Below are 57,671 nucleotides of genomic sequence, written 5' to 3'. Positions count from 1 at the left end.
CCCGTCCTCGCCTCCCCCGGCGCACGGCGACAGCCGGCCACCGGCCCCTCAGGGCCGAACCGGCGCTCCTGGCAGCGTAGCCCCTCCGGACGCGCAAAGGAACATCAATGTTTGTTAGGGGTGAGGGTTCGGCCGGCGACTGTGCGAAGGGGCGGGCGACGGGCCCGGCCGGGATGCGCCGTACCGGCGTTACCCTGCGCCCATGACGACACAGCACCGCAAACTCCCCCGGGGCCGCAGCGCCCTGCCGGTCGACCAGGTGGAGGTGGTGCAGCGGGGGCGCGTGTACGCGGCGCTGGCGCAGGTGCTGACCGAGCGGGGGTACGCGGCCACCACCGTCCAGGACGTCATCGGGCGCGCGGGGGTGTCCCGGCAGACCTTCTACCGCTACTTCGGCTCCAAGGCAGACTGCTTCGCGGCGGCCTACCAGGCGGCCGGGGAGAGCCTGCTGGCACGCGTCCTCGACCGGCTCGCGGCCATCCCGGAGGGGGAGTCCGCCCGTGCAGGCGAAGTGCCGCCGCACCGCTTCGAGCGGCTGATCGACGCCTACGTCCAGACGCTGGCCGCCGACTGGCCGACGGCCCGGCTCTGCCTGGTGGAGGCCTTCGCGGCCGGCCCCGGCGTGCTCCCGGTGCGGGCGCCGCTCTACGACACGGTGGTGGACCTGGTCGCGGAGACCCTCGGGGCCGGCGACGCGGAGGGCCGGCGCGTCTGCCGGATGATCCTCGCCGCCACCACCGCCCTGGCGACCTCGGCGGTAGCCGACAGAGACCTCGACCAACTCGAATCCGCAGGAAAGGAGTTGAAGGCCCACGCGCGCCGGCTCCGGGAGGCCGGCCTGCTCGGCCCCTGCCCCTGAACGGGACGCGCCGCACGATCCGAACTCTTAACAGACATCAGTGTTCCTCTGGTCCTCGGGGGCGGCTAGGCTGCGTTCGCGACGCCGTTTGTCGTTAAGCGAGCGCGGAGGCGATCCATGTACGGGGGAACGGTCACGCCCGGTCTGCTGCTGGGCGAACGCTACGAACTCCTGCGGATGCTGGGGCGCGGCGGCATGGGCCAGGTGTGGGAGGGCAGGGACCTGCGGCTCAAGCGGCCGGTGGCGGTGAAGATCCTCTCGCCGGCCGGCCCCCTGGAACCGCGCGACCTGGCCCTGTTCCGCCGGGAGGCGGAGATCGGCGCGATGCTGTCGCACCCCGGCATCACCACCGTCTTCGACCTGGGCAGCCCCGCCGACGACGGCCGTACGCCCTGGTACCTGGTGATGGAGCGGCTGGTGGGGCGTAGCTTCGCCGAGGAACTCGCCCGACACTCCGGGGGACTGCCGGTGGAACGGGTGAAGGACCTGGCCGGGCAGGTGGTGTCGGCGCTCGGCGCGGCCCACGCGCAGGGGGTGGTGCACCGGGACATCAAGCCCGCGAACCTGTTCCTCCAGGAATCCGGGCTGGTGAAGATCTGCGACTTCGGCATCTCCCGGCTGGCGAACGCCACCCACCTGCTGACCGGCGTCCAGGTCGCAGGAACCCTGCCTTACATGGCGCCGGAGCAGTTCGCCTCGCTGGCGGTCGACCACCGGAGCGACCTGTACGCCCTCGGCTGCGTGCTCTACGAACTCCTGGTCGGGTCCACCTGGGTGGACCCCACGACGGGCTGGCCCGGTGCCATGTACCAGCACCACCACGTCACGCCGACGTCCCCGGCCGCCTCCCGGCCGGACGTCCCCGGCGACCTGGACCGGCTGGTCCTGGACCTCCTGGCCAAGGCCCCGGCCGACCGCCCGCCGGACGCCGCAGCCGTCGCCGCCCGCCTGCGGGCGATCGGGCGAGAGCCGCGGCACGAGGCCGGCACCGACGACTGGCCGCGGTCCGAACGCGACGCCCGTACCCGGCTGCTGACCGAGGCGGCCACCGGATTCAGGGCCCTGTACGCCTGCCGGGCCGGCCAGGGGGCGGACGCCGCGCACCAGCGGCACCTCGCGCGGGCGCGGCGTGCCTCCGCCCAGGTCCGCGCGGCCGGTCCGAGCGGCGGTCCCGCGAGGTCGGAGCCCGGCGGCGCCACGGGGCTCAGGACGGGACCGGTGACCGTGACCCGGTCGGCTGGCGCCATGTTGGGCGACGGGGGCGAGTCCTGGGGGCCGGGCCTCGCCGGGTTCGTGGCCGTGCTGGGGGCGGCGGCGGGAGCCTCGTCACCCGGTCGGCCGGTCATCCCGCTGCGGCATCTCGACCTGCACGACGCCTCGGTCCTCGGGAACGCCGTCGCCGGTGCCCTCAGCACCGGGTTCGCCGCCTGGGCGGTGATCAGTCTCCTCGTCTGGGCGGCGGCCCTGCTGCGGGGCGCCGACCGGGTGACCGTCGACGGCGAAGGCCTGCACATCCGACGGGCCGGCGGCTCGCGGCGCCCCCTGGACATCCCCTGGACGCTGGTGGACTCGGTGTTCGTCACCAACGATCTCGACAAGCCCCGCGGCAAGGTGCACCTGCGCTTCGTCGCGGGGCAGGCCCCCGGCAGCGCCTGGTGCGAACTGCACTCCGTCACGTCCGAGGGGAACGGCTCCTTCGTCGTCTACGACAAGGGCTGGGGAGACATCGCCCGGGTCGACCCCAGGGAACTCATCGCGCCGCTCCAGCTCTTCGCCGGCCATCACTGGCGCCCTACGACGGCGTCCGTGGCCCGGACCCACACCGCCCGCGGCCGCCACCGGTGACGCCTCGTCCGGCGGCCCCGCCGGTAGGGTCGCTGACCCTGTCGGATTCCCGGGCCGCCCTCGGTGTCGACCTCCATCTCGCCCCGCGCGGGGCCGGCCTGCGGCGGGGTTTCACCGACGCGCTGCGGGAGGGGCGGTGCGCGGCTCGCGCCCGGCACCCGGTAGCCGTCCTCCCATACCCTCGCCGCCGACCTGGGCATCGCCCGCAACACCGTCGCCGAGGCCGACGCCGACCTGGTCGCCGAGGGGTGGCTCCGGATCGCCGTCGGCGGCGATCATGTGTTCACGGCGGCCAGTGCGGCGCGCAAGTTCCTTGCTGGTCCTGTGTGGGTGGCGATGGCGACGGCACGTGAGGCGAGTTCGGCAGCGATGTCGCGGTCCCCGCAAGCCGCGTGGAGGCGGGCACTCGCGGTCAGGACTTCCGCCGAACCACGGACGCTGGTCGTCGGCCAGGCTGCGCGCGCTTCGTCGAGAGCGGCCTGGCCTGTGCTGAAGAGTGCCGGGACGGTCGGACCGAGACGGACTGCGGCATGGCCGGTCCATTTGTTCAGCTCTGCTTCGTCCAGATAGCCGATGTAGGGGGCTTCTCTGCGTCGTCGGCGCGTTCGAGCAGCTTCCAGGCGGTATGGAGATCGGTTTGTGCGCTGCGGGCGTCATGGAGGCAGGCGTGATGGTGGGCGCGGACGGCGTGCAGCCAGGACCGTACGGCAGGGTGGGCTTTGGTGCCGCCGAGATGGAGGGTGCCGTCGGCGAGGGGGAGAGCGTGACGGTAGTGGCCTTGGTCGGTCAGGATGCGGCTCATCTGGCCTATGAGGTTGATGCAGGAAGAGAGGTCGCCTGCCTGGCGGGCGTGGGCAACGGCGTCACGGTAGTGCGTGGCGGCTGTCTCGGCCATGCCCAGGTCGTAGGTGAGGAAGCCGACGAAACCCCCGGTGTCGAAGGCAAGGGCGGCGATCTGCTGCCGCTCGGCTGTGGTGGCCGTGCCGAGCCAGGAAAGGATCTGCTGGTGGTGGTTTTCGTGCGTGCGGTGGTCGGGGTTTTCAGTCTGTGGTGAGCAGGTTGGTCAGTTCGGTTTGCCAGTCGATGTGTTGGGATTCGGTGCCGTGGGGGACGAGGGTCTGGGTGTCGTGCAGGAAGGCTCTGAGGTCGTGTGCGGGGATTTCGAGCAGGGCGGTGTCGGTGGTTGTGGGGGTTTTGAGGGTGAGGCAGACGGTCCGGCCGCCGGGGGCGGGGCGGATGCGGATGTCGCCGTGGCCTGCGGGGTGGGTGAGGCCGTCGGTCAGGAGGTCGCGTCCCAGGGTCCATTGGGCCAGTTCGTGGGTGCCGGTGCGGAAGGCGGCGCGGACGGTGTAGGGGTCGGTGGGTTCGTAGTGCAGGTCCAGGCGCAGGGGCAGGGCGTAGGTGGGTGTGACGACGAGTTCTGCGGCCATCCTGCGTGTCACGGTCTTCACGGGATCCATCGGTGTCTTCCTCCTGCCCCGGCGGCGGTGGGCGGGCGCTGGTCCCGCCCTGGCCGTCGTGGTGCCGGCCGCGGGTCCCGGCCCGGGGGCGGCCGTCCGGGCCGGTGGCCGGCTTTTTGTGTGCCCCGGCCTCCCCGGGCTTTTTTGCCGCGAAGGCCGGCCGCAGCGGCCGGCGGCCCGGCGGTCTTCCTGGCGTGCTCACTGACCCTTCCCTCCCGGTGGCGCATCCGGATTCACCGCCCGCGGCTCGCGTGTACTCGTTGAAGGCATCGGCCGCGGCCGCGCCGGGCGGTTCTGGCTGTCCGTGGAGCCGGTCGGGAGGGAGCCGGGGCCTGTCTTTGCTCGTTTTGCGGCGGCGCGAGGGCCGGCGGCGGTTTGACGGACCTCGGCCGGGATCCGCCGCGCGGCCGCTTCGCACCGCTCGGCGTTTCCTCGGCTCGGCGAGTCATGCCCGTACCTGTTCGTCGTCGTGCAGGTAGCCGTGCTCGTCCGCAGGGAGACCGATTCCGCAGGGGCGGTTCGGCGCCCGCCAGGAGAGGTGGTCCCGGACGGTCCCGTCCTCCATCACCCATCTCGCCGCCCGGCGATCGGCCTCGTCCCTGGGCAGCCGGCCCGCGGCAAGCTCAGCGAAGCGGTCTTCGATCTCATCAAGAGCTGGCCGGCTGCCGGCATTCATGCCCTGACCGTGCAGGCAGGGCGAACGTTGCCTGATGCGGTACCGGAACAGCTGCGGGCACCGAAGGACCTTGCCGCGGCACGGGCAGCGCGGCCGGCGCTCCATTCCCACGTCGCGTCCTTCTGCGGGGACGGCGATCCACGTGTGAGAGAGGCCGCCGTCGCCGTCACCGCCCTGCTGCTCGCCGAGCCGCTGCGGGCGGAGCCGGGCCGGTGGTGGCGTCGGGGCGGGGGTTTGCTGCGGGGCGGGGCCGGCGGGCGGGGGGGGGGGCATGGCTGGGCGGCGGGGTGTGGCGGGCGGGGGTGGGGGTCACCGCCGGGCGGGGCCGGCAGGGGTGGGGGTGACGGCTGCGTGGAAGATGCTGCTGCCGTTCTGGACGGCGGTTATCCGTACGGTGCCGGTGGCGGCGTCGGTGGTGTCGGGGGTGTGGGTGGCGGTGGTGGTGTGGGGGGTGTGGGGGGTGTGGGGGGTGGGCTGGGTGTGGATCCAGCAGGGGGTGTCGAGTTCGGCGTAGCGGGTGAAGGCGGCTTCGACGGCGGTGGGGACCAGGGGTTGGGGGGTGGTGGTGTGGGCGGCCTGGCGGGCGGCTTCGAGCAGGAGCATGCCGGGGACGTGGTCGACCGGGTGGTCGAAGAGGGTGGGGTGGGTGAGGTCGACGCGCAGTTGGTGGCGGTGGGGGGTGTTGGTGGGGGAGAGGACGACGTCGGTGTGCCGGCTGCGGGCGGCCTGGGCCGGCGGGATGGGGGGTGCGAGGGCGATGGCGCGCCGGGTGGCGTGGGTGAGGTCGGCGTAGGGGCCGCGCAGGCGCGGGTAGACGGCGGGGGAGAGGTTGGCGAAGGTGGTGTGCGCGGTGCCGAGGAAGCGGCCGTCGACTGACAGTTCGGCGTGCAGGGTCAGAAAGGCCAGGCGGCCGGCGCGGCGCTGGATGTCGGTGCAGGTGATGTGCAGGTCGACGGCGGCGTCGGCGGTGGTGGCGGTCAGGGCCGCGGGGTCGATGCGGTAGCCGAAGCGGCTCCAGGCCTGGCGGTGGCCGAAGGGCACGCCGTAGGCGGCGTGGCTGAGCAGGGGCACGCACTGGCGGACCGTTTCGGCGACGAGCAGCGGGTCGTGCAGCCCGTCTGCGGGTGTGTAGAAGGGGTGTGCGAGGGGCCAGCGCGCGCTCACGTGGTGGCGGTTCTCGCCGGCGGGCAGCCAGCCGGTGAGCAGGACTTCGGACTCTGCCCGCTTGTGCACGTAAGCGCGGGGGACCGAGGTGGCCAGAAAGGCGGGTGTCGCCGGGACGGAAGCCGTGATGGACATGCAGAGGTTTCCCTTCTGAGGCGGGTGCGTCGCACCGCAGGCGTCTGGGACGGCCGTTCCTGACTGAAGAAAATAAAGATTGCTCTTTTTGTTTTGTGTTAAGTGAAAGTCAATTGATACCCAAGGGCTGGTCAAGACTCTTGCCATAGATCGCGAGATATGATCATAAAACGCACAACTAAAAGGCGGGGTTCCGCTGGCACTGGCGCCGCGCCGGGCGGGCTAGTAACGTAGGGAACGTTCTTTTTCTTTGGGAGGTGTGCGGTGGCTCAGCAGCAGCCGAAGCAGGAGCGTGCTGTCCAGACCCGGGAGGCGATTCTTAGGGCGGCCGCGGAGGTCTTCGACGAGGCCGGCTTCGCCGGTGCGAGCATCAACCGCATCCTGAAGAGAGCCGGGGTGACCGCGGGTGCGCTGTATTTCCACTTCGCGTCGAAGGAGGATCTTGCCCGGGCGGTCATGAACGCCCAGCCCGCTTCGATCATTCCGTGGCTGAAGTCGCAGGGGCTGCAGCGGCTCGTGGACATCACGATGGTGTGGGCCTATCAGCTGCAGGTCGATCCGCTGCTGCGGGCGGGTGTGCGCCTGACCGGTGAGCAGGGGGCGTTCGGGGTGAAGGATGCCGCTCCGTACCAGGAGTGGAGCCAGATCATGACCGAGTGCCTCCAGGCGGCTGCGGCCAGGGGGGAGTTGCAGGCAGGCGTCGAGCCTGCCGAGCTCGCCGAGTTCGTGGTCGAGGCGTGCACCGGCATGCAGATGTACTCGGCCGTCGTCAGTGAGGCGCGGGCGGACCTGGCCGGGCGGGCGGTGAGGATGTGGCGCCTGCTCCTGCCCGGTATCGCCGTGCCGGCCGTCATCGCCCGCACCCAGGTCGATCCCGCCCGGGTGCAGGCGGTCATCCGGGAGGCCGCGGTGCCCCGGGCGGGGGCGGCGCACCACGGCACGGCCACCACCACGGGCACCGCCAAAGCGGCCGGCTGAGGCCGCGACGCCGCAGTGCCCCCGGGCGGGAGCGGCGTACCACGGCACGGGCACCACGGGCATCACCGCAGGCACCGCCACAGCGGCCGGCTGAGGCTGCGACACCGCAGTGCCCCCGGCCGGCTGTGGCGGGGGCGGCGCACCACGGCACGGCCGCCACCACGGGCATCACCGCAGGCACCACCACAGGTACCACCACAGCGGCCGGCTGAGGCCGCGTGTCAGGGGCGCCGTCACCGAGGCGGCGTCATGGTCAGGGGGGTTCGCATGGGGCACGGTCTGGCACATCTGCGTCTGGGTGCGGTGAACATCGACGGTGTCATGCTCAACGACACCTTCAGCCCGGTCATCCATCAGTTCCTGGCGAGCCGCGGCCGGGTGTGCACGCTCGAGCTGGAGCGCAGCATCTTCTCCCAGCCGCGTGCGGTCGCCGGCCGGCTGCTCGCCGAGTGCGTGGGCGGCGCGATGACGGGGGAGCAGGCGCTGGAGGCGTATTTCGAGGAACGCGCCCGGTATGTGGCCGGGCATGCGGTGCGGGTGACCGAGGGGGCCCTCGAGCTCGTCGCGCGGCTGCGGCGGGCGGGGCTGCGCACGGTCTGCTACGGCGGCCTGGCCAGGGACCACTTCGAGAGGTTCCTGGGCGAGCACGCCGCGCTGTTCGACTCCCCGGGTTACATCTGCACCGATGCCGTGCGGCCCGGCCTGCACGAGATCGCCGCCGAGCACTTCGGCCTCGAGTACGACCGGGTGCTCATCGTCGATGACGTGGCCCGGGTCGCGGAGGAGGCCCGGCGCCTGGGCATGGCGTTCATCGGGCATCCGAGCCACTTCGAGCACAGTTTCCAGCGGCAGCTGATGCGCCAGGCGGGGGTGCGGCATCTGGTCGACTCGCTGCACGCCGTCGACGAGGAACTGCTGCACACCCTGGACGCCCAGGCCGCCGGGGGCACGGTGTGGCCCGGGTAGGGGCAGGGTGAGGGGCGTGCACCACTGCTTTTCGTAACGGCGGACACGTCGACTGGCTGCACGCCGTCGGCGGGGAACTGCTGCACACCCTGGACGCCCGGGCCGCCAGGGGCACGGTGTGGCCCGGGTAGGGGCAGGGGGCGTGCACCACTGCTTTTCGTAACGGCGAGCACGGCGAGCACGGCGGACACGACGGACGCGGCGGACATGACGGACGCGGCGGACACGACGGATGAGGGGGAAGGCGGCCATGGGCGAGAAGCGGGCGCTGCTGGACGGCAGGGTGGCCATGATCACCGGAGCGTCCAGCGGGATCGGAGCGGCGGCCGCCCGGCTGTTCGCGCAGGAGGGGGCCGCGGTGGTGCTCATGGCGCGGCGCAAGGAGCGGCTGGAGGCGCTCGCCGGGGAGATTTGTGAGGGCGGCGGCCGGGCTCTGGCGGTCGCCGGTGACGTGACCTCCTCGCACGACGTGGCGCAGGTCGTGCGGGCAGCCCTGGACACCTTCGGCACGCTGGACGCGGCGTTCAACAACGCCGGCTACGCCAGCGCCGGCACGCCGCTGCACGAGATCGACGACGAGACCTATGACCGGACGCTCGACGTCAACCTGCGCGGGGTGTGGAACTGCCTGCGCCACCAGATACCCGTGATGCTGCGCTCCCCGCGCGGCGGGGCGGTGGTCAATACCTCCAGCGTGGCCGGCACCAAGGCCACCGGTGCCTCGGCCGCCTATGTGGCGGCCAAGCACGCGGTGATCGGGCTGACCCGGGCGGCCGCGCTCGAGTACGGACGCTCGAAAGTGCGCTGCAACGCGCTCGTGGTGGGCAGCACGCGCACGGAGATGATGGACGGCGTGCTGGCCGCCGTGCCGGAGCTGGAGGAGGTCTTCATGGCCGACTCCGTGCAGCGGCGGATCTCCTCGCCCGTGGAGGTGGCGCAGGCGGCCGCCTGGCTGTGCAGCGACCGGGCGTCGTTCGTCACCGGGGCGGCGATGGCGGTCGACGGCGGGGCGAGCGCGGTGTAGGGCATGCGGGGCGGGGGGCGGGTGAGCGGGCGGGGCCGTTCACCCGGCCCCCCTTTTTTTCGTGGCCGGTGCTGCCGTGGCCGTCCGCCGTCACCCCGCCCCAGAACAAGATAGAGAACGATCGCTTTGTTTTTTGGGGGGAGAGGGAGTACTACTACCAGGAGCGGGTGGTAGGCCCGAGAACCCCGACAGCAAGGAACGAAGCGCATGACGATGCAGGAGAGGGCGGCGCGCACGCGCGGTTTGCTGGTGCTGGCGGCGGCCCAGGAGATCGACCGCGTCGGCTACGAGGGTGCCCGGCTGACGCGGATCTGCCAGTCGGCCGGCGTGTCGATGGGGGCCCTGACCTTTCACTTCCCCTCCAAGGGGGCGCTGGCCGACGCGGTCCAGGAGCAGGGGCGGGCCCTGGCGAGGTCCCTGGTGGACGAGGTGCTGACGTCCCTTGAGCCCGGGCTGCAGGCGGTGGTCGAGCTGACGGTCAGGCTCGCCGAGCTGCTGGAGCGCGACGTCGTGGTCCGCTCCGCCGCGCGGCTGGGCGGGGAGCGGCAGGCCGGGCCGGACCCATGGGTGCGCGCGTGGCTCCCGGTCGTCGAGGAACTGCTGGAACGGGCCCGCAGGGACGGCGGGCTGCGCTGCGGCCACCGGCCCGAGGCGGTGACCGCCATGGTCACCTATCTGCTGGCCGGGGCGGAGTCGCAGATCCGCGGCGGCGGCCGGGCCGCCGCCGGCGGCGCCGCGAGCGTCGCCGGCCAGCTCGAGGAGATCTGGCGGCTCGCCCTGCGGGGCATCGCCGGCCCGGGCGCCTGATCGTTGCTTGCGTTCGGTTCTTGGAGAAGTTCGGTAGAAAAATAAAGCGAATGTTCTGTATGATTTGCTGGTCGCCGGGGATGGGACAGCACCCTCCCCGGTGCCTGCAGGTGCACATCGGCCCGGCGGAACGGGGAAGTCCATGAAAGCTGCGTCAGCGGGTGCCCGCGGAGCCGGCGGCCGCCTGCCCGGCCGCCTCGCCGCGGCCGGGCGCGGCCGCCTTGCCGGCCCGGCCGGCAGGTCCGGCGAGAGCCCGGCCCCCTCGTGCGCCGGGCGCCGGGCGGGTGGGGTGGCCGCTCCCGGCCGGCGCCCGGCCGCACGGCGCGGCCCGCGCCCATCGCCGGCGGCGGGCGGCTGCGTCCCCGGTGTCCCGCAGACGCAGCCGCCCCACCACGGCCCCGGCGGCGGGAGCACCCGCGGGGGCGCGCCCGGCCCGCCGGGGCTGACACGCCGCCACCGGAGGCCGCTGCGGTGCGCCCGGGCGCCGGGTGCCGCCGCCGGCGGCCCCGGATCCGGCCCCGGCCCCGTCGTGCCGGCCGCGCCGTGCGAGCGGGCCCGCCGCCTCGCCCGGTCCGGCCGGGGCCCGGCCCGGGCGAGGCGGCGGGTTGCGGCGGAGGTGAGGCCCCCGGGGCCGTGCGGGTGCGCATCGCCGGCGTCCGGGACGGGCCTGGGTCTGCACCGGGCGGCGGGCGGACGGCCGTGCCGGACGCACCCGGCAGCCCGCCCGCCGAGGGTCTGCTCCCGCTGCGGGGCCGCGCCCAAGGCGGCCCAGGGGCGCGGCGGCTGCGCGGGCGGACGGCCGTGTTGGATGCACCCGGCAGCCCGCCCGCCGAGGGTCTGCTCCCGCTGCGGGGCCGCGCCCAAGGCGGCCCAGGGGCGCGGCGGCTGCGCGGGCGGACGGCCGGCTGCCCGCGCGGCGCGCCCCGGCCCCGGACGCGCAGGCGCCCGGATCCGATGCCCAAGGCATCCCGGTTCTTCTTTCAAGGCAATGGCCAATCGACTGTCACAGCATGTGGGGGAATGATGCAGTTCAACCTGCTTGGCCCGCTCGAAGTCGTCGCCGCCGGGGCGCTGCCGCTGGGCGGCGTCGTCCAGCGGGCCACCCTGGGCTATCTGGTGCTCAACCCGAACAAGGTCGTCGCCACCAGCCGCCTGATCGGGGCGGTGTGGGGCGACGATGTGCCGATGACGTCACGCAAGATGGTGCAAAACGGCGTCTCCGGTATCCGCAGGCTCCTGGACCAGGCCGGTGCCGGCAGCCGCGGCGTCCGCCTTCTCACCGCTGCGCACGGCTACCAGTTGCTCCTGGACACCGAATGCGTCGACGCCTTCCGCTTCCGCCGGCTCGCCGCCCGGGGGCGCGCCGAACTCGCCGCCGGCCTGCCCGAGCCGGCCGTCGACTCGCTCGCCCAGGCGCTCGGCCTGTGGCGGGACTCCGTGCTCGTCGACCTCGCCGAGGCCGGCATCGGATGGCCCGCCTTCGCCCAGCTCGAGCGGGAGCGGCTCACCGCCTACGAGGACTGGGCGTGCGCCGGACTGGAGCTGGGCAGGCACCGCGAACTCGTGGCCGACCTGGAGCAGGCGGCCGCCGCCTCGCCCACCCGGGAACGGCTGTGCCACCAGCTCATGCTCGCCCTCTACCGCTGCGGCCAGCAGACCGAAGCGCTCGCCGCCTACCGCCGTACCCGCCAGGCGCTCGTCGACATCCACGGCCTGGACCCCACGCGGGACCTGCAGCAGATGGAGCGCGCGATCCTCAACCAGGAGCCGCGCCTTCTGGGCCAGCGCCCCCAGCTCGTCTGAACACAAAGAATTCAAGAGCCTTGCCGGCGTTCGCATTCCCGTACCGGAAAATGGGGCGGCAGGCCGGGAATTGAGGGGTGGGCCAGGGGGTCCCATGGCCGGCCGGAACTTCTATCTTCTTTTGAAAAGCCAGGTTCCGTGCCCGGACAGGGAGGGGTCATCATGTCTGCCCAGTCATACGACACCGTTGCCGTCATCAATGACAACAACAACGGCAACGGACTGCATCAGGGAATGCCGGGAAGGGACGAGCCGGCGCCCTCCGTGATAAGCCTGAACGTCGCGCTCGATGCCGCGATCAACATCTTCACCGGCCGGCTCGGCTCGTACTTCGCGGACACGAAGGAAAGCACCGCGCAACGCGCCGAGCGGTATGCCGCCCTCGCCTGGCGTCATCCCGCGCTCCTGCCTTAAACGAGTGCGCAGGCCCTCATCGCGCCGCTGCCGCCCGCCGTCGCCGAGGAACAAGGCGAGCCGCCGCATGCACGCCTGCCGGCCCAGGAGGCGGCCCACGTGGCCCAATCCGTGCCCCGGCACAGAGGCGAGTTCACCACCGTAGGGCTGTGCGCCCGCCGGGCCTGGCGCAGCTCGGCGTGCCGGCGGGCGCGATCCTGCCCGGCCCCCACGGCGCCCCGCAGTGGCCGGCCGGTGTCGTGGGCAGCATGACGCACCGCCGCGGCTGCCGGGGCGCAGCCCTCGCCCGGCGGCGCGACGTCGCCGCCCTGGGCATCGACGCCGAACCCGCCCAACCGCTCGCCGACAACGTCCCGGAGGCGATCGCCACCCCCGGCGAACGGGCGCAGATACGGCGGCTGCCGCGCAGCAGGCCGTCGATCTTGTGGGACCGGCTGCTGTTCAGCGCCGAGGAGACGGCGTACAAGTCGACGTTCCCGGCCACCGGTGTGCGGCTCGGCTTCGAGGACGTGACGGTCACCCTCGACCCGGCCGACGGCTCCTTCCGGGCCCGCCTCGCGCTTGGGGCCCTGGCGCACGGACAGCCCCGCACGGTGCTCGCCGGACGGCGGAGCGCCGCGCGCGGCCTGCCGCCGACAGCCATCACCCTGCCCGCGGCCGGCCGGCCGGCAGATGCGCACGGCGGCCCGCGCTGAGGAAGACGCCCGCGCCGGGCGCGTACCGCGCGCATGCGCGGCCGGCCGGCCGGCAGATGCGCACGGCGCCCGGCGCTGAGGAAGACGCCCGCGCCGGGCGCGTACCGCGCGCATGCACCGACCGAACGCGTACCGCGCGCATCCACAGACAGGAAAAAAAGGGGGGCGCCCGCGATGGCGGGCGCCCCCCTTTCGGTGTGTGCGGGTGCGGCAGGTGGTGTCACGAGCGGAGCATCTCGGCGACCAGGAAGGCCAGTTCGACCGACTGGCCCGGGTTCAGGCGCGGGTCGCAGCTGGACTCGTAGCGCAGGGCCAGGGCCTGCTCGTCGATCTCCTCGGCGCCGCCCAGGCATTCGGTGACGCTGTCGCCGGTGAGCTCGATGTGCAGGCCCCCCGGGTGGGTGCCCAGCGCCCGGTGCACCTCGAAGAAGCCCTTGACCTCGTCGAGGATGTCCTCGAACCGGCGGGTCTTGTAGCCGCTGGCCGCCTCGTAGGTGTTGCCGTGCATCGGGTCGCACTGCCACACCACCCGGTGGCCGCTGGCCTCGACCTTCTGCACGATCGCCGGCAGCACCTCGCGCACCCTGTCCCGGCCCATCCGGCTGATCAGGGTGAGCCGGCCCGGCACGTTGTCCGCATCGAGGCGCTCGACGTACTCGACGGCCTGCTCGGGCGAGGTGGCGGGGCCGAGCTTGAGCCCGATCGGGTTGGCCAGCAGTGCGGCCAGCGCGATGTGGGCACCGTCCAGGCGGCGGGTGCGTTCGCCGATCCACAGCATGTGCGAGGACAGCCCGTACAGCCGGGGCTCGCCCGACAGGCCGGGCGCCCGGCGCAGCAGGCCCTGCTCGTACTCCAGCAGCAGCGCCTCGTGGCTGGCGTAGATCTCGGTGGTGTGCAGGGCGCCGTGGTCGGCGCCGCAGGCCGACATGAAGGCCAGGCCGCGGTCGATCTCGGCGGCCATCGCCTCGTAGCGCTCGCCCGCGGGGGAGTCGCGCACGAAGTCGCGGTTCCACTCGTGCACCCGGCCCAGGTCGGCCAGACCCGAGCCGGCCAGGGCGCGCACCAGGTTGAGGGAGGCGGCCGAGTTCGCGTACGCGCGCAGCATCCTCGAGGGGTCGGGGATGCGGGCGCCCGGGGTGGGCTCGAGAGAGTTGACGATGTCGCCGCGGTACACCGCAAGGCCCAGCGCGTCGGTGGCGTTGGAGCGGGGCTTGGCGTACTGTCCGGCGATCCGCCCGATCTTCACGACCGGGAGGCTGGCCGCGTACGTCAGCACGACCGCCATCTGCAGCAGGGTGCGGATGTTGGCGCCGACGTGGGACTCGGTGTTGCCGGCGAAGGTCTCCGCGCAGTCGCCGGCCTGCAGCAGGAAAGCCCGCCCCTGCGCCACCTGCGACAGCCGTTGCTGGAGGCGGTCGACCTCGCCCGCAAGGACCAGGGGCGGCAGCTGCGTGAGCGCGTCCCGGGCGGCGGCGGCGCGCTCCGGCTCCGGCCAGGCGGGCTGCTGGTCGGCCGGCCGCGCCGCCGCGTCCGCCAGGCGGGCCTCGATGTCGTCGGGGAACCGGGCCAGCGCCCCGGGCCGCGGGTCCGTGATGTCGCCGATGGTGGGGTTCATGGCGGCAGGCTAGGAAGACGGCGGCCACGCCAGGGCAACCGCGGCGGCACTGGCCGGCAACCCAAGGCGGTGCCGGCGTGCTCAGCCCGTCTGCCCGGCGGGGTGCAGGCCGAAGAACTCCCGGTACAGATCCAGAAGGCGGTGCCGGCGCGCTCAGCCCGCCTGCCCGGCCGGGTGCAGGTTGAAGAACTCCCGGTACAGATCCAGCTGCCGAAGCAGCATGGGGGCACCCGGGTGGATCGGCAGGCCCAGGGCGGCGGCCGTGCGCAGCAGGCGGGTCTGGGGCGGGGTCATGATGATGTCCGCGACCAGGGTGTTCGGGCCCAGCCGGGCCGGGTCGAAGGGCAGCGGGTCGTCCTCGCGCAGGCCCAGCGGGGTCGCGTTCACCACGATGTCCGCATCCTGGGCGCTGTCGGGCGGGCTGTGCCGCACCACGCCCGGGGTATGAGCGGACAGGCGCTCCGCCAGGGCGCGGACCCGGGCCGCATCCAGGTCCACCACGTCAAGGCGGGCCACCCCGGCCAGTACCAGCGCGGCCGCGATCGCGCCGCCCGCCCCGCCCGCGCCGACCAGCGTCACCGACCGCCCCGCCGGCGCCCGGCCGGCGCCGGCCAGACCGGCGACGAAGCCGGCGCCGTCGAAGTTCTCCGCATACCAGCGCCCGTCCCCTCCGCGCCGCAGCGCGTTGGCGGCGCCCGCCAGCCGCACCGCGGGCGAGAGCACGTCGGCGAAGGCCCGCACCGCGGCCTTGTGCGGGACCGTCACCAGCAGGCCGTCCACATTGCCCGCCCGCTTGAGGCCGCGCACCACCTCGCCCAGATGGGCGGCGGGGGCATGCACCGGCACCAGCACCGCGTCCAGGCCGAGCTGGGCGAAGAGCGGGTTGAGCATTTCCGGCGCCCGCACCTGCCCCACCGGGTCGCCGAGCACCGCGAACAGCCGGGTGCGGCCGGTGATCGGCGAAACCGCCCCAGAAGAATGCGACGGGGAATGCGACATCGAAAGGCCTCCGGTTCCATGCGCGTCGAAAGAGCACCGCTCGAGTCTGCCGGTGAGCAGCGGGAATGACTCCTGCATTGCGCCACGATCGCCCGGCGCATACCCCTCGCATGCCTTCACGGCCACCGATACAGGGCCCTTGTAGGGGGGGTGATAGTGGTCCACCGGCACGGCCGGAATGTGACGCTGAAGCCTCCGTCAAAAAGTCTGCCCGTCTGCCCGTCCGCCCGCGTCGTCCACGAGTCTCCCTTTTTTCCTGAGAGGTGTTCCGCCATGCTGCGAACCGAATTGATCCGGCCGGTGCCCCAGCTGCTGAGGGCGAACGCCGATCGCTTCGGAGCGAAGATCGCCTACCGTGACGCCACCCGCGCCGTGACCCACGCCGAACTGGAGATGCGCACCCGCAGGCTCGCCGGCCACCTGGCCACGCTGCGGCTGCAGCCCGGCGACCGGGCCGCGATCCTGCACGGCAACAGCGTGGAGTTCGTCGAGAGCTACCTGGCGATCACCCGGGCGGCAGCCGTCGGCGTCCCCCTCAACCCCCGGCTGACCGAGCCCGAACTCGCCCACCTCCTCACCGACAGCGGCGCCCGGGTCCTGATCACCGAGCCCGCCCTCCTGGACACCGTCGCCCCTTTGGTCAAGGACCGCCCGCACCTGAAGGTCCTCGTCACCGGAGAGGGGCCCGCCCCCGCCGGCACCGTCTCCTTCGAGCAGCTCGCCACGACCGAACCGGCCGAGCCCGCCCGCGACGACCTCGGCCTGGACGACGTCGCCTGGATGCTCTACACCTCCGGCACCACCGGCCGCCCCAAGGGCGTGCTGTCCACCCAGCGCAACTGCCTGACCTCGGTGGCCGCCTGCTACGCCCCGATACCCGGCCTCACCCACGAGGACCGCCTGGTCTGGCCGCTGCCGCTGTTCCACAGCCTCGCCCACATCGTCTGCGTGCTGACCGTGACGGCCGTGGGCGCCACCGCCCGCATCGTCGACGGCTTCTCCGCGCAGGAGATCCTCGACGCCGTGACCGAGGAACGGGCGACGTTCCTGGCGGGCGTGCCGACGATGTACCACTACCTCGTGCAGGCCGCGAAGGCCGGCGACTTCACCGCGCCCGATCTGCGGATGTGCCTGGTCGGCGGGGCCGTCACCACCGCCGAGCTGCGCCGCTCCTTCGAGGAGGTCTTCGGCGCCCCGCTGCTGGACGCCTACGGCTCCACCGAGACCTGCGGCTCCATCACCATCAACTGGCCCACCGGCGCCCGCGTCGAGGGCTCCTGCGGGCTGCCCGTGCCCGGCCTGGACGTGCGGCTCGTCGACCACGACAGCGGCCTGGACGTCGAGGCCGGCGCCGAGGGCGAGGTCTGGGTCAAGGGCGCCAGCGTCATGGTCGGCTACCACAACCAGCCCGAGGCCACCGCCGCCGCCCTGCAGGACGGCTGGCTGCGCACCGGCGACCTGGCCCGCCGCGACGAGCAGGGCTACTTCACCGTCACCGGCCGCATCAAGGAACTGATCATCCGCGGCGGCGAGAACATCCACCCCGGCGAGGTGGAGGAGGTCCTGCGCACCGTCCCCGGCGTCGCCGACGTGGCGGTCACGGGCCGGCCCCACGAGGTGCTCGGCGAGGTCCCGGTCGCCTTCCTCGTCCCCGGCCCCCAGGGCGTCGACCTCCAGCGCCTCTTCGAGACCTGCCGCCGGCACCTGGCCTACTACAAGATCCCCGAGGAGCTGTACGAGATCGACCGCATCCCCCGCACCGCCTCCGGCAAGATCATGCGGCATGTCCTGCTCGGCCGCCCGGCCCGGCTGCGCGCCTCCGGCGACGGCCGCTACCAGGCCCTCCTGCGCACCGACTGGCTGCCGCTGCCCTCGGTGCCCGCCCCGCAGCCGGCAAGCGGCCGCTGGGCGCTGGCCGGCGACATCCACGGCAGCCGCCTCACCGCCGCCCTGCGCGAGCGGGGCGACAGTGTCGAGACCCATCTCTCCCTGGGCGGCCTGGCCGACCTCGCCGACGTCGACGCGCTCGCCGGGATCGACGCCCTCGACGCCCTGGTGGAGGACCTCGCCGCCGGAGCCCAGGCCCCCGACACCGCCGTCCTGCTGCTCGGCGACGTGCACGGCACCGGCCCGGCCGGCCGCACCGAGGGCATCGAGGCGCTCGCCGCCCGGCTCGGCCAGGCACTCGACGGCTGGCTCGCCGAGCCGCGCACCGCCCGCCTGCCGCTCGTCCTGGCCACCCGCGACGCCGTCGCCACCGGCCCCGACGACGCCCTCGACGGCCTCACCCACGCCGCCGCATGGGGGCTCGTGCGCACCTACCAGAGCGACTTCCCCGGCCGGTTCGCCCTCATCGACCTCGGCGCCGACGAGGAGGACGACGCGCCCCGGCTCGCCGCCGCCCTCGCCCTGGCCGTCGCCTCCCGGGAACCGCAGAGCGCCGTGCGCGACGGAGTCGTCCTGCGCCCCCGGCTGGTACGCGCCGCCGCCGTCGGCAGCGCCCACGCCGCCACCGGCGCGCGCCGCACCGGCCTGCCCGACACCAGCGGCACCGTCCTGGTCACCGGCACCGACCCGGTCATCGCCGAGCACCTCACCCGCCACCTCGCCGCCGTCTACGGCGCCCGCCGCATCCTGCTGGCCGGCCAGGACGGCCGATCCCACGCCGACCTGCGCGACGAACTCGCCCGCGCCGGCACCGACCTGCACCTGGAGACCTGCGACATTGCCGACCGCAAGGTCCTCGCCAAACTGATCGCCCGGGCCGCCGCCCCCGTCACCGCGATCGTGCACACCGCCGGCCACGAGGACCTCGACACCCGCCAGGGCCGCCGCCGCGCCCTCCAGGGCGCCCTCACCCTGCACGAGCTGACCAAGAACTCCATGGTCGCCACGTTCATCACGGTCAGCCCCGCCCACGGCCTGACCGGCACCCCCGGCCACCCGGGCGCCGCTGCCGCCGCCGCGGCTCTCGACGCCCTCGCCGGCCACCGCCACGCCCGCGGCCTGCCCGCGCTCTCGCTGACCCTGGGACCCGTGTCACAGACCGCACCCGCCACGCCGGACACCGACCACACCGCCCACCACCTGCCCTGGCCCGTGCGCACCCTGTCGGTGCCCCAGGCGCTCACCATGTTCGACGCCGCGCACACCGTCGCCCACCCCCAACTGGCCCTCCTGCGGCCCGACGCCGGCGCACTCGGCGACCGCGAGGTGCCCGCCCTCCTGGCCGACCTCATCGACACCCCGCGCACCGCCGCCCCCGACGCACACGCCACGGACACCCTGCGCGCCCACCTCACCGGCCTCACCGACACCGAGCAGGAGCGCCACCTGCTTCAGCTGGTGGCCCAACAGGTCCGCGCCATCGCCGGAGCGGCCGCCCTCGATGCCGGCCGCAGCTTCAAGGAACTCGGCTTCACCTCCGCCACCGCCGTCGAACTGCGCAACAAGCTCACCGAGGCCACCGGTCTGCAACTGCCCGTCACCCTGGCCTTCGACCGGCCCACACCCGCCGCCGTCGCCGCCCAGCTGCGCCGCCTGCTGACCGGCCTGCACGACGAGGAGGAGGAGCCCGCCGCCGAAGCGGCACAGAGCGCCGCGTCCGACGAACCGATCGCGATCGTCGCCATGGGCTGCCGGCTGCCCGGCGGCGTGGCCAGCGCCGAGGAACTGTGGCGGCTGGTCGCCGACGGCACCGACGCCATCAGCGAATTCCCCGACGACCGCGGCTGGGACCTGGAACGCCTGCACCACCCCGACCCCGACCACCCCGGCACCTCCTACACCCGCCACGGCGGATTCCTTGCGCAGATCGCCGAGTTCGACGCCGCCTTCTTCGGGATCTCCCCCCGCGAGGCCGTGGCCATGGACCCCCAGCAGCGCCTGCTGCTGGAGACCTCCTGGGAGACCCTCGAACGCGCCGGCGTCGACCCCAGCGGCCTGGGCGGCGCGCACATCGGCGTCTTCAGCGGCCTCATGCACCACGACTACGGCAGCAACATCCAGCAGGTCCCCGAAGGCACCGAGGGCTACATCGGCATCGGCATCGCCGGCAGCGTCGCCTCCGGCCGCGTCTCCTACACCCTCGGCCTGGAGGGCCCCGCGGTCACCGTCGACACCGCCTGCTCCTCCTCCCTGGTCGCCCTGCACCTCGCCGTCCGCTCCCTGCAGAGCGGCGAGTGCACGATGGCCCTGGCCGGCGGCGCAGCCCTGATGCCGACTCCCGGCGTCTTCATCGAGTTCTCCCGCCAGCGCGGACTGGCCACCGACGGCCGCGCGAAGGCCTTCTCGGCCGCCGCCGACGGCACCGCCTGGTCCGAGGGCGTCACCGTCGTCCTCCTGGAGAAACTGTCCGACGCACGCCGCAACGGCCACCCCGTGCTCGCCCTGGTGCGCGGCACGGCCGTCAACCAGGACGGCGCCTCCAACGGCCTGACCGCCCCCAACGGCCCCTCCCAGCAGCGCGTCATCCGCCAGGCCCTCGCCAACGGCCGGCTGGCCTCCACCGACGTCGACGTCGTCGAGGCGCACGGCACCGGCACCACCCTGGGCGACCCGATCGAGGCCCAGGCCGTCATCGCCGCCTACGGCCAGAACCGGCCGGAGGACCGCCCGCTGTGGCTGGGCTCCCTGAAGTCGAACATCGGACACGCGCAGGCCGCCGCCGGCGTTGCCGGCGTCATCAAGATGGTCATGGCCCTGCGCAACGAGGAGATGCCCAAGACCCTCCACATCGAAGAGCCCACCCCGCACGTCGACTGGTCCAAGGGCGCGGTCGAACTCCTCACCCAGGCACGCCCCTGGCCCCGCGAGGAGGGCCGTGTGCGCCGCGCGGGCGTCTCGTCGTTCGGGGTGAGCGGCACCAACGCGCACGTGGTGATCGAGGAAGCACCTGCCGAGGAACCCGCCGCGCCGGCGGGGGAGTTCACCGGTCCGCTGCCGTTCGTGGTCTCGGCCCGGTCCGCCGTCGCGCTCAAGGCGCAGGCCGAGCGGCTCGCCGACCACCTGGAGCGTGAGCGGCCCGCCCTGGCCAACGCCGCGTACTCCCTGCTCACCTCCCGCGCGGCACTGGAGCACCGCGCCTGCGTCGTCGCAGGTGACCTGCCCGAGGCGGTGGCCGGGCTGCGCTCGCTCGCCGCGGGCCAGGACAGCACGGTTATGGGCGGCCGGCTGGCGGTGCTGTTCACCGGGCAGGGCGCCCAGCGCATCGGCATGGGGCGGGAGCTGTATGCGACCTACCCGGTGTTCGCCGCCGCCTTCGACGAGGCCGTGACGGAACTGGACCGGCACCTGCCCAGGCCGCTGAAGGAGGTCGTCCTCGGCGATGCGCAGGCGTTGGAGCGCACCGAGTTCACGCAGCCCGCGCTGTTCGCCGTCGAGGTCGCCCTGTTCCGGCTGGCGCAGTCCTTCGGCGTCAGGCCGGACTTCGTGGCCGGGCACTCCATCGGCGAGCTGGCGGCGGCGCATGTGGCCGGGGTGTGGTCTTTGGCGGACGCGGCGCGGCTGGTGGCCGCGCGGGGCCGGCTGATGCAGGCGCTGCCCGCGGGCGGCGCGATGATCGCCGTGCAGGCGAGTGAGGAGGAGGTGCTGCCGCTGCTGACCGGCGGCATCGGTATCGCCGCCATCAACGGGCCCGCCTCCGTAGTCGTCTCGGGTGTCGAGGAGCAGGCCGAGGCGGTCGGCGCGCACTTCGCCGCCCTGGGCCGCAAGACCAAGCGCCTGACGGTGAGTCACGCGTTCCACTCGGTGCTGATGGACCCGATGCTGGAGGAGTTCCGGCAGGTGGCCGCCACCCTCACCTACCACGAGCCGCACACCGGTGTCGTCTCAGGCGTCACCGGAAGACTTGCGGCCCCGGGCGAGCTGACCTCGCCCGAGTACTGGGTGCGCCACGTCCGCGACGCCGTCCGCTTCGCCGACGGCATCACCGCGCTCCAGACGCAGGGCGTCACCGTCTTTGTGGAGGCCGGCCCCGACGGCGTGCTCACCGCCCTCGCCCAGGGCATCGTCACAGACCCGGCAGGCACCGCCTTCGTCACCCTGCTGCGCGGCGGCGACGCCGAACCGCGCTGCGTCGTCACCGCATTCGGGCGGCTCTTCGAGTACGGCGTCGCCCTGGATGCCGAGGCCCTCTTCGCCCACACCGGCGCGCGCCGCGTCGACCTGCCGACCTACGCCTTCCAGCGCGAGCGGTACTGGCTGCAGGACGTGGGCCCAAGCGCGGACGTCTTGGGCGCCGGACTCGCCGGAGCGCAGCACCCCCTTCTCGGTGCGATCACCCCGCTGCCGGAGTCGGGCGGGGTGCTGGCGACGGGGCTGCTGTCGCTGCACAGCCACCCGTGGCTGGCGGACCACGCGGTGGCCGGCACGGTCGTCGTCCCGGGCGCAGCCCTGGTCGAGCTGGTGGTGCGGGCCGGTGACGAGGCGGGCGCGAGCACCATCGAGGAGCTGGTGATCGAGGCCCCGCTGGTGCTTGCCGCCGCGGGCGGGGTGCGCGTCCAGGTGATCGTGGGCGCACTTGAGGACGGGCGGCGCGGCGTCAGCCTGTACTCGCTCGCCCAGGACGCCGGCCCGCAGTCGCCGTGGACAAGGCACGTGACCGGCTCCCTCGTCGAACAGGCCGGAGAGGCGGGGGAGTTCGACTTCACGCTCTGGCCGCCCCCGGGCGCCCGGAAGCTGGACCTCGACGGGTTCTACGAGAGCCGGCGCGCGGCCGGCCTGGAGTACGGAGTCGCCTTCCAGAACCTGAAGCACATCTGGCGGCGCGGCGGCGAGATCTTCGCCGACGTCGAGCTCCCCCAGGGGCTCACCGGCGACCACTTCGCCCTCCACCCCGCGCTGCTCGACGCCGCCCTGCACAGCACGATGTTCCTGCCCGGGCAGGAGGCCGGCACCGGGCAGATTCTGCTGCCGTTCGCCTGGAACCAGGTGGCCCTGCACGCCGGCGGCGCGAGCGCGCTGCGCGTGCGGGCGGTCGCCTCCGGCACCGACGGCGTCTCGCTGAGCCTCGCCGACCCCAGCGGCGAGCCCGTGGCCGACATCGGGGCGATGGTGCTGCGGCCCGTCTCCGGCGACCAACTCAGCGCCGCGCGCACACCGGTTGCCGACTCGCTGTTCCACATCGACTGGATGCCGCTGACCGCACCCGCCGACCAGATGGTGACGGCGGACCTCGACGACGCCGTCGTCGACCTCACCGCTCCCGGCGCCGACGACAGCGACGGCGCCCTCGAACTGGCCGGCCGGGTGCTCGCCGTCGTGCAGGCCCACCTCGGCGGCGCTAACGGCCGGCTGGTCGTGCTGACCCGTGACCCGCTCGCCGATCCGGCCGCCTCGGCGATCTGGGGCCTGGTGCGCTCCGCCCAGTCCGAGAACCCCCACCGCATCGTCCTGGCCGCGATCGACGACGACCCCGCCTCCCGCGACGCGCTGCCCGCCGCCCTGGCCACCGGCGAACCGCAACTGGCCGTCCGCGCGGGCCGCGCGAGCACGCCCCGGCTGGCCCGCGCCGCCGCCTCCCAGACCCTGACGGTCCCGGCCGGCACCGACGCCTGGCACCTCGACGTCACCGCGGCCGGCACCCTGGAGAACCTGGCGCTGCTGCCCAGCCCCCAGGTCCGCGAGCCGCTCGCCGAGGGAGAGGTCCGCATCGCCGTACGGGCGGCCGGCCTGAACTTCCGTGACGTGCTGATCGCGCTCGGCATGTACCCGGGCAAGGCCCACTTCGGCGGCGAGGGCGCCGGCGTTGTTCTGGAGATCGGCCCCGGCGTCACCTCGCTCGCCCCCGGTGACCGGGTGATGGGCCTGCTGCGTGACGGCTTCGGCCCCCAGGCGCTCGCCGACCACCGCCACCTGGTACGGATGCCCGCCGGGTGGACGTACGAGCAGGCGGCCGGCGTGCCGATCGTCTTCAGCACGGCGTACTACGGCCTGTTCGACCGGGCCGGGCTGCAAGCCGGCGAGTCCGTGCTGGTGCACGCCGCCGCGGGCGGCGTCGGCATGGCCGCCGTCCAGCTGGCCCGCCACGCCGGCGCCGAGGTGTTCGCCACCGCCAGCCTGGGCAAGTGGGACGCGCTGCGCGCGAACGGCCTGGACGCACCGCACATCGGCAACTCCCGCACCCTCGACTTTCGCGAGCGCTTCCTGGCGGCCACCGACGGGCGGGGCGTGGACGTCGTACTCGACGCCCTGGCCCACGAGTTCGTCGACGCCTCCCTCGACCTGCTGCCGCGGGGGGGACGCTTCCTGGAGATGGGCAAGACCGACATCCGCGACGCCGACGAGGTGGCCGCCGCCCACCCCGGCGTCGCCTACCAGGCCTTCGACCTCGTTGAGGCCGGGCCGGACCGGGTCCAGGAGATCCTCACCGAACTCCTCACCCTCTTCGAACGGGGCGAGCTGACCCCGCTGCCGGTCCGGGCCTGGGACGTCCGCAAGGCCCCCGAGGCATTCCGCCACGTCAGCCAGGCCCGCCACATCGGCAAGGTCGTCCTGACCGTGCCGCGCACCCTCGACCCCGAGGGAACGGTGCTCATCACCGGCGGTCTGGGGACACTGGGCCGACTGATCGCCCGGCACCTGGTCACCTCGCACGGGATACGGCATCTGCTGCTCGTGGGCCGGCGGGGCACCGCCGCCGAAGGCGCGGCCGAACTCCTCGCGGAACTCGCCGAATCGGGAGCCCAGGTGCGCATCGAGGCCTGTGACGTCTCCGACCGGGAGGCCCTGCGGGCGCTCATCGCCTCGGTGGAGCGGCCGTTGACCGCGGTCGTGCACACGGCCGGTGTGCTGGACGACGGTGTGATCGCCGCCCAGTCACGCGAGCGGCTGGAGAAGGTGTTCAGGCCGAAGGCGCAAGCCGCCTGGCACCTGCACGAGCTGACCCGTGACCTGGACCTGGCGGCCTTCGTCGTGTACTCCTCGGCGGCCGGAGTCCTCGGCAACCCGGGCCAGTCCAACTACGCGGCAGCCAACGGCTACCTGGACGGCCTCGCCGGGCACCGCCGCTCGCTGGGACTGCCCGCCACCTCGCTCGCCTGGGGCATGTGGTCCGAGGGCATGGCCGGGTCGCTGGACACCGCGGCCCTGCAACGCAACCAGCGCGACGGCATGCTCGGCATCACCGCCGAGACGGGCAACGCCCTCTTCGACGCCGCTCTGCGCTCGCCCCAGGCCACGCTCGTCCCGGCCCGCCTCGACCTGGCGGGCCTGCAGTCCAGGGCCGCGAGCCAGGCCGTACCGCAGCTGCTGCACGGTCTCGTACGACAGGGCCGGCAGAGTGCGAAGGCGCATGCCGCGGCGCAGGGTTCGCTGCGCCAGGAGCTGACGGTGCTGTCCCGCCAAGAGCGCGAGCTGCATCTGCTCGACCTGGTCCGCACCCAGGCGGCGACCGTCCTGGGGCACTCGGCCGCCCACGCCATCGACGGCGAACGCGCCTTCAAGGACACCGGCTTCGACTCGCTGACCTCCGTCGAACTGCGCAACCGGCTCTCGGCCGCGAGCGGGGTCAAGCTCTCGGCGACCGTGGTCTTCGACTACCCCACGCCGGCCGCCCTGGCCGGCCACCTGCACGACCAACTCGGCCTCGACGACGGTGACCGGCCGGCCGCGAGCACGACGCCCGCCCAGGGCGCCACCGCGACGCCCCAGACCGATGAGCCGATCGCGATCGTCGCCATGGGCTGCCGCTTCCCCGGCGGAGCCACCGGCCCGGCGGAGCTGTGGCGGCTGGTCGCCGACGGCCTCGACGTCATGGGCGCCTTCCCCGACAACCGCGGCTGGGACCTGGACACCCTCTTCGACCCGGACCCGGACGCCGTCGACAAGTCCTACGTCGACCGCGGCGCGTTCCTGCACGACGTCGGCGAGTTCGACGCGGGCTTCTTCGGGATCTCCCCGCGCGAGGCCCTCGCCATGGACCCCCAGCAGCGGCTCCTCCTCGAAGTCAGCTGGGAGACCCTGGAACGGGCGGGCATCGACCCGGCCACCCTGCGCGGCTCGGACACCGGCGTCTTCACCGGCCTCATCAGCCACGACTACACCGTCCGCCTCCAGCAGGCGCCCGCGGAACTCCAGGGCCTCAGGCTGACCGGCACCGCGGGCAGCGTCGCCTCCGGCCGCGTCTCCTACACCCTCGGCCTGGAGGGCCCCTCCCTCAGCGTCGACACCGCGTGCTCGTCCTCGCTGGTCGCCCTGCACATGGCCGTACGGGCGCTGCGCAGCGGCGAGTGCTCGATGGCCCTCGCCGGCGGCGCGATGGTCATGGCGACGCCGGACACCTTCGTCGAATTCTCCCGCCAGCGCGGACTGGCCCCGGACGGCCACGTCAAGGCCTTCTCGGCCGCCGCCGACGGCACCGCCTGGTCCGAGGGCGTCGGCGTCCTGCTGGTGGAGAAACTCTCCGACGCACGCCGCAACGGCCACCCCGTGCTCGCCCTGGTGCGCGGCACGGCGGTCAACCAGGACGGCGCCTCCAACGGCCTGACCGCCCCCAACGGCCCCTCCCAGCAGCGCGTCATCCGCCAGGCCCTCGCCGACGGACACCTCACCCCGGCCGACGTCGACGCGGTCGAGGCGCACGGCACCGGCACCGCGCTGGGCGATCCGATCGAGGCCCAGGCGCTCCTGGCCACCTACGGACAAGACCGCGACGACCGCGATCCCCTCTGGCTCGGCTCCGTGAAGTCCAACATCGGTCACTCGCAGGGCGCCGCCGGCGTGGCGAGCATCATCAAGATGGTGATGGCGCTGGAGCACGAGGTGCTGCCCCGGACGCTGCACGTGGAGGAGCCGACACCGAAGGTGGACTGGTCGGCGGGCGCGGTGGAGCTGCTCACCGAGGCGCGCGCGTGGCCCCGGCAGGAGGGCCGGGTGCGCCGCGCGGGCGTCTCCTCGTTCGGGGTGAGCGGGACGAACGCGCATGTGGTGATCGAGGAAGCACCGGCCGAGGAACCCGCCGCGCCGGCGGGGGAGTTCACCGGACCGCTGCCGTTCGTGGTCTCGGCCCGGTCCGCCGTCGCGCTGAAGGCGCAGGCCGAGCGGCTCGCCGACCACCTGGACAGCGAGGAGTTTGTCCTGACGGACGTCGCCCATTCGCTGGTCGCCTCCCGTGCGGCTCTGGAGCACCGTGCCGTGGTCGTCGCCGCGGACCGTGCGCAGGCGGTGGCCGGGCTGCGGGCGGTGTCCGGACAGGTGCCTGCGGTTACGGGCGGCCGGCTGGCGGTGCTGTTCACCGGACAGGGCGCCCAGCGCATCGGGATGGGGCGGGAACTGTATGCGACCTACCCGGTGTTCGCCGCCGCCTTCGACGAGGCCGTGGCGGAACTGGACCGGCACCTGCCCAGGCCGCTGAAGGAGGTCGTCCTCGGCGATGCGGAGGCGTTGGAGCGCACCGAGTTCACGCAGCCCGCGCTGTTCGCCGTCGAGGTCGCCCTGTTCCGGCTGGCGCAGTCCTGGGGCGTCAAGCCGGACTTCGTGGCCGGGCACTCCATCGGCGAGCTGGCGGCGGCGCATGTGGCCGGGGTGTGGTCGCTGGCGGACGCGGCCCGGCTGGTGGCCGCGCGGGGCCGGCTGATGCAGGCGCTGCCCGCGGGCGGCGCGATGATCGCCGTACAGGCGAGTGAGGAGGAGGTGCTGCCGCTGCTGACCGACGGCATCGGTATCGCGGCGGTCAACGGGCCCGCCTCCGTGGTGATCTCGGGCGAGGAGGGACCTGCGGAGTCCGTCGCCCGTGTCATCGCCGAACTGGGCCGCAAGACCAAGCGCCTGAGCGTCAGTCACGCGTTCCACTCGGTGCTGATGGACCCGATGCTGGAGGAGTTCCGGCAGGTGGCCGCCACCCTCACCTACCACGAGCCGCACACCGGTGTCGTCTCAGGCGTCACCGGAAGACTTGCGGCCCCGGGCGAGCTGACCTCGCCCGAGTACTGGGTGCGCCACGTCCGCGACGCGGTCCGCTTCGCCGACGGCATCACCTCGCTCCAGACGCAGGGCGTCACCGTCTTTGTGGAGGCCGGCCCCGACGGCGTGCTCACCGCCCTCGCGCAGGAGATCCTCGACGGCGCCGACGTCCGGCTCGCGACCCTGCTGCGGCGCGGACGCGACGAGGCCGAGTCCGCGCTGGCCGCGCTGGGCGCGCTGCACTGCGCGGGGCGCGCGGTCGACTGGGCCGCGCTCTTCGCGGGCAGCGCAACGCGCCGGGTCGAGCTGCCGACCTACGCCTTCCAGCGCGAATGGTACTGGCCGCAGGACCGGGGCCAGGCGGGCGACGCCTCGTCGCTGGGGCTGAGCGGCGCGGACCATCCGCTCCTGGGGGCGTTCGCCCCACTCCCCGACGGCGGCGGGGTGCTGGCGACGGGGCTGCTGTCGCTGCGCAGCCATCCGTGGCTGGCGGACCACGCGGTGGCCGGCACGGTCGTCGTCCCGGGCGCCGCCCTGGTCGAGCTGGTGGTGCGGGCCGGTGACGAGGCGGGCGCGAGCACCGTCGACGAGCTGGTCGTCGAGGCGCCGCTGGTCCTGCCCGAGAGCGGCGGCGTACGCCTGCAGGTGTCGGTGGCGGCCCTCGACGAACTCGGCCGACGACCGGTCACCGTCCACTCGGCCCCCCAGCACGCCGGACCGCAGACACCGTGGACGCGGCACGTCACCGGCTTCCTCACCGAGCAGGCCCCAAACGCCGGCTTCGACCTCGGCCAGTGGCCGCCGGCCCAGGCGGAGCAGGTCGCCGTCGACGGGTTCTACGACCGCCAGCTCGACGCCGGTTACGCCTACGGGCCCGCCTTCCAGGGCGTGCGGGCCGTGTGGACCCGGGGCGAAGAGGTGTACGCGGAGGTCGTGCTGCCCGAGGGGCAGTCCGCCGAAGGCTTCGGCATCCACCCCGCCCTCCTGGACGCCGCCCTGCAGACGAGCGGACTGCTCCCGGCGAGCGGCGACCCGGCCCCGGGGACGACCCGGCTGCCGTTCGCCTGGAACGAGGTGTCCCTCTACGCCTCCGGCGCCACCGCACTGCGCGTGCGCGCAACCCGCAGCGGCACCGACCAACTCACCCTGGACATCGCCGACCACACCGGCGCCCCCGTCGCCGCCATCGGCGCCCTCACCATGCGCGAGGTGGCCGCCGGGCAACTCGCCACGGCCGGTGTCCCGGACCACGAGCACCTCTACCGCGTGTCCTGGAACCCCATCGCGCTGCCCGAGCCCGCCACCGCAAACCGGCCGGCTCCGGTCGCCGTCGCCGACGGGGCCGCCGTACGCGCACTGGCCGCGTCCGCGCCGAAGTGGCTGCTGCTGGAACTGCCGCACGGCAACAGTGCCTTCGAGGCGACGGCCCGCACGCTCGACGTCCTGCAGGCCTGGCTGGCCGAACCGCGCCTGGACGGCTCCCGGCTCGCCGTCGTCACCCGCGGCGCGGTCCGCGACGTGAGCGACCCGGCGGGCGGCGCGGTCTGGGGGCTCGTGCGCACCGCGCAGTCCGAGAACCCCGGCCGGATCGCCCTGGTCGACCTGGACGACGCGTCCGCCGCCCGGTTGCCGGCCGCCCTCGCCTCGGGCGAACCCCAACTCGCCCTGCGCGACGGCGAGGCCACCGTGCCGCGGCTCACCCGCGAACCCAGGGCCGCCCAGGACACCTTCGGCGGACTCGACCCGCAGGGCACCGTCCTGATCACGGGCGGTCTGGGGACGCTGGGCCGGCTGGTGGCCCGCCACCTGGTCGACAGGCACGGCGCCCGGCACCTGCTGCTGGTGGGCCGGCGCGGTCCGCAGAGCGAGGGGGCGGCCGAACTCGCGGCACAGCTGAAGGAGCTGGGTGCCGCTCAGGTGCGGATCGAGGCGTGCGACGCCTCCGACCGGGCCGCACTCCAAGCCCTCCTGGCCTCCCTGGAACGGCCATTGACCGCGATCGTGCACACGGCGGGCGTACTCGACGACGGCGTCATCGCCGCCCAGTCGCGGGAGCGGCTTGAGAAGGTGTTCCGCCCGAAGGCGGACGCCGCCCGCCATCTGCACGAGCTGACCCGGGGCACGGATCTCGCCGCCTTCGTCCTGTACTCCTCCGCAGCGGGCGTCCTGGGCAACCCGGGCCAGGCCAACTACGCGGCCGCCAACGCCTACCTGGACGCCCTCGCCGAGCAGCGCCGCTCGCAGGGCCTGCCCGCCACCGCCCTCGCCTGGGGCATGTGGGCCGAGGCGAGCGGCATGACCGCCCACCTCGACGGCACCGACCACGAACGCGGCAGGCGCGGCGGCATGCTGGGCCTGCCCACCGCCGAGGCCCTGGCGCTGCTCGACGCCGCGCTCGGCTCGACCCAGGCGCTCCTCGTACCGGCCCGGCTCGACCTGGCCGACCTGCGCTCCCGCTCCTCGGACGGCAGTGCGGTCCCGGCGATCCTCCAGGGCCTCGTACGGCCCTCCGCACGCCGCAGTGCCAAGGCCGCCGCCGTACCGGCCGGGGAGAGCCTCCTGCAGCGACTCGCCGGCAGGACCGTGCCCGAGCGCGCACAGCTGCTGCTCGAGGTGGTGCGGGTGCAGGTTGCCGCGGTGCTGGGGGTGGCCAACCCGGCCACCGTCGACGCCGCCCGGGCGTTCAAGGACGCGGGCTTCGACTCCCTGACGGCCGTGGAGTTCCGCAACCGGCTCACCGAGGCCACCGGCGTACGGCTGCCCGCGACGCTGGTCTTCGACCACCCCACGCCGGCCGCCCTGGTCGAACTCCTCCAGGAGCACCTGCGCCCCGCCAAGCCCGAGAGCGCCGAGGCGCTGTCCGTCCTGCACGAACTGGACCGCCTGGAGCGGGCGATGACGGCCGGCCCCGCCGACGACGGCACCGACCCCGCCGAACGGGCCCGGCTGGTCACCGAACGGCTCAAGGCGCTCACAGCCCAGTGGCACAACCTCCACCCCGACCACCACGAGGACCAGGACGTGGACCTGGAGACGGTCTCCGACGACGAGATGTTCGCCCTCATCGACAACGAGCTCGGTCTGTCCTGACGGACGGCAAGCGGACCACACGCACAGCGAAGGGACACAGCGACAGACATGAGCACAGACACCGCACACGACGCCCGCAGCAGTGAGGACAAGCTCCGCGAATACCTCAAGAAGGCGCTCACCGACCTGCGCAGGGCCAACGGCCGGCTGCGCGAGGTGGAGGACGCCCGGCACGAGCCGATCGCGATCGTCGGCATGGCGTGCCGGCTCCCCGGCAAGGTCACCGCACCGGCGGACCTGTGGCGGCTGGTCGCCGACGGCACCGACGCCATCACCGAGTTCCCCGCCAACCGCGGCTGGGACCTGGACACCCTCTTCGACGACGACCCCGACCACGCCGGCACCTCCTACGCCCGCCACGGCGGATTCCTGCACGACGCGGGCGCCTTCGACGCGGGCTTCTTCGGGATCTCCCCGCGCGAGGCCCTCGCCATGAACCCGCAGCAGCGGCTCCTGCTGGAGACCTCCTGGGAGACCTTCGAACGCGCCGGCATCGACCCGACCGGCCTCGGCGGGCAGAGCATCGGCATCTTCACCGGCGTCATGCACCACGACTACGCCCCCATCGGGCAGCGCATCCCGCCGTCCGTCGAGGGCATGCTCGGCATCGGCAACTCCGGCAGCGCCACCTCGGGCCGCGTCTCCTACACCCTCGGCCTGGAGGGCCCCGCGGTCACCGTCGAGACCGCCTGCTCCTCCTCCCTGGTCGCCATCCACCTGGCCGCGCAGTCCCTGCGCACCGGCGAGTGCACGATGGCCCTCGCGGGCGGCGTCGCCGTGATGGCCACGCCCGACGGCTTCATCGAGTTCTCCCGCCAGCGCGGACTGGCCCCGGACGGCCGCGCGAAGGCCTTCTCGGCCGCCGCCGACGGCACCAACTGGTCCGAGGGAGCAGGCCTGCTGCTCCTGCAACGCCTCTGCGACGCGCGCCGCGACGGCCACCGCGTGCTCGCCGTCATCCGCGGTACGGCGGTCAACCAGGACGGTGCCTCCAACGGCCTGACCGCCCCCAACGGCCCCTCCCAGCAGCGCGTCATCCGGGCCGCCCTGGCCGACGGCCGGCTGACCCCGGCCGACGTGGACGCGGTCGAGGCGCACGGCACCGGCACCGCCCTGGGCGATCCGATCGAGGCCCAGGCCGTCATCGCCGCCTACGGCCAGAACCGGCCGGAGGACCGCCCGTTGTGGCTGGGCTCCCTGAAGTCGAACATCGGACACGCGCAGTCGGCCGCCGGCGTCGCCGGCGTGATCAAGATGGTGATGGCGCTGGAGCACGAGGTGCTGCCCAGGACGCTGCACGTGGAGGAGCCGACGCCGAAGGTGGACTGGTCGGCGGGTGCGGTGGAGCTGCTCACCGAGGCGCGCGCGTGGCCCCGGCAGGAGGGCCGTGTGCGGCGGGCGGGTGTGTCCTCGTTCGGGGTGAGCGGCACCAACGCGCACGTGGTGATCGAGGAAGCACCGGCCGAGGAACCCGCACAGCAGGAAGCAGAGTTCACCGGTCCGCTGCCGTTCGTGGTCTCGGCCCGGTCCGCCGTCGCGCTGAAGGCGCAGGCCGAGCGGCTCGCCGATCACCTGGAGAGTGAGCGGCCCGTCCTGGCGGACGTCGCGTACTCGCTCGCGACCAGCCGTGCGGCTCTGGAGCACCGGGCGGTGGTGGTGGCTGCCACCCCCGAGGAGGCGGTGGCCGGGCTGCGGGCGGTGTCCGGACAGGTGCCTGCGGTTACGGGCGGCCGGCTGGCGGTGCTGTTCACCGGGCAGGGCGCCCAGCGCATCGGGATGGGGCGGGAGCTGTATGCGACCTACCCGGTGTTCGCCGCCGCCTTCGACGAGGTGGTGGCGGAGCTGGACCGGCACCTGCCCGTCCCGCTGAAGGACATCGTCTTCGAGGGTGCGGCTGATGTGGAGCGCACCGAGTTCACGCAGCCCGCGCTGTTCGCCGTCGAGGTCGCCCTGTTCCGGCTGGCGCGGTCCTGGGGCGTGAAGCCGGATTTCGTGGCCGGGCACTCCATCGGTGAGCTGGCGGCGGCGCATGTGGCCGGGGTGTGGTCGCTGGCGGATGCGGCGCGGCTGGTGGCCGCGCGGGGCCGGCTGATGCAGGCGCTGCCCGCGGGCGGCGCGATGATCGCCGTGCAGGCGAGTGAGGAGGAGGTGCTGCCGCTGCTGACCGGCGGGGTGGGTATCGCGGCCATCAACGGACCCACATCCGTAGTCGTCTCGGGCGTCGAGGCGCAGGCCGAGGCGGTCGGTGCGCACTTCGCCGCCCTGGGCCGCAAGACCAAGCGCCTGACGGTGAGTCATGCGTTCCACTCGGTGCTGATGGACCCGATGCTGGAGGAGTTCCGGCAGGTGGCTACCGGGCTCACCTACCACGAGCCGCACACCGGTGTCGTCTCAGGCGTCACCGGAAGGCTTGCGGCCCCGGGCGAGCTGACCTCGCCCGAGTACTGGGTGCGCCACGTCCGTGACGCCGTCCGCTTCGCCGACGGCATCACCGCGCTGCACGAGCAGGGCGTCACCGTCTTTGTGGAGGCCGGCCCCGACGGCGTGCTCACCGCGCTGGGGCAGGAATGCGTCACGGAGGGGACGTTGTTCGTGCCCTTCCAACGCGCGAACGTCTCCGAGGCGCGGGCCGCGGTGACTGCCGTCGGACGGCTCTTCACCGCCAAAGTCACCCCCGCCCTGGCCGCGCTCGCGCCGGGCGGGCGCCGCATCGACCTGCCGACCTACGCCTTCCAGCGCGACTGGTACTGGCTGCGCCCCCTGGAGACCCGTTCCGACGCCGTCTCGCTGGGTCTCGCCTCCGCCGGCCACCCCGTTCTCGGTGCGATCACCTCGCTGCCGGAGTCGGGCGGGGTGCTGGCGACGGGGCTGCTGTCGCTGCGCAGTCATCCGTGGCTGGCGGACCACGCGGTGGCCGGCACGGTCGTCGTCCCGGGCGCAGCCCTGGTCGAGCTGGTGGTGCGGGCCGGTGACGAGGCGGGCGCGAGCACCATCGAGGAGCTGGTGATCGAGGCCCCGCTGGTGCTTCCCGCCTCGGGCGGGGTGCGCGTCCAGGTGGCCGTGGGCGCACTGCAGGACGGGCGGCGCGGCGTCAGCCTGTACTCGCTCGCCCAGGACGCCGGCCCGCAGTCGCCGTGGACAAGGCACGTGACCGGCTCCCTCGTCGAACAAGCCGGCGGTGCGGGGGAGTTCGACTTCTCGCTCTGGCCGCCCGCGGGCGGCCAGAAGCTGGACCTCGAGGGGTTCTACGAGGGCCGGCGTGCGGCCGGCCTGGAGTACGGAGCCGCCTTCCAGGGCCTGAGCGCCGTATGGACCCAAGGCGAGGAGGTGTACGCCGAGGTCGTCCTGCCGGACGGACAGGAACCCGGGGCCTTCACCATCCACCCCGCCCTGCTGGATGCGGCCCTCCAGGCTGGCGTCCTGTGCGGCGCGGACACCGGGCAGACGCGGCTGCCGTTCGCCTGGAACCAGGTGGCCCTGCACGCCTGCGGCGCCACCGCGCTGCGCGTGCGGGTGGCCCCGGCCGGTGCCGAGGGCATCAAGCTGGAGATCGCCGACGACACCGGCACCCCCGTCGCCTCGATCGGCACCCTCGTCACCCGCCCGCTGTCGCCCGAGACTGTCGGCGTCTCCCGTGCGCTCGACGCCCTGTTCCGCATCGAGCGCACGCCCGTGACGGTCGGCGCCGAGGACGTGCCGTTCGTCGTGACCGGCACCGACCTGGGTGGGCTCGAAAGCGACCTGCCCGCCGTCGTCATCGCCGACCTCACCGAGGCCCAGGCGGCGGACGGGCCCGCCCGGGCCCTCGAACTCGCCGGCCGCGCACTTGAGTTGGTGCAGGCCTGGCCCGCCGGCTCCGAGTCGACCCTCGTGCTGCGCACCAAGGGCGCCGACGCCGCCGACCCCGCGGCCGCCGCCGTATGGGGGCTGGTGCGTTCCGCCCAGACGGAGAACCCCGGACAGTACGTCCTCGTCGACGCCGACGACAGTGTCGCACCGGGACGGATCGCCGCCGCGGCCGTCGTGGGCGAGCCGCAACTGGTGATCCGTGACACGAGGGTCGCCGCCCTGCGCCTCGCCCGCGCCAGCGGCACCGCCACACCGGCCGGCCGGCCCATCGACCCCGAGGGCACCGTCCTGATCTCCGGCGGCACGGGCACCCTGGGCGCCCTCCTCGCCCGGCACCTGGTCACCTCCCACGGGGTGAAACACCTGCTGCTGGCGGGGCGGCGGGGTATCGCCGCCGAAGGTGCGGCCGAACTCGTGCAGGAGCTGGGTGAGCTGGGTGCCGTGGTGCGCGTCGAGGCCTGCGACGTCTCCGACCGTGAGTCCCTGCGGGCTCTGATCGCCTCGGTGGAGCGGCCGTTGACCGCGGTCGTGCACACGGCCGGTGTGCTGGACGACGGTGTGATCGCCGCCCAGAGCCCCGAGCGGCTTAAGAAGGTGTTCCGGCCCAAGGCGCAAGCCGCCTGGCATCTGCACGAGCTGACCCGCGACCTGGACCTGGCGGCCTTCGTGCTCTACTCGTCCCTCGCCGGCACCGTCGGCAGCGCGGGCCAGGCCAACTACGCGGCCGCCAACGCCTACCTGGACGCCCTCGCCGAGCACCGCCGCTCGCTGGGACTGCCCGCCACCTCGCTCGCCTGGGGCGTGTGGGAGCAGGACGGCGGCATGCAGGACTCGCTCGCGCACAGCGACCGCGAGCGGATGAGCCGCAGCGGTATGCGGGCGCTGGCCGGCGACGAGGGGCTGGCCCTCTTCGACGCCGCGCTGCACGCCCCCCACGCGGCGCTGGTCGCGGCCCGCTTCGACTTCGCGGCCCTGCGCGGCCGCAGCGGCCCCAACGCCGTACCCGCCGTGCTGCGGGCGCTGGTCCCGCCGGTGCGCAGGCCCGCACGGGGGGCGGCCGGGGCCAGGGCGGTGGAGTCCCTCGCCGAGCGGCTGGGCGCGCTGGCGCCCCAGGAGCGGCACCAGGTTGTGCTCGACCTGGTCGCCGAACAGGCCGCCGCGGTGCTGGGCCTGGCGGGGGCCGACCAGGTGGCCGAGGACCAGGCGTTCAAGGACCTGGGCTTCGACTCGCTGACCGCGGTCGAGCTGCGCAACCAGCTCGCCGCCCGCACCGGCGTGCGGCTGCCCGCCACCCTCGTCTTCGACCACCCGACGCCGACCGCGCTCGCCCGGCGGCTGCAGGAGGCGCTGGTGCCGAGGGCGCCGCAGGAGAGGGGCGAGCAGCCGGCACCGTCCGGCCCGCCGGCCGGGACGGCGGACGAGCTGATCGCCGGCCTGGACGTGGAGAGCCTCGTGGCGCGCGCCCTGAGCGGTGCGGCCCACTGATTCGGTCTCGGACCGGGAGAGAAGATCATGACTGTTTCCGACGAACGACTCGTCGAGGCGCTGCGCGCGTCCGTCACCGACAACGAGCGGCTGCGGCGGGAGAACGAACGCATCAACGCCGCCACCCGGGAGCCGGTGGCCATCGTGGGCATGGCCTGCCGGCTGCCGGGCCAGGTCAGCTCGCCCGAGCAGCTGTGGGACCTGGTCTCCGGCGGCCGCGACGCCGTCACCGGCCTGCCCGCCGACCGGGGCTGGGACCTGGAGGGCCTCTACCACCCCGAGCCCGGCCACCCCGGCACCACGTACGTGAAGGAGGCGGGGGTCCTGCACGGCGCGGGCGCCTTCGACGCCGGCTTCTTCGGGCTCTCCGAACGTGAGGCCCTGGGCACCGACCCGCAGCAGCGCATCCTGCTGGAGCTGGTCTGGGAGGCGCTGGAGCGGGCCGGCATCGACCCGCACACCGTCCGCGGCAGCGACACCGGCGTCTTCGCGGGCCTGATGTACCACGACTACGCCAGCGGGGTGCGCACGCTCCCCGACGGCGTCGAGGCGTTCCTGGGCCTGGGCCGCTCCGGCAGCGTGCTGTCCGGCCGGGTCTCCTACCTGTACGACCTGACCGGCCCCTCCGTCACCGTGGACACCGCCTGCTCCTCCTCGCTGGTCACCCTGCACCTGGCCGTGAAGGCGCTGCGCGGCGGCGAGTGCTCCCTGGCGCTGGCCGGCGGGCTCGCCGTGATGGCCACGCCGGACGCCTACGTCGGCTTCGCGGCGCAGCGGGCGCTCGCCCCCGACGGACGTATCAAGGCCTTCTCGTCCTCGGCGGACGGCACCAACTGGGCCGAGGGCGCGGGCGTGCTGCTCCTCGAGCGGCTGTCGGACGCGCGCCGCAACAACCACCGCGTGCTCGCCGTGGTGCGCGGTACGGCCGTCAACCAGGACGGCGCCTCCAACGGCCTGACCGCCCCCAACGGCCCCTCCCAGGAACGGGTCATCCGGGCCGCCCTGGCCGACGCGGGCCTGACACCCGCCGACGTGGACATGGTGGAGGGACACGGCACCGGCACCGTCCTGGGCGATCCGATCGAGGCGCAGGCGCTGCTGGCGACGTACGGCCAAAGCCGCCCCAAGGGGCGCCCGTTGTGGCTCGGTTCCCTGAAGTCGAACATCGGGCACGCGCAGGCCGCCGCCGGGGTCGCCGGGGTCATCAAGACCGTGCTGGCACTGCGCCACGAACAACTCCCCAAGACGCTGCACGTGGAGGAGCCGACGCCGAAGGTGGACTGGTCGGCGGGCGCCGTCGAACTGCTCACGAAGGCCCGCCCCTGGCCCCGGGAGGAAGGACGCCCGCGCCGGGCGGGCGTGTCCTCGTTCGGCATCAGCGGCACCAACGCGCACGTGCTGCTGGAGGAGAGCGCACCAGAGCCCGCCGACGGGTCCGGCTCCCCGCGGGCCGCCGGACCCGTCGCCTGGGCCCTGTCCGCGAAGACCGCGGACGCCCTGCGCGCCCAGGCCGCCCGGCTCGACGCCTTCCTGGACACGGCAGGCGCCCCCGGCGACCCGTACGACCTCGGGGGAGCCCTCGCGCTGACCCGTACCGCCTTCGACGAGCGGGCCGTGCTCGTCGGCGAGGACATGGCCACCCTGCGCGCCAAGGTCCGCGCCCTCGCCGAGAACGGCACGGGCTCGCTGCCGGGCGTGGCCCGCAACAGCCGCACCAAGGGCCGCCTGGCGGTGCTGTTCACCGGACAGGGCGCCCAACGCGTGGGCATGGGACGGGAGCTGTACGAGACGTATCCCGTCTTCGCCAAGGCCTTCGACGCCGTCGCCGCCGAACTCGACCGGCAGCTGCCCGCCCCGCTCAAGGGCGTCGTCTTCGAGGGCGAGGGCGATCTGGACCGCACCGAGTTCACCCAGCCCGCGCTGTTCGCGACCGAGGTGGCGCTGTACCGCCTCTACGAGTCCTGGGGCGTGCGCCCGCACGCCCTGGCCGGGCACTCCATCGGCGAGCTCACCGCCGCCTACGTCGCCGGGGTGTGGTCGCTTACGGACGCGGCCCGGCTGGTGGCCGCGCGGGGCCGGCTGATGCAGGCGCTGCCCGCCGGCGGCGCGATGATCGCCCTACAGGCCACCGAGGACGAGGTGCTGGCGCTGCTGACCGGCGAGGTGGGTATCGCGGCCGTCAACGGGCCGCGGTCCGTGGTCATTTCGGGCGCCGCGGCCCAGACGGCGGCGATCGGCGCGCACTTCGCCCACCTCGGCCGCCGGACGAAGAAACTGACCGTCAGCCACGCCTTCCACTCGCCCCTGATGGACCCGATGCTCGAGGAGTTCCGGCAGGTCGCCGCCCAGCTGACCTACAACGAGCCCCGCATCCCCGTCGTCTCCACCCTGACCGCAGCGCCCGCGACCTCGGACGAGCTGACCTCCCCCGAGTACTGGGTCCGGCACGCCCGCGGCGCCGTCCGCTTCGCCGACACCGTGCGCACCCTGCGCGCCCAGGGCGTGGCCACCTTCCTGGAGGCCGGCCCCGCCGCGGTGCTGTCCGCGCTCGGCCCCGGCTGCCTGGACGCCGGCGATGACGGCGCCGTCTTCCTCCCCGCCCTGCGCGTCGACGCCCCCGACACGCAGGGCGCGCTCACCGCGCTGGGCGGGCTGCACACCCGGGGCGTACCCATCGACTGGACGGCGCTGTTCACGGGAGCACGGCGGGTGGACCTGCCGACGTACGCCTTCCAGCGCCGCGACTACTGGCTGGAGGCCGGCACAGTGACCACCGAGACGATCAGCACCCCCGAGACGGTGACCGCCACCGACCCCGGCGCCGACGCCCTGGAGGCGACCCGGCACGCCCTGGTCGCCCGGCTCGCCGCACTGTCCGCACCGGAGCAGCTCGCCCACCTCGTCGACCTGGTCACCGCCCAGGCCGAGACCGCCCGCACCGAACAGAACCCCGACGAGAGCTTCGACGACGAACTCGACGGCGACAGCCCCTTCTTCGAGGTCGGCTTCAACTCCCTGAGCGCCGTCGAACTGCGCAACCGGCTGGTCGAGGCCACCGGCCTCACCCTCAGCCCGATGCTGCTCTTCGACTACCCCACCCCCGCCTACGTCGCCGAGTTCCTCCAGGAGCAGCTCACCGCCGAGGAAGGTGCCTGAGATGCCCGCGCACTCCGATGTCCTGATCGTCGGCTACGGCCCCGTCGGCCAGCTCCTCGCGCTGCTCCTCGCCGACCGCGGCCGCACCGTCACCGTCGTCGAGCGCTGGCCGCAGGCCTACCCCATGCCGCGCGCCGTGGCCTTCGACGGCGAGGGCGCGCGGACGCTGTCCGCGGCCGGCATCGGCGGGCTTGTCGGCCGGATCGGGGAACCCTCCGGCGCGTACCGGTGGCAGAACGCCGACGGCCAGGTCCTGCTGTACATCGACGGCGCGGAGCGGAAGCTGGCCGGCTGGCCGGAGTCCACCTCGATGTACCAGCCGGCCCTGGAGGCCGCGATGGAGGCACGCGCCGCCGGGCACCACAACATCACCGTGCACCGCGGACACGAGGTCGTGCGCATCGACGAGGACAGCGCGCCGGACGGCACGGTCCGCGTCATCGCGGCCGCCCCCGACGGCGGCGAACTGGTCCTGAGCGCCTCCTGGGTCGTCGGCTGCGACGGCGCCAACAGCTTCGTGCGCCGCGCGATCGGCACCGAGCTGGCCGACCTGGGATTCTCCCACGACTGGCTGGTCTGCGACGTCGTCCACCACGACGGCCGCACCTTCGACCCCAACAACCTGCAGATCTGCGACCCGGCCCGCCCGCGCACCTCGGTGTCCGCGGGGCCCGGCAACCGCCGCTACGAGTTCATGCGGGTGGCGGGGGAGACGGTGGACGGGCTCGACACAGTCGAAAGCTGCTGGGAGCTGCTGAAGCTCTTCGACGTCTTTCCGGCCGACTCCACCCTGCGCCGCCACCACGTCTACAGCTTTAGGGCCGGCTCGGCCGAGCAGTGGCACCGCGGCCGGCTGGTGATCGCGGGCGACGCGGCCCACGTCATGCCGCCCTTCGCCGGCCAGGGCATGTCCTCCGGATTCAGGGACGCGGGCGCGCTGGCCTGGCGGCTGGACGCGCTGCTCGCCGGGCAGGCCGGCCCCGAGGTCCTCGACCACTACGCACAGGAGCGCCGCACCCACGTCAGACACGCCATCACCATGTCGGTCAACCTCGGCCGGATCATCTGCCAGACCGACCCCAAGGCCGCGGCCGACCGCGACCTGGTGATGAAGGCGGCCGCGGAGCGGGCCGCGGCGGCGGGCACCGCGCCGGCGCAGCGCTCCCCGCTCCAACCGCTGACCAAGGGCTTCCTGCACCACGCCCCGAACGGCCGGCCCGCCGGACCCGCCGGCGCCCTCGCCCCGCAGGCCCGTATCGCCCAGGGCAACCGCAGCGGCCTGTTCGACGACATCGTCGGCCTCGGCTTCGTCCTGCTCACCACCGAGGACCCCGAACTCCTGCTCACCGAAGCCGACTTCACCTACCTCGCGCACCTGGGCACCCGCATCGTGCGCATCCTTGCCTCCGGCACGGACCCGGCCCTGACGGCCCCCGGCGAGGTGGTCGACCTCGACGACGTCTACCTTCCGTTCCTGACCGCCGCGGCCGCGACCACCGCCCTGATCAGACCGGACTTCTACGTCTACGGAACGGCCGCGGGGCCTGAGGCCGTACGGTCCCTGCTCGACGGCGCCCGCACGGCACTGCGGGCCCGGGTGGCCGCCTGAGGGCAGCCCAGAGGGCCGCACCCCCGTGATCCGGGGGTGCGGCCCGCCGGCGAAACGGGGAGCGAGCCCTTCGCCGTAGGCGGCTCACTCCTCGCGCGGCATCCGCGCCAGGACGCTTCGCACCACCTCCTCCGGCACGGAGGCGACCAGTTCGGGGCCCCGGGGGCCGTCCAGGACGAAGGAGAGGTCCGTCATCGCCTTCTTGTCCAGCCGCATCAGCGCGACCAGTTCGGCGTCGCGCACACCGGCCGGCAGCCGGTGCGGGAGCCCGTAGTCCCGTACCACTTCCTCGTGTTCGGCCGCCCGTGCCTTTCCGATCCGGCCCAGCGCCTGCGCCAGCCGGCCGGCGAAGACCGTGCCGATCGCGACGGCCTCGCCGTGCCGCAGCGCGAAACCGGTGGCCCGCTCCAGGGCGTGGCCCAGCGTGTGACCGTAGTTGAGGATGTGCCGCAGCGAGGCGTCCCGCTCGTCCGCGGCGACGATGCGTGCCTTGCACGCCACGCTCGCCGCGATCTGCTCGACGAGCGGCCGCCCGCGCAGGTCGCCGGTCCCGATGAAGTGCGCGCGGGCGATCTCCCCGTACCCGTTGCGCCACTCGCGCTCGGGGAGCGTGCCCAGGAAGTCGGTGTCGCACAGCACCGCGGACGGCTGCCAGTACTGGCCGACCAGGTTCTTGCCCTGCGGCAGGTTCACCGCGGTCTTGCCGCCGACACTGGCGTCCACCTGCGCGAGCAGGGTCGTCGGCAGATGGACCACCGGCAGCCCGCGGTGGTACAGCGAGGCGGCCAGCCCCACCGAGTCGGTCGTCGTGCCGCCGCCGACGGAGACGACGGCGTCCGCGCGGCTGAGCCCGAACTCGGCGAAGTCCCGGCACATCCGTTCCACGGTGGCGAGCGACTTGTCCTCCTCGCCGTCGCGCGCCGGCAGGTGCAGGGTGGGCAGCCCCGTGTCGGGCAGCAGCGACCGGGGCCGGGCGGAGACCACCACGGCCTTGCGGGCGCCGAGCCCGGCGAGGATGCCGGTGAGTCGATGCCGTACGCCCGCGCCGATGTGGACCGGGTACGAGCGCTCACCCAGGTCGACGTCGATGCGCGCGACGCCGGCCGCAGCAGTCGTAGCAGTCGTAGCAGTCAAGGAGAGTCCTTCCGTCAGGCCGACTGGAGGGGAACGACGCCCGGGACATGCGTGAAAGGCGCCGGCACCGGGGTGCCGGCGGCCAGGGCCGAGCGGATCGTGCGGGCCGCCCGGGCGCCGGTGCGGGCGGGGATGCCCAGCCGTTCGTGGGTGAGCAGGACGTGGTCGTACAGCAGGAAGTTGACCGGTACGCCGTCCTTGCGGGCCGTGGCGACGGCGTCGCGGACCGAGGACAGGTAGCACTCCCACAGCGCCGGGTCGCCGGGAACGGGCACGTCCGCGGCCGGCGCGGCGGCGCGGGCGTCCGCCTCGGCCGCCTCCTGCGCCCGGTCCGCCGGGTCAAGGCCGGCCGCGCCGAACTGCCAGAAGTGGAAGAGGAAGGCGCCCTGTTCGCGCTCGGGCACGAGCCGGCTGATCTGCCACAGGTGCGCGACGGCCAGCCACTGGCGCTGGGCGGGGTCCAGGGCGCCGTCCAGGAGGAGTTCCAGCGCGAACGAGCTGGAGCGGGTGGCCAGCCGGTGCGCGATGCGCAGGGTGTGCGGGGTCTGGTACTTGGCCGTCTCCGGGACGTAAGCCCCGCTGATCATCGGCCAGTTGTAGGTCGAGGTGTGGGCGAGCAGCCTGCGCTCCAGTTCCTTCAGCACGGGTTCGAAGGAGTGGAACCACAGTGCGAGATCCCCCTGGCCCGCGGCGTCCGGCCGGCGGAACTCCCACAGCGCGTCCGGGTCCTGGGCGCGCAGATGGCCCACCAGGCCACCGACCATCGAGGTCATCACCCGGACGGCGTGGGTCTCCGGCCTGCTCTGCATCGGGTTGGGCAGGCGGACGAAGAGCCATTGACGGTTCATCGCGGAAATCTCCTCGCGGGACGGCAGGACGTCTGGACGGATGCCGTGAGGCTAGGGTCCGCGGGGCCCCGGATTTTGCGGTGGGCGCGCAGTGGCCGGCCCAGGCCCGAAGTGAGGGCGCAGATAGGGGGGTCGGGCCGGGTCGGTGGGTGCGCGGTTGCCGGGGGGTGGGCACGGCTGGCGAGACTCGCGGGAATGAGTGGTATCTCGGGATTCCTCGGTATCGACATCGGCGGCACCAAGGTCGCCGTCCGGGTGGAGGGGGAGGGGGCCGAGCCGTACTCGGCCGGTTTCCGCTGGACGCCCGGCGCGGACGTGGGTGCGGACATGAGCGCGCTGGCCGACTGCCTGGCGGCGCTGCGGCGCAACTGGCCGGGTCCGTTGCGTGCGGCGGGCGTGGCCATGCCCGCCACGCTGGATGCGCAGGGCCGGGTGACGGCGTGGCCCAACCGTCCCGGCTGGGCGGGCCTCGCCCTCGCGGACCGACTGCGCGGCATGCTGCCCGGCACGGCCGTGGCCGTGGCCGACGACGGCGACCTCGCCGCGCTCGCCGAGGCGCGGGCGGCGAATCTGGCCGACGTGCTCTACGTCGGCGTGGGCACCGGCATCGGCGGCGGCAGCGTCCTGGCGGGCGAGCTGTGTCCCGGGCCCGCCCGCGGCTCCTTCGAGCTCGGCCATGTCGTCGTCGACCGCGCCGGCGCCCGGTGCGACTGCGGGCGGCGCGGCTGCGTGCAGTCCCGCGCCTCCGGCCCCGCGATCCTGCGCCGCGCGGCCGAACTGCGCGACGCGCCGGTGACGTACGCCGAACTCGCCCAGGCGTGGCAGCGGCGGCTGTCCTGGGCGGTGGTGGCGGTGGACGAGGCATGCGCGGTGCTGGCCGCGGCGATCGTCTCGGCCGCGGAACTTCTGCACCCCGAGGTGGTCATCGTGGGCGGCGGCTTCCCCTCCGGCCTGCCGGGCTTCACCTCCCTCCTCTCCCGCCACGCGGCCCGGCTCTCCCGCCCGGGCCATCCCGCCCCGCCCCACCAGGACGCCCGCCTGGGGCCCCTGTCCTCGCTGGACGGTGCGCTGGCGCTGGCGCACGCGACGGCCACGAACGCAAAGGCGCCGGAAGCGGCGGTGAGCGGCTGACCCGCCCGGGCACAGGCCGGGCTCCCCGGCCCGCGACGCCGGCCCACGGCCCTGGCCCATGACGTCGGCCCACGGCCCCGGCCCATGACGTCGGCCCGTGGTCCTGGCCCACGATGTCGGCCCGTGGTCCTGGCCCACGATGTCGGCCCGTGGTCCTGGCCCATGACGTCGGCTCACGACGCGGTCACGCCGCCTCGGCCGCTTGGCCGCGAGACCCCCGCCGGCCGGCCCCGCCCGAGGCGCCCCCGGCCGGCCGCCCCACTGCCGCCCCCGCTTCCCCCGCCGAAGCCGCCCCTCACCCCCGCCCGGGCCACCCCACCAGTGGGCGCCCGATTCCCCGCCAGTGGTTCGACCACCCCGACACTGAAGCCGCGCAGGCCGCGTACCCCCCACCCCCGGCCCGGCGGCGCTGCCCCCTTCTATCCATGACTCTCTTCGAGGAGTGCTGTGTACACACGTCGAAACGTTCTCCGGGCCGGAGCAGCAGCAGGAGCAGGAGCCGGGCTGGTGCTGGCCGCGTCGGCCGCGGGGGCCGGTGCCGTCGTCGCGGGTGCGCCCGGTGCGGCCGTGGCCGACGCCGACTGGAGGGGGCTTGGAGCACGGCTCCAGGGCGACCTCGTGCTGCCCGCCGACGCCGGCTACGAGCTCGCCAAGCAGAACCAGTTCGCCGAGTTCGACGCCGTGCACCCGACGGCCGTCGCGTACTGCACGAGTCCGGCGGACGTCCAGGCCTGCATAAGATTCGCCCGCGAGCAGGGGATATCCGTCCGCACCCGCAGCGGCGGCCACAACTACCGCGGCTGGTCCACCGGCGAGGGCCTCGTCGTCGACGTCTCCCGCATCCGCCACGCCGTCGTCGGCACGTCCACGATCCGCATCGGCCCCGGCCTGCAGTCCGCCGACGCGCTGAGCGCCCTCGCCCCGCACGGCAAGCAGATCATCTGCGGCACCTGCCCCACCGTCTGCCCCGGCGGCTTCCTCTCCGGCGGCGGCATCGGCTACCAGACCCGCAAGTTCGGCATGGGCCTGGACCACGTCAAATCCGTCCAGCTCGTGCTCGCCGACGGCCGCCTGGTGCGCGCCTCCGCCTCGCACAACCCCGACCTGTACTGGGCCCTGCGCGGCGCGGGCGGCGGCAACTTCGGCGTCGTGACCGAGTACGAGGTCACCCCCATCGACGCGCCGCGCATGGTCTTCTTCGACACCACCTGGTCCTGGGACCGCGCCGAGGAGGTCTTCGCCGCCTGGCAGACCTGGCAGCTCAGCAGCCCCCTCGCGCTCGGCTCCGCCCTCATCTTCATGCTCCCCGACGCGGCCCCCGGCGAGGTCCCGCAGATCATCGTCACCGGCGGCTACCACGGCTCGCAGGCCGACGCAGACACCGCCCTGGACCGGCTGACCTCCCTGGTCGGCGCCCAGCCGACCAGCCGCTCTGCCACCGACCTGCCCTACCACGAGGCGATGAGGACGGCCTACGGCTGCGGCGACCTCACCCAGGACCAGTGCCACCGCGAGGGCACCGGCCCGGACGCGCTGCTGCACCGCGTGGGCTGGCTGCGCGAGGCCTACCGGTTCTTCGACAAGCCGTTCACCCCCACCGACCTGAACCGGATCGTCACGGCCTGGGACGCCGACCGCCGCCCGGGCCAGCGCCGCTTCCTGCACTGCATGTCCGTCGGCGGCGCCGCGGGCAACGTGGCCCCCACCGCCACCGCCTTCCCGCACCGCTCCGCCAACTTCATCGTCGGCTTCACCACCCAGCTCGACCAGCCCACGCACCTTGAGGACGAGCAGGCCGCGACCGCGTTCGTGCAGAGCGGCGCCGCGCTGCTGAACCCGCTGGGAGACGGCGCGTACGTCAACTTCCCCGGCTCCGAGCTGCCCGACTGGGCGAGCCAGTACTACGGCGACAACTACCAGCGGCTGCTGGGCGTCAAGCGCCGCTACGACCCCCAGAACTTCTTCCGTCACCCCCGCTCCATCGGCAGCACCACGCAGTGACGCCACGCCCCCCGACCAAGGAGAACTGATCATGAGTAACCCGACGGGCCGCCGCACCGCCGTGGTCATCGGCGCCGGCATCGCGGGTCTGACCGCTGCCAAGTCGCTGTCGGAGGCGTTCGAGGCCGTCGTGGTCGTCGACCGCGACGAGCTGCCCGACGGCGGCCGGCCGCGCCGCGGCGTGCCGCAGGGCCAGCACTCGCACGTCCTGCTGGTGGCGGGCCAGCGCGCCCTGGAGGAGCTCTTCCCGGGACTGGGCGAGGAGCTCGTCGCGGCCGGCGCCCAGGTCTTCGACTCGGGCGCGGACCTGCACCTCTACCGGCTCGGCGCGGCCTGGAACCCGGTGCACAGCGGGCAGCCGTTCGTCTCCATGAGCCGCCCGCTGCTGGAGTACACGATCCGCCGCCGCATCCAGGCGCTGCCCAACGTCACGGTCCGCCCGGGCACTTCGGTCTCCGGGCTCGGCGGCGCGGACGGCCGCGTCAGCGAGGTGATCCTGGACGGCGAGCGGCTCGCCGCCGACCTGGTCGTGGACACCACCGGCCGCGGCAGCCGCTCCGACCGCTGGCTGGCCGCCCTGGGCTTTCCCACCCCGCAGGTGGAGGAGGTCAAGGTCAACGTCGGCTACGTCAGCCGCATCTACCGCCGTACGCCCGGCGACCTCGACGTGAAGGCCGCGTTCGTGCAGCCCACCCCGCCCGCCGAGAAGCGCATCGGCGCCGCGCTGCTGATCGAGGACGACCAGTGGCTGGTCTCGGTCGGCGGCTGGCACCGCGACTACCCGGCCGCCACCGAGGACGGCTTCCTGGCGCACGCGGAGAGCCTGCCGGACCCGATCATCGCCAAGCTGGTGCGCCAGGCCGAGCCGCTCACCGAGCCGGTCGCCTTCCAGTACCCCGCCAACCGGCGGCGCCACTTCGAGGAGCTGGAGCAGGTGCCGGCCGGCTATCTGGCCCTGGGTGACGCCATCTGCAGCTTCAACCCCCTCTACGGGCAGGGCATGACCTGCGCCGCGCAGGAGGCGCTCGCCCTGGGCCGGCTGCTCGCCGAGCACGAGGGCGTCACGGCCGACCTGGCCCGCGCCTTCTACCAGGAGGCCGCGGGAGTGCTGTTCGTGCCGTGGCAGGCCGCCATCGGCGGGGACTTCGACTATGCGGAGACGGCCGGCCGGCGCCCGTACGCCGCCGAGCTGTTCGGCCGCTACTCCACCCAGGCGCAGCTGGCCGCGCAGGTCTCCGGCGAGGTCCGCAAGGTCATCCTCTCGGTGCAGCACCTGCTCGCGCCGCCGATGGCCCTGTGGGAGCCCTCGCTCACCGCCGAGATCGTGCGCGCCGCCCGGCACGAGGCCGAGGGCGCACAGCCCGAGTTCGGCCACGGCGGCCACGGGCGTCCCCTGTGGACGGCGGCGGACCGGGACGCCGAGCGGATCCGGGCCGCGCTGCGCGAAGCGGGCCTTGCGGAGTTCTCCGACAAGGCGCCCGGCTTCGCGGTCGAGGGCGGCGAGCCGATCCTGGTCGCCCGCCTCGACGGCGGCGACCTGGGCGACTACGTCGCACCGATCACCGCGGCCGGCTTCACCGCGGCCGCCGACCCCGAGGACCCGACCCTCCTGCGCGTGACGGCGTAGGGCGGCAACGGCATCCAGGAGAAAGGGGGGTCGACGGCCGTGAACGGCTCGCGAAAGGCCCGCGGCTCAGCGCGCAGCGCCGGCCGGCTCCTCCTCCTGGGCGGCGGCCAGGGCGGCGCTGTCGTAGGCCGCCCGGGCCGCGGTGACGGAAGTGCGGTTGCGCTCCGCCCAGTCCATCAGCGTGACGAAGGCGTCGTGCAGTTCGCGCGCGCTGTCGGTGACGCTGTAGACGACCTTCGCCGGCACGGTGGGGTAGACGGTGCGCACCAGCAGCCCGTCCCGCTCCAGGCTGCGCAGGGTCAGGGTGAGCATGCGCCGGCTGATGCCGGGGATGGTGCGCTCCAGTTCGGTGAAGCGGACCGGTTTCTCGGCCGCCGCCAGGACGATCTGGATGCTCCACTTGCCGCTGATCCGGTCCAGCACCTCCCGCACCGGACAGGCGTCTTCGTCGCCCCCGCCCTCCGCGACCTGGTCCGTTACACCGGTGTTCCGTTGGGACATGAAAGTGCCTCCTTCCCTGTCAGGCCATCGTTACAGATGATGGTGTCAGTAACAAGACGTAACGTCAGCGCACCAGTTGAGACCTGACTGAACACCCATATCAACCAAGCAATCCCCCCAGAAAGGAAAAATGGCATATGTCTGCCTCGTCGCCTGCCCGGTCCGCCGGGCGGTCGGGTACGAAGATGGCGCTGCTGGCGTTCTGCATGCTCATCTTCTCCGTCGACTACAACATCGTGTACGTCGCGCTGCCGGAGATCGGCCGTGAGGTCGGCTTCTCGGCGCAGTCCCTGCAGTGGGTGGTCAGCGCGTACTCGGTCGGTCTCGGCGGCGCGCTGCTCATCGGCGGCCGCGCGGTGGACCGCCTGGGCGCCCGCCGGATCCTGGTGCTCGCCCTCGGCCTGTACGGCGTCGCCTCGATGGCCGGCGGCCTGGCCGGCTCCCCGGGTCTGCTGATCGCCGCGCGCGTGGTCCAGGGCCTGGGCGGCGCGCTGCTCTTCCCGGCCACCCTGTCGCTGATCAACACCAGCTTCACCGAGGACTCCGAGCGCAACAAGGCCTACGCCTGGTGGGGCACCGCCGGTGCCTCCGGCGCCATCATCGGCTCCATGGTCGGCGGTCTGCTCACCAACTACCTGGGCTGGGAGTGGGTGTTCTTCGTGAACGTCCCGCTGTGCCTGCTCGCCATCGCCGGCCTGCTGTCGAACTTCGACGCCGACGCGGTGCAGGGCGACTCCCGCGGCTTCGACCTGCCGGGCGCGCTGCTGGCCACCGGTGCCTCGACCCTGCTGGTCTTCGGCCTGATCAGCGGCCCCGAGGCGGGCTGGGGCTCGGCCCGCACCGTCATCGTGCTGGCCGCCGGCCTGGCGCTGGGCGTCGGCTTCTTCGCCCTGGAGTCCCGCACCGCCGACCCGCTCGCCCCCTCCCGCCTGTTCGGCTACCGCGGCCTGCTGACGGCGATCCTGATCATCTTCGTCTTCCAGGGCGCCATCAACACCCTGCACTACCTGTTCTTCATCCAGCTCCAGGACGTCATGGGCTACAGCCCGCTCCAGGCCGGCCTGGCCTTCCTGCCGATGAGCGCGGTCGCCATGCTCGGCTCCAACAAGCTCCTGCCGCTGGTGGTCAAGCGCTGGGGTCTGCGCACCGCGCTCTTCGCCGGCATGATCGGTGTCGGCACGGCGATGATCGTGCTCGCGGCCTCCATGTCCACCAGCCACAGCTTCTGGCCGCTGCTCCCGGCGGTCCTGCTGTGGGGCCTGTTCGCCGGCATGATCTACCCGGCGATGTTCATGGCCGCCGGCTCGGATGCCGCCCCCGACGAGCAGGGCGTCGCCTCCGCCCTGGCCCAGACCTCCGCCCAGATCGGCGGCGCGATGGGCATGGCGGCCCTGATCGCGGTCGCCAACTCCGGCCTCGACCTCGGCGAGGGCGCCAACAACCCGGTCTCCGACGTGGTCGACGGCCTGCAGCTGTCGGCCCTGGTCGGCGGCGTGGCGGCCATCGCCGGCGCGTTCCTGGCCTTCCGCGTCAAGTCCCAGAAGGCCACGGCCCAGCAGGCCGACGCCCCCGCCGCGGCCGAGGTGTCCGACCAGACGCCCACGCCCCAGACGGTCAACTGACCCTAAGGGACCCGCTCGTATCCCCTCCCCGACCCACTCGCCCGCCGGCGCCCCGTGCGCCGGCGGGCGCTGGCGTGCGCGGAGGCCGGCCCCGGCCGGTGGCCGGCCAGTTCCCCACGGGTTGGCCGGCCGGTTCCCGGCCCGTTGGCCCGCCGGTTGCCCGCCGATGGCCCCGCCCTGCCGATAGTGGTCGCGGGCCGCGAACGGCCACCACGTCTGGGGGATCAGCCATGCTTGTCGAACGCGAGGAACATCTGGATCGGCTGCGCCGCGTCCAGGAGGCCGCGCTCGCCGGGAGGGGCCAGCTGGCGCTCATCGAGGGCCCGTCCGCGACCGGCAGGACGCAACTGCTGCACGCCTTCGCCGACCGCGCCGAGGCGGCCGGCTTCCGGCTGCTGCACGCCCTGTGCTCCCGGCCCGAGCGCACCCGCGCCCACGCGGTGGTCGACCAGCTGCTGCGCTACGACGGCCCGCCCGGCCACGACACCACGGCACGCTCCGCCGACGAGCTGTGGGCGGCGCTGCTGGAACGCTCCGCGACAAGTCCGCTGCTCATCGCCGTCGACGACGTCCAGCACGCCGACGAGCCCTCCCTGCGGATGCTGCTGCAGCTCTCCCACCGGCTGCGCTCGGCCCGCACGGTCATGGTGTTCACCGACAACACCGACGTCGCCCCGGTCAGCCTCCAGCTGCGCGCGGAGCTGCTGCGCCGGCCCCACCTCACCCGGCTCAAGGTCGCCCCCCTCAGCGAGGCGGCCGTCACCGCCTTCCTCGCCCCGCGCCTGGGCCACCAGACCGCGCGCCGCCTCACCCCGCACTTCCACCAGACCACCGGCGGCATCCCGCTGCTGCTCACCGCCCTCGCCGACGACTGGGAGAGCAGCGACGACGACGAGAGCATCGGCCCCGCCTACCGCCTGGCCGTGCTCAGCTGCCTGCACCGCGGCGACGAGGCCGCCCTCGCCCTGGCCCGCACCCTGGCGGTGCTCGGCCCCCACGTCGACGACGACACGGTGAGCGCCCTGGCCGGCGTCCCCCTCGAGCCGTCCCTGCGCGCGATGACCGCCATCGGACTGCTGCTGCCCGACAGATCGTTGCGCCACCCGCAGGTCCGCCAGGCGATCCTGGACGACCTCCCGCCGCGCGAACTGTCCGCCCTGCACCGGCGGGCCGCCGCACTGCTCTACGACGGCGGGGCGCCGGCCGGCCGGGTCGCCCGGCATCTGCTGGCCGCCGGGCGCGCCGACGAACCCTGGGCGGTACGGGTGCTGCTGGAGGCCGCCGACCAGGAACTGCTCGCCGACCGGCCCGACGCGGCCGGGGTCTGCCTGGAGCTCGCCCAGCGCTCCAGCGGCGATCTGAGCGAACGGGCCGAGATCCTCGCCCGCCTGGCCCACACCGAGTTCCAGTCCGACCCGGCCACCGCGGCCCGCAGCCTGCCGCAGCTCCTCACCGCCGACCGGGCCGGCCGGCTGCGGTTCGCCGAATCGGCGCTGCTGATACGGCACCTGCTGTGGCACGGCCGGATGGCGGACGCGGCCGAGGCGATCGCCCGGCTGCGCACCGCAGCCCCGGCGCAGGCGACGGCCCCCGGGGAGGAGAGCGACCTGGAGCAGTGGCTGAGCTGGGCACATCCCCCGCTCGCCCGCCCGGCCCGCACCCCCCTCCCCGCACCGCGCCGCCCGGGCGGTGGCGCCACCGTCGTGGCGCTGCGCAGCGAACCCTGGCTGGAGCGGGCCGCCGCGCTCGCCGGCGAACTGGCCCGCGACCGCCACGTCGTGGTCGAGCGCGCCGAGCAGGTGCTGTGGGACCTGCGGCTGAGCCGCTCGGCCTACTGGTCCGAGGAAGCGGCCCTGCTCGCCCTGCTCACCCTGGTCCACGCAGAGCGCACCGACAGCGCGGCCGAATGGTGCGAACGCCTCACCCTGGACGCCGCCGAACGCGCCACACCCACCTGGCAGGCCGTCTTCCAGGCGGTCCGCGCCACCATCGCGGTATCCCAGGGCGACCTCGCCGCGGCCGTCGAACAGGGGCACCTCGCACTGGACCTGCTGCCGGCCAAGTCGTGGGGGGTGGCCATCGGGCTGCCGCTGTCCAGCCTGGTCGTCGCCACCACCCGCATGGGCCGCTACGACGACGCGCTGCGCCACCTCTCCCAGGCCGTGCCGGCGGCGATGTACGAGAGCTGGTACGCGCTGCCCTTCCTCCAGGCCCGCGGCATCCACCACCTGGCCACCCACCACCACCGCGCCGCCCTGCGGGACTTCCTGTCCTGCGGGGAGCTGCAACGCCAGTGGGGCGTGCAGGACCTGGGACCGCTGCCCTGGCGGGCCGGCGCCGCCGAGGCCTGCATCCAGCTCGGCAACACCGACCGGGCCAAGCAGCTCGTGCACGAACAGCTCTCCCGCTCCGGCGCGAGCGGCGGCCGGGCCCGCGGCCTCGCGCTGCGGCTGTACGCGGCCACCTGCGCACCCGGGCGCGGGCTGCAACTGCTCAACGAGGCCCTGGAACTGCTGGAGTCGGCCGGGGACCGCTTCGAACAGGCGCGGGTCCTGGGCGACATGAGCCGGCTGTACGGCGAGGTCGGCGAGCAGCGCCGGGCCCGGATGCTGTTCCGCCAGAGCCTGCACGTCGCCAAGGCCTGCGGGGCGCAGCCGCTGACGCAGGAGCTGCTCGCCGGCTCCACCGACGCCGCCACCGAGCGCCAGCCGCTCCTGCCCTCGCACGAGGGGTCGGTACGCGAACTCACCGGCTCCGAGGTACGGGTCGCCTCGCTCGCCGTCATGGGCTACACCAACCGCGAGATCGCCGCCCGCCTGTACGTCACGCCGAGCACGGTGGAACAGCACCTCACCCGGGTCTACCGGAAGCTGAAGATACAGCGCCGCCAGGACCTGCCGTCGTTCCTGTGGCCCAACGCCTCCAAGGCCGGCTGACGCCCCGTCCCGCCTTCCCCGCGCCGTCCCCGATCCCCCTTCCCCCCGATTCCCGATTCCCGAGTCCCTTTTCCTGCACGGAGGTTTTCCAGGTGTTCGACACAGATTCCTATCTGAAGAAGCTGGGGTACTCCGGTCCTCTGGAGCCGACCCCCGAGCTGCTGCGCACGCTCCACAAGCTGCACCTGATGAAGGTGCCGTTCGACAACTCGCTCAACGCCGGCCGCGGGCTGGACATCTGGGAGTACGTCGACATCGACGTCGACGAGACCTTCGACGCGGTGATCACCGGCGGCCGTGGCGGCGTCTGCCACGAACTCAGCGGCCTCTTCCGCAACCTGCTCACCCGGCTGGGCTTCGACGTGGCCGTCATGGCCGCCGGGGTCCGGATGGCCAACGGCGAGTTCGGGCCCGAGATGGAGCACATGCTCCACGTCGTCCGGTTCGGCGAGGAGCGCTGGCTCGTCGACGTCGGCTTCGCCGGCCCCTCCTTCCTGGAGCCGCTGCGCCTGGCCTCGGGCCACGAGCAGGAGCAGTACGGCTGCACGTACCGGCTGGACGCCGAAGACGGGCACTGGACCCTCAACCGGCGTCCGCTGGACGGTGCCTGGGAGGTCGTCTACCGCCTCCCCGACGTCGTACGCGAGCTGTCGGACTGGCGCGGCGATGCGACCCTGCGCGAATACGCGCGCGAGCTCAACTCCGCGGTGACGCTGATCCGCGGCCGCGCCTTCGCCACCGGCCAGCTCACCCTGATCGGCAAGCGCCTGATCACGGTGGCGCAGGGCCGCCAGCAGATCCGTGTCCTGGTCAAGCCCGCCGACTACGACAACGCCGTGGAGTCCATCCTGGTCACGGAGATCTGACGGGCCCGGCCACCGCCCGGGCAGCGACGACGTGCGAGGGCGCCCCCCCTGGCAGGAGAGCGCCCTCGCACGCGTGGCGGCCGATGGCGAAGAGGTGGCCGGATCAGGCGACTTCGGCCACGGCCGGGCACAGGGCCAGCAGCTGCTCCGGCCGGTGCAGGGCCGCGTCCGGGGCGGCGGCCAGGAGTTCGGCCGCCTCGCACTCACCCCACAGCGCGGCCACCGTGTCGACACCGGCCGCGCGGGCCGCCGCGATGTCGGTGACGGCGTCGCCGACCATCATGGCCTCCTCGGGACGGGCCCCGAGCAGTTCCAGCGCACGCAGCACGATGTCGGGCGCGGGCTTGGCCCGGGCCACCTCGTCGGAGCCCAGGACATGGTCGAAGTGGTGCAGGACACCGAGGGTCTCCAGCAGGTGCCGGGCCCGGGCACCGGCCTTGCCGGTGGCGATGGCGGTACCAAAGCCGCGCCCGCGCAGCTCCTCCAGCACCGGGGTGACGCCGGCGAACAGCGGAACCCGGCCGGCGAGCCGGTAGCTCTCCCGGACGAAGGGCTCCTCCATCTCCAGCGGCAGCCCCATGAGTTTCATGATGTCGGGAAAATATCGGCCGAGATGGCGCTCGTACTCCTCGAAGGGAGCCTTTCCGTCGCCGATGACCTCGGCATAGGCGATCGTGAACGCCTCCCGCATGACCGGGAAACTGTCCACGATCACACCGTCGAGATCGAAGACGACCACGCGCTTGGGGTGGCTGAACGCAGCGCCGGTCGTGCCGGCGGCACCGCTCGTCTCGGGGGCGAAGGCGATACCAGAGTGCATGGGGATCTCCCTGACGTCGGTATGTCGGCGCACGGCGGGGCCGGGGGAGTGCTGCGGGGCACGGCCGGCCGTACGAAGCTGTTGATGCCGGTCGGCTTCACACGGCGGCGGGCACCGCCGGCGCGGGCCGCTCGCGGCGTGCCGAGGCGTAGAGCCGCTCGATGACACCGATGGTCCGGCGGGCCTCGGCGACGGCCCGGCCCTGGTAGCCGGGGTCGGTGAGCTGCCGGGGCAGGGCGCCGAGCTGCCGGTCGTACTCCGCGCCGACCGGCTCCTGTTCGAACGGGACCGGCGCGCTCTCACCATTGCTCACCAGCAGCAGTTCGGAGCCGCCCGCACGGTTGGGGCTGAAACCGAACGTGCACCGCAGCGAGACCGCCGCCGCGCTGCCCTCGACCCGGATCACGGTGGTGTCCAGCGCCTCGTGCGAGGCCCAGCTGGCCCGCAGGGCCACCGACACTCCGGTGGAGGTGAGAAGGAAACCCCGCGCGGTGTCCTCGACGTCCCCGCCGCCAGGCAGGGCCGCTTCCCCGCGCCGCCAGGAGATGTTGTGCGCGGCGGCGTTGAGGAAGTCACCCGAGACCGAGCCGAGGACCTGCTCGTAGTCGACGGCGCCCAGCAGCGGGGTGAGCGTGTCCAGCAGATGCCAGCCCAGGTCGACCAGGGCGCCGCCGCCGGACAGGTCACCGCGGGTGAACCAGCCGCCCGCGTCCGGCACCCCCTTGGCCCGCACCCAGGCCACGTCGATGTGCCGGATCTCGCCGGCCTTGCACGCCACGGCGGCGCCCAGCGCGGCGACGTCCGCGCGGTAGCGGGCGGCGCTGCCCGCCAGCAGCACGGCGCCGGCCTCGCGCTCGGCCGCGGCCAGCTGGACCGCCTCGGCGGAGGACAGACAGACGGGCTTCTCCAGGAAGACCGGCACTCCCCGGCGCAGCAGATTGACGGCCACCGCAGTGTGCAGGTGATTGGGTACGGCGACCACGGCGAGGTCCGCCAGGTCGGTGGTCACCTCCGCGACGTCGGCCAGCACGCGGATGTCCGGCCAGGTGGCCGCGGCGGCCTCGCGGGCCGCCGGTGACGGGTCGGCCACCGCCACCACCTCGTACGCCGGGTGCGTGAGCAGCCGGGACAGCCAGATCTCCCGCCCCGCCCAGCCCAGCCCCACGACGGCCACGCGCAGGCGCGTGGTCACAGCGTCGCCAGGGTGTCGGAGAGGATGTCGGCGATCTGGTGCATCTGTCGCTCCCCGGCGAGCAGCGTGCGGTGGTGCAGCCAGATGGCGTCGGCGTACACCGCCTCGGTGTTCGGGCAGCGGGCGGCGATCGCCTCGACGCTCTCCTCGGGCGCGCCGGTCTCCCAGAAGCCGTCCGAGCGGTAGATCGCCCGGAACGCGGCGAACGCCGGCAGCCCGCGCTCGATCAGCGCGTCGACCAGCCGGTTGCGGCGCTCGGCGGTCATACCGGGAAGACGGAACATCGCCATGTAGTGCGGGTTGCGGGTGACCCGCTCGTCGACGCGCTGCGGCTGCACGCCGTCGATCTGGCCCAGCAGCTGCGAGAGCACCGGCCAGTTGCGCTCCCGCGTGTCGATCTGAGTGCCGAGCCGGGCCAGCTGGGCGCGCAGCACGCTCGCGGAGAACTCGTTCATCCGGAAATTGGAACCCGAGGTCTTGTGGTAGTAGTACCGGTCCGTGCTCGGCCGGCCGCAGCTGTGCCGCAGGAACGCCTGCTCGCGCTGCTCGGCGCCCACGAACGTGACCAGACCGCCCTCGCCGGCCGTCATCAGCTTGCCGTTCTGGAAGCTGAACGCGGCGACCGCGCCCAGCTCGCCGACCTTGCGGCCCGTCCACTGAGCGCCGTGCGCGTGCGCGGCGTCCTGGATCAGCGGCACCCCGCTGTCCGCGGACAGCTTGCCCAGCGCGTCCATGTCGCACATCTGGCCGGCCATGTGGACCGGCATGATCGCCGCGGTGCGCTCGGTGACCGCGTTCGCGGCGGCCACCGGGTCGATGTTGTAGGTGTCCGGGTCGATGTCCACCGGCACGGCGACCGCACCGAGCCGCTGGGCCGCCTGCGACGAGGAGATGAAAGTGAACGCCGGCACGATCACCTCGGTGCCGGGGCCCACGCCCAGGACCTGCAGGGCGAGTTCGAGGGCATGCGTGCCGTTGGTGACCGCCAGGGCGTGCCCGGTGCCGTGGTAGGCGCCGAACTCCTCCTCGAAAGTGTCGACCTCGCTGCCGCCCATCCGCCACCACTGGCCCTGGTCGAGAGCGCGGACGAGACCGGTGCGCTCCTCGTCCCCGAACTGGGGCCACGCCGGGAATTCAGGCTTCGGCCGGGAATTCTGAGTCATTTCTCTTCCGCTCCTCCGCAGACAGAAATTGTGTCCCGAATCTACCGGCGCAAAAGCGGGCGGGTCATCCCCCTAAGGGGCCCCTATATCCCCCTTGTCAAGAGCCGCGCCGCGCAATCACAATTCCTCTTCGCACGGCATTGCTCTAGCCTTTTTCAGCAGTGCAGTCACCTGGAGGCGACATGAGCGAGCTGCTGCTCCTGAACGGGCCGAACCTCGGCATCCTCGGGCGTCGTGAGCCCGAGATCTACGGCACGGAAACCCTGGACGACATAGCCGAAGCGGTGGCGGACGAGGTCGCCGACCGCGGCTGGAAGGTGAAAAGCATTCAGCACGAATCGGAGGCGGAACTCATCCGCGCCATTCAGGACGGCTACGACACGGTGGGAGCCATCGTCAATCCCGGGGCGCTTATGATCGCAGGCTGGAGCCTGCGGGACGCACTCGCCAGTTACCCGCGTCCCTGGATAGAGGTGCACATCTCCAATATCTGGGCGCGGGAGTCCTTCCGGCACGCCTCGGTGATCGCCCCGATCGCCGACGGCCTGATCGCAGGCCTCGGCACCACCGGCTACCGGCTCGCCGCCCGGGCCCTGCTCGCCCTGACCCCGGCCGAGGCCCGATGAACACCGCCACACCCGTGCACAGCCGCCCCGCCCCGGGCGACCGTGCGGCCACCGACCCGTGGATACGGCGCTTCCAGCCGGCCCCCGACGCCCCCGTACGACTGGTCTGCCTGCCGCACGCGGGCGGCTCGGCCGCGCTCTACCTCCCCTTCGCCCGCGCCCTGTCCCCCCTGGCCGACGTCCTGGCGATCCAGTACCCCGGCCGCCAGGACCGCCGCGCCGAGCCGGGCATCACCCGCCTGGAGGACCTGGCCGACCTGGTGGCCGACGCGCTGGCCCCCTGGACGGACCGCCCCCTGGTCGTCTTCGGGCACAGCATGGGCGCCCTCCTCGGCTACGAGGTGACGGCCCGCCTCGAAGCGGCGGGCACCCCGCCCCGGGCCCTGATCGCCTCGGGCCGCCGCGCCCCCTCCTGCCACCGCGCGGAGACGGTCCACCGGCGCACCGACGAGGGGGTCGTGGCCGAACTGAGAGGACTGGGCGGCGTGGACCCCGCCTTCCTCGACGACCCCGAACTGCGCGCGATGATCCTCCCCTCGGTCCGCACCGACTACGAAGCGATAGAGACCTACACCCACCCACCCCCCCCCCCCCCCCCACCACCCCCCCCCCGCGCCGCGAACCCGCCACCCCCCCCCCCCCCGCGCCCCCCCCAGCCCGGCGGGCGGGCCCCC

33 protein-coding genes and 1 pseudogene (1 of these 34 running past the window's edge) are annotated in these 57,671 nt (G+C 73.7%); 22 read left to right on the top strand and 12 right to left on the bottom strand.

What is annotated here, in order from left to right:
• Position 1, bottom strand: a 1-nt sliver of a protein-coding gene (locus ACZ60B_RS27680) for a serine/threonine-protein kinase (RefSeq protein ID WP_469391518.1). Its footprint begins 1,475 nt before the window's first position; just 1 of its 1,476 coding nucleotides falls inside the window; the start codon is cut by the window's left edge — 1 of its three bases falls inside, at position 1; its stop codon lies beyond the left edge, outside the window.
• 201 nt (positions 2-202) lie between these two features.
• Here ACZ60B_RS27680 and ACZ60B_RS27675 point away from each other — a divergent pair, with 201 nt between their 5' ends.
• The 3 genes from ACZ60B_RS27675 (at position 203) to ACZ60B_RS27665 (ending at position 3,758) form a co-directional block, all read left to right on the top strand.
• Entirely contained in the window at positions 203-859 is a 657-nt protein-coding gene (locus tag ACZ60B_RS27675; protein ID WP_469391516.1) for a TetR/AcrR family transcriptional regulator, read from the top strand.
• Between the two features lie 117 nt (positions 860-976).
• Entirely contained in the window at positions 977-2,704 is a 1,728-nt protein-coding gene (locus tag ACZ60B_RS27670; protein WP_469391514.1) for a serine/threonine-protein kinase, read from the top strand.
• A 625-nt stretch (positions 2,705-3,329) separates the two neighbouring features.
• Positions 3,330-3,758, top strand: a complete 429-nt coding sequence (locus ACZ60B_RS27665) for a hypothetical protein (protein ID WP_469391512.1) — start codon at positions 3,330-3,332, stop codon at positions 3,756-3,758.
• Here the strand turns inward: ACZ60B_RS27665 and ACZ60B_RS27660 are convergent.
• The 3 genes from ACZ60B_RS27660 to ACZ60B_RS27650 form a co-directional block, all read right to left on the bottom strand.
• Positions 3,745-4,164 (bottom strand): SsgA family sporulation/cell division regulator, encoded by a 420-nt coding sequence (locus ACZ60B_RS27660; RefSeq protein ID WP_469391510.1) that lies wholly within the window; start codon positions 4,162-4,164, stop codon positions 3,745-3,747. The two genes, ACZ60B_RS27665 and ACZ60B_RS27660, sit on opposite strands and share 14 nt — an antisense overlap.
• A 445-nt stretch (positions 4,165-4,609) precedes the next feature.
• Positions 4,610-4,840, bottom strand: a complete 231-nt coding sequence (locus ACZ60B_RS27655; RefSeq protein ID WP_469391508.1) for a hypothetical protein — start codon at positions 4,838-4,840, stop codon at positions 4,610-4,612.
• Positions 4,841-5,149: 309 nt separating this feature from the next.
• The gene (locus tag ACZ60B_RS27650; protein ID WP_469391506.1) at positions 5,150-6,139 is read right to left on the bottom strand and encodes a ScbA/BarX family gamma-butyrolactone biosynthesis protein; all 990 of its coding nucleotides are present in this window, start codon (positions 6,137-6,139) and stop codon (positions 5,150-5,152) included.
• Between the two features lie 264 nt (positions 6,140-6,403).
• On the opposite strand from ACZ60B_RS27650, the gene ACZ60B_RS27645 reads away from it, so the two are divergent.
• From ACZ60B_RS27645 to ACZ60B_RS27615, 7 genes are all read left to right on the top strand, one after another.
• Positions 6,404-7,117, top strand: a complete 714-nt coding sequence (locus tag ACZ60B_RS27645) for a ScbR family autoregulator-binding transcription factor (protein ID WP_469391504.1) — start codon at positions 6,404-6,406, stop codon at positions 7,115-7,117.
• A 267-nt stretch (positions 7,118-7,384) separates the two neighbouring features.
• The gene (locus ACZ60B_RS27640) at positions 7,385-8,083 is read left to right on the top strand and encodes an HAD family hydrolase (protein WP_469391502.1); all 699 of its coding nucleotides are present in this window, start codon (positions 7,385-7,387) and stop codon (positions 8,081-8,083) included.
• A 250-nt stretch (positions 8,084-8,333) separates the two neighbouring features.
• Positions 8,334-9,107 (top strand): SDR family NAD(P)-dependent oxidoreductase, encoded by a 774-nt coding sequence (locus ACZ60B_RS27635; protein WP_469391500.1) that lies wholly within the window; start codon positions 8,334-8,336, stop codon positions 9,105-9,107.
• Between the two features lie 207 nt (positions 9,108-9,314).
• Positions 9,315-9,914, top strand: coding sequence for a TetR family transcriptional regulator (locus ACZ60B_RS27630; protein WP_469391498.1), 600 nt, complete (start codon positions 9,315-9,317; stop codon positions 9,912-9,914).
• 1,020 nt (positions 9,915-10,934) lie between these two features.
• Positions 10,935-11,717 carry an AfsR/SARP family transcriptional regulator gene (locus tag ACZ60B_RS27625; RefSeq protein ID WP_469391496.1) on the top strand — a complete coding sequence of 261 codons (783 nt, stop codon included), beginning with the start codon at positions 10,935-10,937 and terminating at the stop codon, positions 11,715-11,717.
• Between the two features lie 162 nt (positions 11,718-11,879).
• Positions 11,880-12,131, top strand: coding sequence for a hypothetical protein (locus ACZ60B_RS27620; RefSeq protein WP_469391494.1), 252 nt, complete (start codon positions 11,880-11,882; stop codon positions 12,129-12,131).
• 149 nt (positions 12,132-12,280) lie between these two features.
• The gene (locus tag ACZ60B_RS27615; RefSeq protein WP_469391492.1) at positions 12,281-12,826 is read left to right on the top strand and encodes a 4'-phosphopantetheinyl transferase family protein; all 546 of its coding nucleotides are present in this window, start codon (positions 12,281-12,283) and stop codon (positions 12,824-12,826) included.
• A 220-nt stretch (positions 12,827-13,046) separates the two neighbouring features.
• On the opposite strand, the gene ACZ60B_RS27610 is transcribed toward ACZ60B_RS27615, so the two are convergent.
• Positions 13,047-14,441: a class II 3-deoxy-7-phosphoheptulonate synthase gene (locus ACZ60B_RS27610; RefSeq protein WP_469391489.1), complete on the bottom strand. Its 1,395-nt coding sequence runs from the start codon at positions 14,439-14,441 to the stop codon at positions 13,047-13,049.
• 153 nt (positions 14,442-14,594) lie between these two features.
• Entirely contained in the window at positions 14,595-15,440 is an 846-nt protein-coding gene (locus tag ACZ60B_RS27605; protein ID WP_469391487.1) for a shikimate dehydrogenase family protein, read from the bottom strand.
• Between the two features lie 273 nt (positions 15,441-15,713).
• Here ACZ60B_RS27605 and ACZ60B_RS27600 point away from each other — a divergent pair, with 273 nt between their 5' ends.
• From ACZ60B_RS27600 to mhpA, 4 genes and pseudogenes are all read left to right on the top strand, one after another.
• Entirely contained in the window at positions 15,714-30,431 is a 14,718-nt protein-coding gene (locus tag ACZ60B_RS27600) for an SDR family NAD(P)-dependent oxidoreductase (protein WP_469391485.1), read from the top strand.
• Between the two features lie 93 nt (positions 30,432-30,524).
• Positions 30,525-38,516, top strand: a pseudogene (locus tag ACZ60B_RS27595) (SDR family NAD(P)-dependent oxidoreductase); the annotation flags it as partial.
• Positions 38,517-38,531: 15 nt separating this feature from the next.
• Entirely contained in the window at positions 38,532-38,921 is a 390-nt protein-coding gene (locus tag ACZ60B_RS27590) for an acyl carrier protein (protein WP_469391568.1), read from the top strand.
• A 1-nt stretch (position 38,922) separates the two neighbouring features.
• Positions 38,923-40,530, top strand: a complete 1,608-nt coding sequence (mhpA, locus tag ACZ60B_RS27585) for a bifunctional 3-(3-hydroxy-phenyl)propionate/3-hydroxycinnamic acid hydroxylase MhpA (RefSeq protein WP_469391482.1) — start codon at positions 38,923-38,925, stop codon at positions 40,528-40,530.
• Between the two features lie 84 nt (positions 40,531-40,614).
• Here mhpA and ACZ60B_RS27580 read toward each other — a convergent pair whose 3' ends face one another.
• Together ACZ60B_RS27580 and ACZ60B_RS27575 are read right to left on the bottom strand one after the other, a co-directional pair.
• Positions 40,615-41,664, bottom strand: coding sequence for a 3-dehydroquinate synthase family protein (locus tag ACZ60B_RS27580; protein ID WP_469391480.1), 1,050 nt, complete (start codon positions 41,662-41,664; stop codon positions 40,615-40,617).
• Positions 41,665-41,678: 14 nt separating this feature from the next.
• Entirely contained in the window at positions 41,679-42,512 is an 834-nt protein-coding gene (locus ACZ60B_RS27575) for a lantibiotic dehydratase C-terminal domain-containing protein (protein ID WP_469391478.1), read from the bottom strand.
• 195 nt (positions 42,513-42,707) lie between these two features.
• On the opposite strand from ACZ60B_RS27575, the gene ACZ60B_RS27570 reads away from it, so the two are divergent.
• The 3 genes from ACZ60B_RS27570 (at position 42,708) to ACZ60B_RS27560 (ending at position 47,271) form a co-directional block, all read left to right on the top strand.
• On the top strand, positions 42,708-43,643 hold the full coding sequence (locus ACZ60B_RS27570) for an ROK family protein (RefSeq protein ID WP_469391476.1): 936 nt from the start codon (positions 42,708-42,710) through the stop codon (positions 43,641-43,643).
• Positions 43,644-44,090: 447 nt separating this feature from the next.
• On the top strand, positions 44,091-45,644 hold the full coding sequence (locus ACZ60B_RS27565) for an FAD-binding oxidoreductase (protein ID WP_469391474.1): 1,554 nt from the start codon (positions 44,091-44,093) through the stop codon (positions 45,642-45,644).
• Between the two features lie 31 nt (positions 45,645-45,675).
• A complete protein-coding gene (locus ACZ60B_RS27560) occupies positions 45,676-47,271 on the top strand; it encodes an FAD-dependent oxidoreductase (protein ID WP_469391472.1) in 1,596 nt (531 codons plus the stop codon).
• A 66-nt stretch (positions 47,272-47,337) separates the two neighbouring features.
• On the opposite strand, the gene ACZ60B_RS27555 is transcribed toward ACZ60B_RS27560, so the two are convergent.
• Complete coding sequence (locus tag ACZ60B_RS27555) at positions 47,338-47,772, bottom strand: winged helix-turn-helix transcriptional regulator (RefSeq protein WP_469391470.1); 435 nt, start codon at positions 47,770-47,772, stop codon at positions 47,338-47,340.
• 137 nt (positions 47,773-47,909) lie between these two features.
• On the opposite strand from ACZ60B_RS27555, the gene ACZ60B_RS27550 reads away from it, so the two are divergent.
• The 3 genes from ACZ60B_RS27550 (at position 47,910) to ACZ60B_RS27540 (ending at position 53,196) form a co-directional block, all read left to right on the top strand.
• Positions 47,910-49,394: an MFS transporter gene (locus ACZ60B_RS27550; RefSeq protein WP_469391468.1), complete on the top strand. Its 1,485-nt coding sequence runs from the start codon at positions 47,910-47,912 to the stop codon at positions 49,392-49,394.
• A gap of 230 nt (positions 49,395-49,624) precedes the next feature.
• The gene (locus tag ACZ60B_RS27545) at positions 49,625-52,330 is read left to right on the top strand and encodes a helix-turn-helix transcriptional regulator (protein WP_469391466.1); all 2,706 of its coding nucleotides are present in this window, start codon (positions 49,625-49,627) and stop codon (positions 52,328-52,330) included.
• A gap of 92 nt (positions 52,331-52,422) precedes the next feature.
• A complete protein-coding gene (locus ACZ60B_RS27540) occupies positions 52,423-53,196 on the top strand; it encodes an arylamine N-acetyltransferase family protein (protein WP_469391464.1) in 774 nt (257 codons plus the stop codon).
• 103 nt (positions 53,197-53,299) lie between these two features.
• Here the strand turns inward: ACZ60B_RS27540 and ACZ60B_RS27535 are convergent, their stop codons facing one another.
• From ACZ60B_RS27535 to ACZ60B_RS27525, 3 genes are all read right to left on the bottom strand, one after another.
• Positions 53,300-54,016 (bottom strand): HAD-IA family hydrolase, encoded by a 717-nt coding sequence (locus ACZ60B_RS27535; protein ID WP_469391461.1) that lies wholly within the window; start codon positions 54,014-54,016, stop codon positions 53,300-53,302.
• Between the two features lie 97 nt (positions 54,017-54,113).
• Positions 54,114-55,208: a Gfo/Idh/MocA family protein gene (locus ACZ60B_RS27530; protein ID WP_469391459.1), complete on the bottom strand. Its 1,095-nt coding sequence runs from the start codon at positions 55,206-55,208 to the stop codon at positions 54,114-54,116.
• The gene (locus ACZ60B_RS27525) at positions 55,205-56,371 is read right to left on the bottom strand and encodes a DegT/DnrJ/EryC1/StrS family aminotransferase (protein ID WP_469391457.1); all 1,167 of its coding nucleotides are present in this window, start codon (positions 56,369-56,371) and stop codon (positions 55,205-55,207) included. Before ACZ60B_RS27525 ends, ACZ60B_RS27530 begins: the two co-directional genes overlap by 4 nt.
• Positions 56,372-56,553: 182 nt before the next feature.
• Between ACZ60B_RS27525 and ACZ60B_RS27520 the strand changes: the two genes are divergently transcribed.
• Positions 56,554-56,997 (top strand): type II 3-dehydroquinate dehydratase, encoded by a 444-nt coding sequence (locus ACZ60B_RS27520; RefSeq protein WP_469391455.1) that lies wholly within the window; start codon positions 56,554-56,556, stop codon positions 56,995-56,997.
• A partial coding sequence (locus tag ACZ60B_RS27515; protein WP_469391452.1) for a thioesterase II family protein occupies positions 56,994-57,671 on the top strand: 678 nt, incomplete at its 3' end. The genes ACZ60B_RS27520 and ACZ60B_RS27515, both read left to right, overlap by 4 nt.

The organism is Streptomyces sp. NPDC104096, assembly GCF_055584385.1.
Note: the sequence above shows the minus strand (reverse complement) of the source record. Positions and strands in the feature narration are given on the sequence as shown.

Bases quoted from the DNA above. Each gene is read 5' to 3' on its own strand.
- ACZ60B_RS27675 (WP_469391516.1), top strand. From the start codon at position 203: ATGACGACACAGCACCGCAAACTCCCCCGGGGCCGCAGCGCCCTGCCG.
- ACZ60B_RS27670 (WP_469391514.1), top strand. From the start codon at position 977: ATGTACGGGGGAACGGTCACGCCCGGTCTGCTGCTGGGCGAACGCTAC.
- ACZ60B_RS27665 (WP_469391512.1), top strand. From the start codon at position 3,330: ATGGAGATCGGTTTGTGCGCTGCGGGCGTCATGGAGGCAGGCGTGATG.
- ACZ60B_RS27660 (WP_469391510.1), bottom strand. From the start codon at position 4,164: ATGGATCCCGTGAAGACCGTGACACGCAGGATGGCCGCAGAACTCGTC.
- ACZ60B_RS27655 (WP_469391508.1), bottom strand. From the start codon at position 4,840: ATGAATGCCGGCAGCCGGCCAGCTCTTGATGAGATCGAAGACCGCTTC.
- ACZ60B_RS27650 (WP_469391506.1), bottom strand. From the start codon at position 6,139: ATGTCCATCACGGCTTCCGTCCCGGCGACACCCGCCTTTCTGGCCACC.
- ACZ60B_RS27640 (WP_469391502.1), top strand. From the start codon at position 7,385: ATGGGGCACGGTCTGGCACATCTGCGTCTGGGTGCGGTGAACATCGAC.
- ACZ60B_RS27635 (WP_469391500.1), top strand. From the start codon at position 8,334: ATGGGCGAGAAGCGGGCGCTGCTGGACGGCAGGGTGGCCATGATCACC.
- ACZ60B_RS27630 (WP_469391498.1), top strand. From the start codon at position 9,315: ATGACGATGCAGGAGAGGGCGGCGCGCACGCGCGGTTTGCTGGTGCTG.
- ACZ60B_RS27625 (WP_469391496.1), top strand. From the start codon at position 10,935: ATGATGCAGTTCAACCTGCTTGGCCCGCTCGAAGTCGTCGCCGCCGGG.
- ACZ60B_RS27620 (WP_469391494.1), top strand. From the start codon at position 11,880: ATGTCTGCCCAGTCATACGACACCGTTGCCGTCATCAATGACAACAAC.
- ACZ60B_RS27610 (WP_469391489.1), bottom strand. From the start codon at position 14,441: ATGAACCCCACCATCGGCGACATCACGGACCCGCGGCCCGGGGCGCTG.
- ACZ60B_RS27605 (WP_469391487.1), bottom strand. From the start codon at position 15,440: ATGTCGCATTCCCCGTCGCATTCTTCTGGGGCGGTTTCGCCGATCACC.
- ACZ60B_RS27600 (WP_469391485.1), top strand. From the start codon at position 15,714: ATGCTGCGAACCGAATTGATCCGGCCGGTGCCCCAGCTGCTGAGGGCG.
- mhpA (WP_469391482.1), top strand. From the start codon at position 38,923: ATGCCCGCGCACTCCGATGTCCTGATCGTCGGCTACGGCCCCGTCGGC.
- ACZ60B_RS27575 (WP_469391478.1), bottom strand. From the start codon at position 42,512: ATGAACCGTCAATGGCTCTTCGTCCGCCTGCCCAACCCGATGCAGAGC.
- ACZ60B_RS27570 (WP_469391476.1), top strand. From the start codon at position 42,708: ATGAGTGGTATCTCGGGATTCCTCGGTATCGACATCGGCGGCACCAAG.
- ACZ60B_RS27560 (WP_469391472.1), top strand. From the start codon at position 45,676: ATGAGTAACCCGACGGGCCGCCGCACCGCCGTGGTCATCGGCGCCGGC.
- ACZ60B_RS27555 (WP_469391470.1), bottom strand. From the start codon at position 47,772: ATGTCCCAACGGAACACCGGTGTAACGGACCAGGTCGCGGAGGGCGGG.
- ACZ60B_RS27550 (WP_469391468.1), top strand. From the start codon at position 47,910: ATGTCTGCCTCGTCGCCTGCCCGGTCCGCCGGGCGGTCGGGTACGAAG.
- ACZ60B_RS27545 (WP_469391466.1), top strand. From the start codon at position 49,625: ATGCTTGTCGAACGCGAGGAACATCTGGATCGGCTGCGCCGCGTCCAG.
- ACZ60B_RS27535 (WP_469391461.1), bottom strand. From the start codon at position 54,016: ATGCACTCTGGTATCGCCTTCGCCCCCGAGACGAGCGGTGCCGCCGGC.
- ACZ60B_RS27525 (WP_469391457.1), bottom strand. From the start codon at position 56,371: ATGACTCAGAATTCCCGGCCGAAGCCTGAATTCCCGGCGTGGCCCCAG.
- ACZ60B_RS27520 (WP_469391455.1), top strand. From the start codon at position 56,554: ATGAGCGAGCTGCTGCTCCTGAACGGGCCGAACCTCGGCATCCTCGGG.